This window comes from Actinomadura sp. SCN-SB (assembly GCF_043906805.1).
Taxonomy (GTDB): domain Bacteria; phylum Actinomycetota; class Actinomycetes; order Streptosporangiales; family Streptosporangiaceae; genus Spirillospora.
The window spans coordinates 1-55,605 of the sequence record NZ_JBIMPP010000024.1 but is presented as its reverse complement, the minus strand read 5'-3'; the positions used below and the strand labels follow the sequence as shown (position 1 = coordinate 55,605).

Genomic DNA, 55,605 nt, shown 5'->3' with positions numbered 1-55,605 from the left:
CGGTGGCGAGGGTTTCGGCGCGGACGGCGCGTTCAAGGTGGGCCGCGGCGGATTCGCGGGCGGCGTCGCGTTCGGCGGTGAGCGCGGAGACCTGGGCGGTCAGCGTGGCGGTCTCGGTGAGGTGGGCCTCGCGTGCGGCGTCGCGTTCCCGGCGGATCGCGGCGGCGGCGTCGCGGTCACGCTTGGCTTGTGCTTCGGCCTGCTCGGCACGTTCGGTGGCGGCGCGGGCGGCGTGCTCGGCCTCGGTCAGTGCCGCGCGCAGGGTGGTCACCTCGTCCCGGGCGCCGGTCAGTTGTGCCGCCAGGTCGTCCAGGCGCGCGCGCAGGGCGGCGGCCTCGCCGGTCTGCTGGTCGAGTCGGGAGCGGGTGGCCGCGTGCGCGTCCCGGGCTTGGGCCAGGTCCTGCCGGGTGCGCTGAAGGTCCTGCTCGCAGGCGCGCAGTCGTTGGTCGGTCCGGTCCAGTTGGTCCTGGGTGTGCCGCGCCGCCGCGGTGGCGGTCTGCGCGGCGGACTCGGCGGCCTGGCGGGCCTCGGCCTCGGCGCGGGCGGTCTGGCGTGCGGCGTCGGCGGCGGCCTGGGCGGCGCGGGCGATCTCCTCGGCGGCGAGGGCTCGTTCTTCGGCCTGGGCGCGTGCCCGGTCGGCGGCGTCGGCGGCGGCACGAGCGGCGTCCTCGCCCTGCTCGGCGGTGCGCCGCGCCGCCTCGGCCTCCCGTGCCCGCGCCGTGGCCTCGGCGGCCTGCCGTTCCAGCACGCCGTTGCGCTCGACGACGGTGTCGATGATCTCCTGAAGGCGGTCGGCCGCCTCGCTCTCGCGCGCGGCGCGGTCGCGGGCGGCGGCGGCCATCCCGGTCAGCACCGAGCGCAGCGCCGCCAGCGGCTCGGCCACCGCGGCGGCGGCCGGGCTGCGGTTGGCGGCATGCGCCTCCGCTTGGCAGTCCTTGATCACCTGCTGTTGCTCGTCCAGCTCGGGCGGGCAGTACTCCGGCCGCCGGCCACGCGCCTTGGGCGGCCGTGGCAGCGGTGTGTCGCAGTACTTGCACCGTCCCCATGGGGCCGCCGGATCCGCCCCGGGCGGCACCCGCCGCCCTCCGCTGGACTCCTGTGCGCCCTCCACCGCGTCGATCATGACCTCATCCTCTCATGATTCTTTGTTTCGAGGAATGAAACTCAGTGATCTGATTTCTCGAAGAAGTAATGAGGGCTAGCGCATAATCGTGGTTATACGCTGGGCCGCGGTGGTCGCAGGGGTGCCGTAAGGATCGGCGCACCAGTGAGGAGTCGGGTCTGCTCTTGCCGGTTCCAGGCGGGAGGCAGCCGGAATACGCCAGAAAGGGATCACCCGGTTGGAGCGGGGACGCAAGGACGCCCGAGCGTTCGGCTCGGGCGTCGCAGGTGCGGTGGTGCTGGGGTGGGGTTCAGTTGGCGAGCGGCGGCGAGGGCGAAGCCGCCGTCGGACGTTCGCGAGCAGGCGGTCCTGGTCCGCGGCCTTCGCTGCTCGGGTCGGATGCTCGGCCTGGTGGTCGGGCGTTCACCATCGTTCCCAGTGCAGGACCTGGTCACGTGGGATGCGGGGCGCGGGTTTGAAGTCGGTGCCGATCGTGTAGGCGAGCGGGATGAACGCGGCGAGCATGACCTCGTTGTAGGGGACGCCCAGGGTGGCGGCGAGTTCGTGTTCGAGGGGTCCCTGGGCGGTGGTCCATGTGGTGCCGAGGCCGCGGGCGCGGGCGGCGAGCATGAAGCTCCAGGTCGCGGGCAGGATGGATCCCCATGTGCCGGATTGGACGGCCGCCGAGGCGTGATCGGTGCGTCCTTCGATGGCGGGGATGACGAACACCGGGACGCGGTGGATGTTGTCGGTCAGGTGCCGTAGCCCGTCGAACACGCCCTGGGTGGAGCGCGGCGCGTGGTTCATGCGGCGGATGTCGTGTTCGTTCAGTGGTTGGCCCTCCGCGGCGGCGAGCGCGCGGCGGAAGATGTCGCCCACCTTGCGGCGCAGGCGCGGCTCGGTGACCACGATGAAGTGCCAGCGTTGCCGGTTGCGTCCGGTGGGTGCCTGGGTGGCCAGGTCGATGCATTCCTCGATGAGCTTGCGCGGGACGGGCCGGTCGAAGTCGAGCCGCTTGCGGACGGCCCGGGTGGTGGACAGCAGTTCGTCGGGGGTCAGGTTGAGGGTCATCGTGGTGCTCCTCATGCGCGTGTGGAGGTCGGTGCGGTGGTCGCCGGTTCGTCGGCCGCGGGTTCGACGTCGGCACGCAGGCCGAGGTAGGCGATGAGCGCGCCGAGCAGCGAGAAGGATCCGGCGGTCAGGAACGCCGCGCGGTAACCGTCCAGCGAGGACGCCGGAAGGGTCATCACGGCCGCGAGCACCGCTACGCCGATGCCGGCCCCGATTTGGACGGCGGAGGTGACCAGACCGGAGGCCAGGCCCTGGCGGTCGTCGGGCAGGCCGGCGACCGCGGCGATGTTGAGGCTGGGGAACGACAGGCCGTTACCCACGCCGTGCACGATGAGCGCGGGCAGCAGCACGGTCACGTAGCCGCTGGACGCGCCTGTGCGCAGGAACAGCAGGATCCCGGCGCCCTGGACCAGCAGCCCGAGCGCGGCGGTGCGCCGCAGGCCCCAGCGCCCGATCAGCCGTCCGGCCAGGTTGGCGGTCACGACGATGGCCAATCCCATCGGGACGATCCCCAGTCCGGTGTCCAGCGCCGAGTACCCCAGCACGTCCCGCAGGTACAGGACGGCCGCGAACTGCCAGCCGATCGTCGCGCACGCCCAGGCCAGCGCCGCCAGGTCGGCCGAGGCGAGCCGTCGTGAACGCAACACCTCCAGCGGCACCAGCGGGTGCCGCCGGTGCCGCTCGATCGCCACGAACGCTCCCAGCAGCACCAGCGCCGCCACACCGGCGGGCCAGCTGGTCTCGGTGAGTGCGTAGACCAGCAGCAGGACGCCGCCGGTGACGGTGCCGGCGCCCGCCGTGTCGAATCCCGTGCGCGGGCCGTCGGCGCGTCCGGCCGGGATCACCCTGGGGGCGACGGCGAGGACGAGCAGCGCGACAGGCACCGGCAGGAAGAACACCAGCCGCCAGCTCACCTCGGTGAGCAGCCCGGAGGCGATCAGTCCAGCGCTGTAGCCGGTTGCTCCGGCCAGCGCGTACACGCCGAGCGCCCGGTTGCGGCGCGGCCCCTCGGCGAACGTCGTGGTGATCAGCGACAGTGCCGCCGGGGCGGTCAGCGCGGCCGCGACGCCCTTCACCACGCGGGTGGCGACCAGAGGCCAGCCGTCGGAGAGCAGGCCACCCGCCAGGCTCGCCGCCGCGAACACCGCCAGCGATGCCAGGAACATCCGGCGCCGCCCGAGCAGGTCGGCCAGCCTCCCTCCGAGTAGCAGGAACCCGCCGTAGGCGACCGCGTAGCCGGACATCAGCCATTGCAGTGTGCCCTCGGGCAGCGCGAGGTCGGCGCCGATGGCGGGCAGCGCCACGGCCGTCAGTGACAGGTCCATCGAGTCCAGGAACACCGCCGCGCACAGCAGGACCAGGGCCGCCGTCGCCCGGCGGTCGGAACGCGTCACCAGAGCCCTCCATCTTTGAGCAGACGATCTGCAGCAAGACGAAACCGTATGAACACAAACAATCTGCTGTCAAACAATCGCCTGACAGATGGCCCTGGTAGCCTCGGACGGGTCGACAGTGCAGGAGACCCATGCCTTCCAAGCCCGCCCGGCCGGCGTACTTCCCGACGCTGGTGGCCGAACGCCCGGACATCGCGATGTGCCGCGCCTCGGCGTACCTGGCCCGCGCCGCCGACGCCCATGCCACCCGGCACGGCCTCGGCGTCGGCCAGCACCTGGTACTGAAGATGCTCGACACCGTCGGCCCCTGCTCCCAGCAGGTGCTCAGCGAGGAACTGCGGATCGACCGCAGCGTCATGGTGAACGTGTGCGACGACCTGGAGCAGTCCGGATTCGTCCGCCGCGAACGCAACCCCGACGATCGCCGCTCTTACGCCGTCACCATCACCGACGAGGGGCGCGAACGCCTCGCCGAGGCCGAGAGCACCGTCTCCTCCTACCTGGAAGAAACATTCGCCCCTCTCACCACCAGCGAACGCGCCCAGCTCACTGCCCTGGTCTGCAAGCTCATGCAGCTCTGATCTCGGCCGACGCCGGTCGGCGAGGTCTCGGCCATGTTGCGGGGCGAACCTAGCCGTCGGCGGTGCCGAACGTCGCCAGAAAGGTGCGGACGGCGCCGCGGGCGATCTCGCGCAACTCGGCGTCGTCGATCTGGCGGGTGCCCATCCGGGAGCGTGCCTCCAGGGGCCCGGTGAGCAGGGCGATGAACTGTTCGGCCGCCCGGTCGGGGTCGTTGGCGCTCAGGCGGCCGGCAAGGGTGAGGCGCGCCAGCCGGTCGGCGAGAGCCTGGGTGAGACGGTGCGGGCCGTACTCAAGGACGATGTCGATGAGGTCGGGGAACTGGGTGATCTCCGCGTAGAGCAGCCGCCGCAGCGCGCATGAGCGGTCGTCGGCGTGCAGTTCCAGCAGTCGGTGGCCGACGTCGTCCAGGGTGGCGTGCAGGTCGCCGGGTTCTTTGAGCGGTTCGAGCGCGGCGAGCCGCTCGTCCAGCACGGTTTGGGCCGCGGCCTGCACGGCCTGCCGGAACAGCGTCGCCTTGTCGTTGAGGTGGTTGTAGACGGTGGGCTTGGCCACCCCGGCCTCGGCGGCGACCTCCTTGACACACGCCTGGGCGTAGCCGCGGCGAGCGAACACGGTGAACGCGCCCTCCAGGATCGCCCTCCGCCGATCGGCCTGCCCGCGCGTGATGGTCACGGACTCGATTGTACTGGCGGGTCCAGTTCGGTGAACCGGCGTCTTGCGGACGGTCTTAGAAGGCCAATAATTTGAACCCATGGGTTCAACTCCAGATGACCGCCTTGACCCCCGGCTGCCGGCGACGATCGGCGTGGTGCTGCTCGGCGGGTTGCTGGGCATCCTCAACAGCTCGATGGCCGCGGTCGCCACCGACACGCTGGCCGCCGCCTTCCACACTTCCCTGAGCACCGTCGGGTGGGCCTCCACCGGGTTCCTCCTCGCCGTCACCACCACCATCCCGTTCACCACCTGGGCCGTTGACCGGTACGGCGGCAAACGGCTGTGGCTGATCGGCCTGACGGTGTTCACAGGGGGCGCGCTCGCCGCAGGGTTGGCCTGGAACGTCGGAAGCCTCATCGCCTTCCGCAGCCTCCAGGGCGTCGGCGCCGGGATCCTCGACCCGCTCGTGCTGATCCTGCTGGCCCGCGCGGCCGGTCCCCGACGCGCCGGACGCGTCATGGGCCTGATGGGTGTCGTACTGTCCCTTGGCCCCGTCCTCGGCCCGATGGCCGGCGGCGCCGTCTTGAACGCCATGTCATGGCGCTGGATGTTCCTGCTCAGCGTGCCCCTGGGTGCCCTCGCGTATGTGCTCGCGCTGCGCATGATCCCGGGCGATCCCCCGGCCGACCCGCGAACGCACCGGCAGCGCCTCGACGTCCTCGGCCTGGCCCTGCTCGGCCCCGGTTCCGCCGCGCTGGTCCTGGCCCTGTCGCAGGCGGCCGAGCACGCCGCGTTCACCGCCTGGCAGGCGTTGTCCCCGCTGGCCGCGGGCGTCGTGCTGCTGATCGCCTATTGCGTCCATGCCCGCCGCCCCCGGCGCGTCCCGCCCCTGATCGATCTGCGGCTGTTCGCCAGCCGCGGCTTCACCGCCAGCGTCACCATCATGGGCCTGGGCGGTCTGGCCAACTTCGCCACCCTGTTCGTGCTCCCGCTGTACTACCAGCAAGCCCACGGACACGGCGTGCTCGCCGCCGGGCTCCTGATGGCCCCCGCCGGCCTCGGCGGCGCCATCGCCATGCCGCTGGCCGGACGGCTGTCGGACCGAGTCGGCACACGCGGCCTGGCCTGCGGCGGCGCGATGTCGGCCTTGCTGAGCGCGTTGGCCTTCACCTTCGTCGGAGCCGACACCCCCGAGGCGGTGCCGGTCCTTGCGGCCCTGACCATCGGTCTGGGAATGGGCTGCTTCAGCGCGCCCACCATGGGCTCGCTGTACCGCACACTGCCCGCCCCCATGGTGGCGCAGGGCAGCTCGGTGCTCTACGTCCTCAACCAGCTCGGCGCGGCCCTCGGCATCGCCCTGGTCACCCTCATCCTGCAGACCTCCGGCGACCCGACCTCCGGCTTCCACGGCGTGTTCTGGCTTGTCGTCGCGATGCTGACCATCGTGCTGGCCGCCATCCCGCTGCTGCCCGGCCGCCCCGTAGCCCCGGCCGCCCGCGAAGAACCCGCCCTGTCCGGAAAGGCATCGTCATGACCACGATCGTGATCACCGGAGGCACCGACGGGATGGGCCGCGCCCTGGCCCGCGGCTACCTCGACCGCGGCGCCACCGTCGTCATCGTCGGCCGTGACCCCGCCAAGGCCGCCACCCTTCCCGAAGCCCACTTCATCCGGGCCGACCTGAGCCTGGTCGCCGAGAACCGGCGCGTCATCGAGGAGATCAACGACCGCTACCCCGCCGTGCACGCGCTGGTGCTGTGCGCCCGGTATTTCCGCTCCACCCGGTTCGTCACAGCCGAAGGCTTGGAAGGCACCTTCGCGCTGGAATACCTCAGCCGGTTCCTGCTCAGCCACGGCCTGGATCGCCCGCGGGTCATCGTCAACGTGTCCGGGCCCGTGCCCGGCGCCCCCGTCGGCCGCATCCACTGGAACGACCTCATGCTCGAACGCGGCTACGACGGCGTCGCCGCCCAGATGCAGGCAGGCCGTGCCAACAACCTGCTGGGCGTCGCCTTCGCCGCCCAGCACGCCGCCGGCCCCACCCGCTACGTACTGATCAACCCCGGTCCCGTCTCGACCAGCTTCGCCGGCGAGTACGACGCGGCCACCGCGGCCCACGTCGCGGCGCTCAAGAGGCACGGCACCCCCGTCGAGGACGGCATCAAACCGATCACCGCCCGCATCGACGCCCCACCCGCCGAACCGCTCAGCGCCTTCCTCCTGACCGACCGGATAAGCCTGGACAACCCGTCGTTCGCCCCCGGCGACGCCGCCCGCCTTGACGACCTCACCCGCCGCCTGCTGCGCGCCCAGGAGCAATGAACCCATGACCGGCACATGGACCGCCGCCTTCCGACCCGACGACCAGATCGTGCACGTCCGTGGTCGCGGCGACCGCACTGGCGCGCGGACGTAAGGTTGGGCGGCGTGGGACTGCGACTCGTTCAGGTGAACTTCAAGGCGCGCGATGACGCAGCGCTCGGCCGGTTCTGGGCGGAGGCGCTCGGCTGGGGCGTCTCCAGTGAGGGACCCGGTGTGACCAACATCGAGCCCGTGGGTTTCACCTGGCCGGACCCCACCGCCGTCTGTGTCGACGTCGTCACCGTCCCGGATCCGGAGACGGTGAGGTACCGCGTGCACCTCGATCTCGCCACCACCTCCACGGCCCATCAGGCGGAGCTGGTCGCGCGCCTGAAGGAACTCGGTGCGACGCCCGCCGATGTGGGCCAGGGCGACGTCCCATGGACGGTCCTGGCCGACCCCGAGGGCAACGTGTTCTGCGTGTTGGAGCCCCGGGAGATCTACCGGGACACCGGACCGATCGCCAGGGTCGTGGTCGGCTGCGCGGATCCGCGGGCCATGGCGCGGTTCTGGGGCGAGGCGATCGGCTGGAAGCCGTACGAGGCGACCGACGATCACGCGGTGCTGCGCTCGTCCCAGGGGGTCGGGCCGTACCTGGAGTTCTTCCGTACGGCGCCGACCGTGTGGACGCGTGGCCATCTCGACGTGCTGCCGTACCCCGGCGACGATCACCAGGCGGAGGTGGCCCGGCTGCGGGATCTCGGTGCCACCGACGCCGACATCGGCCAGGGCGACGTGCCCTGGACGGTCCTCGCGGACCCGGAGGGCAACGAGTTCTGCGTCCTCGGACGGGGCTGACGCGGAAAGACCGCTCCGCCACGCGCAATCGGCCTCGTGTCAGGTCTTGAGAGCCCATGTCCTCACAACCTCATATGGTGCTGCCCTGGATCCTCCGCCGGACCAGGCCGCCTCTGCTGTCGTTGCGGTGCGTGGACTGCCCGTCCAGGTCGGCCACCGTCGGTGAGGCGCGGCTTGGTGTGATGGGGGTCGCGTTCGCCGCAATGTCGAGGAGGTCGCGTGAGCGTCGTCGGGCTACGTCCCGCCACACCCGCTGACAGCGAGTTCTGCTTCCAGTTGCACAAGGCGGCCATGGGCGACTACGTCGCCGCGGTCTGGGGGTGGAACGAGCAGGACCAGCGCGGCTACCACTCGCGCGCCTTCGAGCCCGGCAACTGGCAGATCATCACCGTCGACGGGGCCGACGCCGGGATGCTCAGCGTCGAGCACCGCCCGGCCGAGATCTACCTCGGGCGGATCGAGATCCACCCCGACCACCAGGGGCGCGGCATCGGCACCCGCCTCATCACCGAGCTGCTGCGTCAGGCGGGCCGGCAAGGCCAGGACCTGGTCCTGGACGTGCTGGCGGTCAACCACCGCGCGTACGCCCTCTACCGGCGGCTCGGCCTGCGGGAGGTCGCGCGCCACGGCGAGGGCCAAATCAAGATCAGGATGCGCGGTTCGGCGTCCACCGGGTGACCGGCCTTCAGGACGGGACGCCGGTCGCGGGTGCTTCATGACATCGGCGGGCGGTGGGTCTTGTCACACGGCCGTCCCGTCACACGGCCCGGAACGGCCGCGTCTTGTGTGTGTCAGGACGCCGCGCGCTCGATCCGCGCGGCGTGCCACACCACGAGCGAGGACGAAGCCATGGCAACCACCAAGGCGCGGGCTCCGGAGACCTCTTCGCGCCGCTGGGCCGCGCTGTTCTTCATCGGGCTGGCGCAGCTCATGATCATCCTGGACGCCACCGTCGTGAACATCGCGCTGCCGTCCCTCCAGCGGGACCTGGGGATCTCCGACGGCGACCGGCAGTGGATCATCACCGCGTACACGCTGGCCTTCGGCGGCCTGCTGCTGCTCGGCGGCCGGATCGCCGACCACACCGGCCGCAAGCGGACCTTCCTGATCGCGCTGGTGGGCTTCGCCGCGGCGTCGGCGCTCGGCGGCGCGGCGTCCGGCCCCGGGATGCTGCTGGCCGCCCGTGCCCTCCAGGGTGCGTTCGGCGCGCTGCTGGGGCCGTCCGCGCTGTCGCTGCTGACCGTGACGTTCACCCAGCCCGGGGAGCGCGCCAAGGCGTTCGGGATCTGGGGCGGCATCGCCGCCGCGGGCGGCGCGATCGGCCTGCTGGTCAGCGGGGCGCTGACCGACTACCTGGACTGGCGCTGGTGCCTGTACATCAACATCCCGATCGCCTTGGTCGCGGCGTTCGGCGGGTACGCGCTGCTGGACGAGTCGCGGCGTCCGGGCAAGGCGCGGTTCGACGTCCCCGGGGTGGTGCTGGTGACCGGCGGGCTGGTCGCGATCGTGTACGCCACCAGCAGGGCCGAGTCCGACGGCTGGGGCTCGGCGACGGTCATCGGGCTGCTGGCCGCCGGCGGCGTGCTGCTCGCCGCGTTCGCCCTGGTCGAAAGCCGGACGCGGCAGCCGCTGCTGCCGCTGCGCGTGGTCGCCGACCGCACCCGCGGCGGTGCCTACCTGTCCGTGGGCGTGGCCGTCGTCGGGATGTTCGGGGCGTTCCTGTTCATGACGTACTACATGCAGGTCGTCAAGGGATACTCGCCGGTCAAGGCGGGTGTGGCCTTCCTCCCGATGGCCGCGGCGGTCCTGGTCTCGGCCGGCGGGCTCAGCGCCCGGCTGCTGCCCAGGGTGCCGCCGCGGGCCCTGATCGTGCCCGGCCTGCTCATCGGCTCCTGCGGCATGCTGTGGATGGCCACGCTGGAGGCGGACACCTCGTACGCCGGGGGCGTGCTGGTCACGCAGCTCATGATCGGCTTCGGCGCGGGCCTGATCATGCCGGTGAGCCTCAACTACGCCACCCACGGCGTCGACCAGGGCGACGCGGGCGTGGCCTCGGCCGGCGTCAACACCGCGCAGCAGATCGGCGGCTCGATCGGCACCGCGCTGCTCAACACCATCGCCACCAGCGCGACCGTGGACTACCTGGCCTCGCACGCCTCCTCCGGCCAGGACCCGGCCGTCGCCAGGCAGGCGGTGGTGGAGGGGTTCGCGACGGCCGGCGCCTGGGCCGCGGGGATCATTTTGGCCGGCGCGCTGATCATCGCCGTCCTGATGAACACGCCGAGCCCCGGGCACCGGCCCGTCGAGGAGGACGGCACCGCCGGGGACTCCGAGCCCCTGCTCGCATCCCCCTGACCGCCGGACGCACCGATGACGTCGCTGCGTGAGGCGTCGCCGCAGGGAGGTCATCGTGTCGCCGACGAGGCACCGGCCGGCGGTGGTGAAGGCCGGGAAGGCGCGCCGCCCGCCTCCCAGAAGGCGGCGTAGCGGCCGCCGCGGCGCAGCAGCTCATCGTGGGTGCCCTCCTCCAGGATCCGGCCGGCGTCCAGGAAGGCGACGCGGTCGGCGCGCTGGACGGTGCGCATCCGGTGCGCGACCATCACCACCGTCCGGCCCGCCATCAGCCGGTCGATGCCCTCGTGGACGGCGGCCTCGTTCACCGGGTCCAGGGCGGAGGTCACCTCGTCGAGCAGCACGATGGGCGCGTCCTTCAGCAGCGCCCGCGCGATGGAGACGCGCTGGCGCTCACCGCCCGACAGCAGCGCGCCGCCCTCCCCGACGTGGGCCGCCCATCCGCCGGGCAGCCGTTCGATCACCTCGTCCAGCCGCGCCGCGGTCGCCGCCGCCCGCACCTCGGCGTCGGTCGCGTCGGGACGGCCGAGCCGCACGTTCTCCTCAAGGGTCCCGTCGAAGAGGAAGACGTCCTGGAAGACGATGGCGATCTGGTCCATCAGCACCTCGGTGCTGATGTCGCGCACGTCCACGCCGCCCACGCGCACCGCCCCCGCGTCCACGTCGTAGAACCGGGCGAGGAGTTGCAGCAAGGTGGTCTTGCCCGCGCCCGACGGCCCGACCACGGCGAGCCGCTGGCCCTGCGGCACCGAGATCGACAGGTCACCGACGACGGTACGGTCGCCGTGCCGGAAGGTGACCGCGTCGAACTCCAGGTCATGCCCGGCCGGCCGGACCGGAGCGGCGGGCTCCGGCAACGGCTCGGTGCGCAGCACCGTCTCCAGCCTGGTCAGCTCGTTGCGCGCGGCACGGAGCCTGCCGCCCAGCTCGGCCAGCGACAGCAGCGGATCGGCGCAGCGGGCGGCCAGCACCAGGATCGACAGGACCTCCGCCGCGCCGATGCCCCCGCCGAGCGCGAGGTACGCGCCCAGGACCAGCAGCACGGTGAACATCGCCTGCACGGTCAGCGTCAGGCCCAGCACGCCGGGAAGGGCCGACAGCGTGGTACGGCGGGACGCGCGCCGCAGTTCGCTCAGCGCGTCGTCGAGCAGCCGGAAGCGTTCGCCGGTCCGGCCACCGGCGCGCAGCACGGGCTGGGCTTGCAGGTACTCGATGACCCGCCCGGTGGCCTCGTGGGCGCGTGCCGCCCGGTCGGTGTCGGCGGCGGCCATCGCCCGTCCCGTCCAGATCTGGATCGCCGCCACGGCGGGGACGGCGGCCAGCGCGGCCAGGCCCATCTGCCAGTTGAACGCGAGCATCACGGCGACGATCGTCAGCGGTGTCACGGACGCGGAGATGAGCGGGCCCAGCAGGTGCGCGATCACGCTCATCGCCTCCAGCACGCCCCTGCCGGCCAGGACGGACACCTCTCCCACGCGGCCCGCGCCGTACCAGCCGACGGGCAGCCGGGCCAGGTGGTCGCCCAGCCGGTGGTACATGCCGTCCAGCAGCGTGGTCCCGGCGCGGAAACCGGACAGGTCGGCGACATAGCGCAGCGTCCCGTAGACCGCGACGGCGGCGCCGAACGCGATCAGCCACGGCCGGGCGTCCTCCGGCGTGCCGCCGAACAACGCCCGCAGCACGGGGACCAGCAGCGCGTACGACAGGCCCTCGGCCACCGCGGTTACCGTCATCAGGGCCACGGTGCGGCGCACGGGCGGTGCGTACCGGTGGCCCAGTACGCGCAGCAGCATGGGGATCATCGGGACGGGTCTCCTCCCAAGACGCCACCGTGGGTCTCGGCCTCGGCGCCGATCGCCGTCCGGTGGGTTCGCCAGAACTCGGCGAACTTGCCGTTGCGTGCCAGCAGTTCGGCGGGCGTGCCGCGCTCGGCGATCGCCCCGTCCTCCAAGACCACGACGGTGTCGGCGTCGGCGATGGTCTCCAGGCGGTGGGCGATGACCAGGACCGTCCGGTCGCCGCCCAGCGAGGTGAGGGCGCGGCGCACCGCCTGCTCGGTGAGCGGGTCGGCGAACGCGGTCGCCTCGTCCAGGACGAGGACGGGCGTGCCGGCGAGCAGCGCGCGGGCGATCGCGATCCGCTGGGCCTCGCCGCCCGACAGCCCGGCCTCGTCGCCGATCATCGTGTCGTAGCCGCGCGGCAGTTCCAGGATCCGCTCGTGGACGTTGGCCAGCTCGGCGGCGCGTACCACCTCGTCGAGGCCGGCCCTCGGTACCGCCAGGGCGATGTTGTCCGCGACCGACGCGCGCAGCAGGCGGACGTCCTGGAAGACGAAGGAGACCGTGCGGTAGAGCGCGGCGCCGTCGAGGTCGCGCAGGTCGACGCCGCCGAGGGTGACCGAGCCGTGGGTCGGGTCGAAGAAGCGGGGCAGCAGCTTGACCAGCGTGGACTTCCCGCTTCCCGACGGGCCGACGACCGCGGTGACCGTCCCCGGTTCGAGCACCAGGTCGATGCCGCGCAGCACCTCCTGGCCGGCCTGGTAGCCGAATCGGACGCCGCGCAGCTCCACCCGGTGGCCCCGCGGGGTGAGCGGGCGCGCGGGCTCGGGCAGCGGGCGCACGTCGAGCACGTCCCGGATCCGGCCGACCGCGCGCCGTGCCGCCTGCATGTTGTCGAACCCGTGGCCGAGGGCCTCCACCGGCGCGGTCAGACCCAGCCCCAGCAGCAGGAACGGCAGCAGGTCGGCCGCGGGCAGGCCGCCGTTGGTGATCAGGACGGCGCCGCCGATCAGGACGACCAGCAGCACGAACGGCGGTGACAGCACCACCTGCATCCCGGCGGCGATCCCGGCGAGGCCGCGCACCATCCGGTAGAAGCTCGTGACGAAGGAGTCCACGGCCTGGCGGAACCGGCGGTGCGCGCGCTCGCCGCCGCCGAACGCCTTGACCACCGCGATGCCCTGGACGAACTCCACGGCCGCGTTGGCGATCCGTTCCATGCCCGCGTCGAACTCCTTCTGCTCGCGCAGCCGGGCCGGGGTCATCATCAGGGGGACCAGCGCGATCGCCAGCGCCACCGGGATGAGCGTGATCAGCGTGAGCCGCCAGTCGACGGTGAACAGGTAGATCAGCGACACCAGCGGCACCACGAAGGCGGAGATGAGCTCGGAGGGGGTGTGGGCGATGAAGGGGTGCACGGCGCTCACGTCCTCCCCGACGACCTTGGCCAGCTCACCGGTGCGGCGCCGGGAGAGCCAGCCGAGCGGGACGCGTCCCAGCCGCTCGGCCAGCCGCCGGCGGAACGACAGCTGCACCGTGTCGTCGAGCAGATGCCCGATCCCGGACGACGCGGACGTGAACAGCAGCCGGGCGAACAGCCCGGCCGCTCCGGCGATCACGGTGAGCCAGGCACGGCCCTCGTCGACCGGGCCGGGCGCCAGCAGCGTGCGGCCGAGCTCGACGACGGCCAGCAGCGGCGCCAGGCCCGCGACGGCACCGATGATCTGGAGGACCACCACGGCGGTGAACGTACGGATGTGAGGGCGCAGCAGGCCCGCCATGTCCTGGCCCGACTGAGAACCACTGGCGGCGACGCTCATCGCTCTGCCCTCAGGACGGTGAGGGCGACCAGGACGGCGGCGGCCAGGAGCACGGCGCCCAGGGCCAGGCCGAACGCGTAGCCGTCGTTGAGGCTTTCAAGGGTGACGGTGGGGCCGGTGCGGTGCTGGGCGGCGGTGCCCAGGGCGGCGAGCCCCAGCGAGGCGCCGATCTGCCGCGAGCTGTTGAGCAGACCCGAGGCGGTGCCGCTCTCGTGCGCCGCGACGCCGCTGGTGGCGGTGTTGACCAGCGGGCCCAGGCACAGGCCGAAGCCGACGCCGAGCACGATCGAGGGGATGAGGATGTCGGTGGCATACGCGCCGTCGGTGCTGATCAGCCCGAACCAGGCGAACGCGGCGGCGGTCAGGGACCCGCCCATGGCCAGGAGCGTCCTGGGCGCGAGACGGTAGCCGAGCCGGACGGCGAGCACGGAGCCCACGACCACCGCGAGGGCGAGGGGCAGGAACATCAGCCCGGTCATGGCGGGCCCGGTCCCGAGCACGCGTTGCAGGTAGAGGGACATGAAGTAGAAGGACGACGCCATCGCCGCGCCGAGCAGCAGGTTGTAGACGTTGGCGCCGGTGACCGAGCGGTTGGCGAACAGGCCGAGCCTGACCAGCGGCTCACGAGCGGTGGTCCGCTCGACGTTCACGAACGCGGCCAGCAGCGCGGCGGCGACCGCCAGGGTCACCAGCGTGGTCGGTGAGGACCACCCGTACTGGTCGGTCCGGACGATGCCGAACACCAGCAGGGTCATGCCCGCCGTGGCCAGCACGGCGCCGAGCACGTCCGGACGGCCGCCGCGCGCCGGGGTCGGGGCGGCGGCGACGCCGCGCCAGGCCATGAGCAGCGCCCCGGCGGCCATCGGCACGTTCACGAACATCACCCAGCGCCAGCCCGCGTACTGGGTGAGCACGCCGCCGATCAGGACGCCGAGGGCGCCTCCGGCGGCGTTCATCGCGCTCCACACCCCGAACGCGCGGACCCGGGCCCTGCCTTCGGGGAACGTGGTGGCCAGCAACGCCAGCGCGGCCGGAGCCAGCGCGGCCGCCCCGATGCCCTGCGCGGCGCGGGCGGCGACCAGGTGGCCGGGTTCCTGGGCGAAGCCGCCCGCCAGGGAGGCGAGGCCGAACAGCACGAGCCCGGACAGCAGTACCCGCTTGCGGCCGTACCGGTCGGCGGCCTTGCCGCCCAGCAGGAGCAGCCCGCCGAAGGTGAGGGCGTAGGCGTGGATCACCCAGGTCAGGCCCACGGCGCCGAAGCCGAGGCCGGCGGCGATCCGCGGGAGCCCGACGTTGACCACCGACAGGTCCAGCGACACCATGAACTGCACGACGGCCACCGCGGTGAGGGTCAGCCCCGGCCTGGCACGCGGCTCACGGGCCGCTCCCTCGCGGGCCGAGCCTTCGCCTCTCGACTCCACTCTGATCGCGTTCATGCCGGACATGGTGGTGGCCGGCCAGGTCCGCGGTCGTCATGCCAGGGAAGACTCCTTCGCCTATCAGGCTGGAAGTACGGGGCGGCCCGCGTACTACGCGGGGAGTAGTGGAGAATTACGACCCTGCGTGGAGGTTTGTAGCGCGTTGACCTTCTACCCTGCACAAATGAGCTTCAAGGATCGGTGGCGGCCGCTCGCCAAGGATGGGCTCCTCGCCGTGGCGATGGCCGTCCTGCTGTCGTTCATCGTGTCGATCGGCACCCGGCACGCCGGGGTGCCGGACTACGCGGCGGTCCTCGCCGGCTCGCTCGCGCTCGCGGCCTGGCGGCGCGGCCCCCTGGTGGCGCTGGCCGTCAGCACGGCCTGCATGCTGGTGCTCGCGGTGCGGGTCGAGCCGGGTCCGGCGGCCGCCTATCCCGTGATGGTGTCGGTGTTCGCCGCCGCCAGGGCCGGGCACCGGGTCGCCGCGGCGCTGGCGAGCGCGGTCTATCTGGGTACCGACCTGGCGCTGAACCTGCCCGACATCGACGGGTCCGTGCGGGAACTCCAGGACACCACCCTGCTCATCGGCTGGTTCGTGGCGGCCAAGGTGGCGGGGACGGTGACCCGGCACCGGCAGGCGTACCTGGAGGAGGCCGAGCGGCGGGCGGCCGAGGCCGAACGCACGCGTGAGGAGGCGTCCCGCCGCCGCGCCAGCGAGGAGCGGCTGCGCATCGCCAGGGAACTGCACGACTCGCTCACCCACAGCATCTCGGTCATCAAGGTCCAGGCCGGGGTGGCCGTCCACCTGGCGCGCAAGCGGGGCGAGGAGGTGCCGCCCGCGCTCCTGGCCATCCAGGAGGCCAGCGGCGACGCCACCCGCGAGCTGCGCGCCACCCTGGAGGTGCTGCGCGACGCCGGCCGTCCCGACGCCGAGGCGGCGGCCAGCGGACTGGACCGGCTGGACGACCTGGTGGAGCGGGCCCGCTCGGCCGGGCTGCCGGTCGAGGTGACGATCCGCGGCACGCGGCGGCCGCTGCCCACCGAGGTGGACCGGGCGGCCTACCGGATCGTCCAGGAGTCGCTCACCAACGTCTCCAGGCACGCCGGCGGGGCGGCCGCCGCGGTCCGCGTCGACTACGCGGACCGGGAGCTGATCGTGCAGGTCGACGACGACGGCACGGCCGACCCCGACGCGCCGCCCGTGCCCGGGACCGGCCTGCTCGGCATGCGCGAGCGCGTCGCGGAGCTCGGCGGCCGGCTGCGGGCGGAGCCCCGGCCCGAAGGCGGCTTCACCGTGCGCGCCGAACTGCCCCTTGAGGCGCTCCCGGCCGTCCGCGAGCAGGAGCCGGCGTGATCCGCGTCCTGCTGGCCGACGACCAGGCGCTCATCCGCGGCGGACTACGGGCCCTGCTTGAGATCGAGGACGACATCGAGGTCGTGGCCGAGGCCGTCAACGGGGAGCAGGCCGTCGCGCTGGCCCGCGAGCACCGCCCCGACGTCGCCCTCGTGGACATCCAGATGCCGGTGATGGACGGCATCGAGGCGACCCGGCTGATCGCCGCCGACGAGCGGCTGAGCGGGGTGCACGTCGTCATCCTCACCAACTTCGGCCTCGACGAGTACGTCTTCAACGCGCTGCGCGCCGGCGCCTGCGGCTTCATGGTCAAGGACACCGAGCCCGCCGACCTGCTCCAGGGCGTGCGGGTCGCGGCCCGCGGCGACGCGCTGCTGTCTCCCGCGATCACCCGGCGCCTGATCAGCGAGTACGTGGCCCGCCGTCCCGAGCCCCCGCCCGCGGGGCTGGACGTGCTGACCAACCGGGAGCGCGAGGTCACCGCGCTGGTGGCGCGCGGGCTGTCCAACGACGAGATCGCCGCCCAGATGGTGATCAGTGTGACCACCGCGAAGACGCACGTCAGCAGGGCCATGACCAAGCTGGGCGCCAGGGACCGCGCCCAGCTCGTGGTCCTGGCCTACGAATCGGGCCTGGTCACTCCGCGCCGGTCATAGCCTGGTCCGGTGAGATTCGGCGTACTGGGGCCGCTGGCCGTCTGGACCGACGACGGCCGGGCGGTCACGATACCCGGGCGCAAGGTGCGGGCGCTGCTGGCCGACCTGCTCGTCCACGAAGGGCGTCCGGTGTCCGTCGACCGGCTCGTCGACGACCTGTGGGGCGCGGCGGCCCCTGCCGATCCCACCGCCGCGCTGCACGTGCGGGTGTCGCAGTTACGCCGGGCCCTGGCCGTCGCCGAGGAGGGCGCTAGGGACCTGGTCGCGTCCCAGGCCCCCGGGTACGCGCTGCGGGCCGGGCCGGACGCGGTGGACGCGATACGGTTCGCCGCCCTGGCAGAACGGGCACAGGGCGCGGACGACCCGCGCATCCGGGCAGGGCTTCTGGCCGAGGCGCTGTCTTTGTGGCGGGGCCCCGCCCTGGCCGACTTCGCCGATGAGGAGTTCGCCCGGCCTGCGGTGGCCCGCTGGGAGGAACGGCGGCTCGCCGTGCTGGAGGCGTACGCCGAAGCCCGGCTGGAGCTCGGCGAGCATCGCGAGCTGGCCGGTGAGCTCGGCGAGCATGTGAGCCGCCACCCGTACCGGGAGCGGCTGCGCGCGGCCCACATGCGCGCCCTGCACCGGGCTGGCCGCACCAGCGAGGCGCTGGACGCCTTCCACGAACTGCGCCGCCGGCTCGCCGACGAGCTGGGGCTCGACCCCGGCCCCGAGCTCGTCCGGCTGCACCAGGCCATCCTGTCCGGTGACCCGTCCGAGGACGCGCCCGAGCCCGCCCCGCGACCGGTGAAGCCCTCCACCAACCTGCCCGCCCCGGTGACCGAGCTGATCGGGCGCGACCACGCCATCCGGCAGGTGCGGGAGCTGCTGGCGGCCGGGCGGCTGGTGACGCTCACCGGGCCCGGCGGGGTGGGCAAGACCAGCGTGGCCCTCGCGGTCGCCCGCGCCCTGGCCGGGGAGGCGTACCCGGACGGCGTCTGGCTGGTCGACCTGACCGCCTGGGACGGGAAGGGCGATCCGGCCGAGATCGTGCTGTCGGCGCTGTCCATCCCGGACGCGCCGGGCGGTCCGGAAACGGCGGCCGGGCGCCTGGCCGCGGCCCTCAGGGAGCGGCGGACGCTGCTGGTGCTCGACAACTGCGAGCATGTCGTCGAGCCCGTGGCGGGCCTGGTCGGTGCGCTGCTGGCGGCGGCCCCCGGCGTGCGCGTGCTGGCCACCGGACGGGAGCCGCTGCGGCTGCGCGGCGAGGCCCGCTGGGAGGTCACGCCGCTGGACATTCCCGACACCGACGACGCCGACCGGCTGGCCCGCTCCCCCGCCGTGCGCCTGTTCCTGGAACGGGCGGGACTGGACGCCACGCCGGAGACCGTGCCGGGTGTGGCGGAGGTGTGCCGCAGGCTGGACGGCATCCCGCTGGCCCTGGAGCTGGCCGCCACCCGGGTCCCGGCGCTGGGCGTGCCGGAGCTGGCGGCGCGGCTGAGCGTGGCCCGCGACCGGTTCGGGCTGCTGGGCACCGGGCCGCGGGACGCGCCCGCCCGGCAGCGCACCCTGACCGCGGTGATCGGCTGGAGCTGGCGGCTGCTGACCGGACCGGAACGCGCCGTGCTGCGCCGGCTGGCCGTCCACCAGGGCGGTTGCACGCTCGCCGCGGCCGAGGCGCTGTGCGCGGGGGACGAGGCCGCGCCGGGCGAGGTGCTGGACCTGCTGGCCGGGCTGGTGGACCGGTCCCTGGTGGTCCGCGCCGACGCAGCACGGTTCCGGCTGCTGGAGTCGGTGTCGGCGTACTGCCTCGACCGGCTGCGCGAGGCCGGGGAGGAGGACGCGCTGCGGCTCCGCCACGCCGACCACTACCTGGCCCTCGCCGAACAGGCCGATCCGCTGCTGCGCGGGCCCGAGCAGCGCCAGTGGCTGCGCAGGCTCGACGCCGAGACCGCGAACCTGCGGGCCGCCTTCGACACCTTCCAGCGCGAGGGCGCGGCGGAGCAGGCGCTGCGGCTGGCCGTGTCGCTGGTGTGGTACCGGTTCCTGCGCGGCCGGATCACCGAGGCGCGCCGGGCACTGGACGCGGCGCTGGCCGTCCCGGGCCAGGCACCGGCCGTTCTGCGGGCCAGGGCGGAGGTCTGGCGGGCGGGGTTGTCGATGCGGCAGGGGCAGGCCGTACCGGAGCGGTCCACGCTGTCCTTGCGTGACCACCGTCCGGCGGTGGACCCGGCCGAGCTCGCCCGCGCCGAATGGTTCCTGGCCACGGCGATCATCACCGCCGGGGACGAGAAGGCCACCGCGGAGCTGCTGGAGTCGGCCCTGGACACCGCGCGGGAGGCCGGGGACCGGTGGGGCGAGGCCGCGGCGCTGAGCACCCGGGCCATGCTCGCCCACATCCGGGAGGACATGACCGCGCTGGAGGACGACGCCAGGCGCGGCGCACGGCTGTTCGGCGCACTCGGCGACGACTGGGGCGTCCTCCAGGCCACGGACTGGCTGATCGGCCTGGCCGACCTCGCCGGCGACCACGCGGAGGCCGAGCGGCTCACCCGCGTCGGACTGCGCATCGCCGAGGACCTGGGGCTGTGGCCCGACGTGGCCGGGCGGCTCGGCTGGCTCGCCTGGACCTCGGTCCAGACCGGGGAGTACGCGCGCGCCCGCGAGTACGCCGAGCAGGCCAGGCGCCTGAACGCCGAACACGGCGATCACGCCGGGAAGACGTTCGCCACCATCTCCCTGGCGTTCGCGGACCGCCGGGAAGGCAGGCTCGACCCGGCCGAGGAGGGCCTGCTCTCGCTGCTGGAGTCGGCGCGGTCGCACCGGACCGGCGAGGGCCACCCGCCGTACCTGTCGATGGTCCTGATCGAGCTGGGGTTCCTCGCCGAGCGGCGAGGGGATCCCGCCCGCGCCTTGAAGCTGCTCGGCGAGGGCTACGACATCTGCCACGACCAGCACTCGGACAAGGGCAAGGCGTGGGCGCTGGTGGGCATGGCCGCCGCGCTCGTCCTGGACGGGCGCCCCGGCCTGGCCGCCCGGCTGCTCGGTGCGGCCGACGCCGCGCGACACGCGACCGGCCTGCCCATCTCACCGTCGGAACGCGACGAGCTGGCCCGGATCACCGCCGACGTCCGGGCCGCCGAGCCCGGCTTCGACGCGCTCTTCGCGAGCGGCGCGGAGCTCGCACCCGAGCAGGCCCGGTCCCTGGTGGAGGGGACCGGGCCGTGACCTGCCCTCGGGCGGCATGAACCTGGGCGGTTTTACTTCGGTTTACCTTGGCACGTAGATGTGGACGACGATCCCTGAGCCGAACCGGCTGATGTCCGCCAGCTTCAGGTGCGTGGTGTCGAACCCGGCGCCCTCGAACAGGTGCTTGCCCGCGCCGACGATGACCGGGAAGTACCAGAAGTGGAACTCGTCGACCAGGCCGTGCTCCACCAGCGTGCGGTCGAGCTCACCGGTCCCCCACTTCAGGATGTTCTTGCCCGGCTGCTCCTTGAGCCTGGCGACCTCCTCCGGCACGTCCTTGATGACGGTGGCGTTCCAGGTGGTCTCGGTCAGCGTCCGCGAGGCCACGTACTTCGGCATGGCGTTGACCGCGTCGGCGAACGGGTCCCCGGCTCGCGACATCCACGCCTCCGCCATCCCCTCGTAGGTCGCCCGCCCCAGCAGTAGGGTGTCCGCCGAGTCGACCAGCTTCGCGGCGTAGCCGCCGTGGTCCTCGTCCCAGTACGGCCGGCCCCAGTGCTGCGGCTCTGCCCGGGAGGCGGTGGACGGCCGGGTGTCGTCGACGATGCCGTCCAGGGACACGAAGGTCGACTCGATGAGCTTGCGCATTGTTCCGTTCTCCCGTGGTCACCGCCGTGGCCTTGTGCCCCGGCTTGATGATCTGAGCTTGCCGGTCGCCCCTTACGGTTTCCTTTAGATCTCCTTCAGGCCGTGCCGTGCGCCCGGACCCGGCGCCCGGAGAACGGGTCGCGAGGGGCGTGAGATGCTGCAGCGGTGACGACGAGTGGGGCCGCCGGGCCGGCGCCGCGGCGGCGGGGCCGGCCCGGCTACGATCAGGCGGCGATTCTGCGGGCGGCGGTGGAGCTGTTCAACCGCAAGGGCTATGACGCCACCAGCATGGGCGACCTGGCCAAGGAGCTGGGGCTGACCAAGCCGGCGATCTACCACCATGTCACCGGCAAGGAGCAACTGCTCAGCCAGGCCCTGGACGACGCGCTCGACGAGCTGACGGCCGTCGTGAACGAGGCGGTGAACGAGGGTGCCGGGACGTCGGCGTACGGGCGGCTGCGCGAGGTGGTCAGGCGCAGCGTCGAGGTGCTCGTGGCGCACCAGCCGTCGGTGACGCTGCTCCTGCGGGTGCGGGGCAACAGCGATGTCGAGCTGGCCGCTCTGCGGCGGCGGCGCTGGCTGGACGACCGGCTGGCCTCGCTGGTCGCGGACGCGGTCGCGGAGGGACGCCTGCGTGACGACGTGCCGCCGCCGCTGGTGAGCCGACTGCTGTTCGGCATGGTGAACTCGCTGGTCGAGTGGTACCGCGCGGACGGCGCCTACGATCCGTCCACGGTGGCCGACGCGATCACCACGATCGCCTTCGACGGCCTGACCCGGCGCGACGCCCCCGATCAGGCGTCGTAGTCGATGGTCACGCGCTCCCCGGCGGGGAAGGTCTGGCAGGTGAGGACGAACCCGGCGGCGACCTCGGCGGGTTCGAGGGCGTAGTTGCGGCGCATGTCGGTCTGGCCCTCGCGGACGACGGCGCGGCAGGTGCCGCAGACGCCGCCCTTGCACGCGAACGGCAGGTCGGAGCGGGTCGCCTGGGCGCCGTCCAGAAGGGTCGTCTCCCGGGAGACGGTCGAGGTCGTGCGCAGGCCGTCCAGGACGGTGGTCAGCTCGGTCGTGGCTCCGCGCAGGGGCGCGGAGACCCGCCGTGGCTGTGGCGGCGGCGCGTCCACGTAGAACAGCTCGACGTGGACGCGGGCGGGGGCGCCGAGTTCGGCCAGGACGGCCCGCGCGTCCTCGACCATCCGCAGCGGCCCGCAGAGCCAGACGTGGTCGAACACCTCGACGGGGACGAGGTCGGTGAGCAGGCGGCGGAGCCGGTCGCGGTCGAGGCGTCCGGAGAACAGCTCGACGTCGCGCGGCTCGCGGGACAGCACGTGGACCACCTGGAGGCGGGGGCCGTGGCGGTTCTTCAGGTCGCCGAGCTCCTCGGCGAACATCACGGTGCGGCTGGTGCGGTTGCCGTACAGCAGCGACACCTGCGCCCGCGGATGGGTCAGGACGGTGGACGCGACCGACAGCAGAGGGGTGATCCCCGATCCGGCGGCGACGCACAGGTGCCGTTCGCCGGTCGCCGGGTCGGCCTGCCAGGAGCCGGTCGGCGTCTGGACCTCGATGCGCGTCCCCGGCACCACCTCGCGGACCAGCCAGGGCGAGACGAGCCCGCCGGGGATCTCGCGGACGCCGATGCGGGGCGGGGCACCGGCGGGCGCGCAGATCGAGTAGGTGCGGCGGTGTTCCCGCCCGTCCAGGACGCGGCGCAGGGTGAGGGACTGCCCGGCCCGGAACGCGTACGCCTCGCGCAGCTCGTCCGGCACGTCGAAGGTGATCGCCGTGGCGTCGTCGCACAGGCGGTCCACCGCCGCCACGGTCAGCGTGTGAAAGGCGGCGGCCCGCCGGGCCGGGGCGGCTCCGGGCGCGAGCGCGGACATCTCAGATCTCCTTGATGTGCTCGAACGGTTCGAGGCAGGCGGTGCAGCGGTAGAGGGCCTTGCAGGCGGTGGACCCGAACTCGGAGGTGGCCCGGGTGGCGGCCGAGCCGCAGCGCGGGCAGGACGGCGCGGGCCGGGGCGGTCCGAGCGTGAGCGGCACCGGCCCGGTCCGGCGGGGCGCCGGACCGGGCGGCGACAGGCCGGCCTCGCGCAGCGCCCGGCGGCCGCGTTCGGAGATCCAGTCGCTGGACCAGGGCGGGTCGAGCGCGACACGGACCTGCACGCGCGGGAACCCGGCGTCGTTCAGCCGGCGGACGAGGTCGTCGCGCATGGTGGCCATGGCCGGGCAGCCGGTGTAGGTCGGCGTGATGGACACGATCACCGCGTCCCCGTCCTCGTCTTTCCGGACGTCGACGCCGCGCAGCACGCCGAGGTCGGCGAGGGTGAGCATCGGCAGCTCGGGGTCGCGCACCTCCGCGGCCACGCCGGCGGCGCGCTCGCGGGCGCTCACCAGCGCCCGCTCGGGTGGGCGCGGGCGACCACCTGCATCTCGGCGAGCAGCGGGCCCATGGCCTCGGTGTGCATGCCGTCGCGTCCGGTCCGCCCGCCGACGCCGACCGGCGGCGGCCGGTCCGGGCGGTCGACGCCGCTCACGGCCAGCACCTGGTCCAGGACGGCGTCCACTTCCTCTCGGGTGGACGCGGGATCGACGCCGACACCGGCCTGTGCCAGCGACACCTCCAGGGGGTGCGCCGAGACGAGTTCGGGCTGAAACGGCCACAGGGCGTCCAGGGCGGCGAGGAGCCTGCGGCGGGACTCCTCCGTGCCGCGTGCCAGGGTGAGGAACCAGCGGCCGGACCAGTCGCGGTGGTAGGTGATCTCCTTGACGCCCTTGGCGGCCACCGCCGCCAGGACGTTGTCGGCGCTGGCGCGGAGCCGTTCCAGCAGCGCGAGCCGTGCCACCGAGAACAGCAGCAGGCGCACCACCACATGCGCGAAGTCGCCGTTCGGCACCTCGGCGAGACGCACGTTGCGGAACCGGCCGGCGTCGCGGAAGAAGGCGAGCGCGTCCTCCGCGGGCACCGGCGAGCCCTCGGGCAGGGCGGGGACGACGCCGGGGTCGGCCGCCGCGGCGCGGGCCAGCAGCAGGCGCGCCTGCCCGAGGAGGTCGAGCGCCATGTTCGCCAGCGCGATGTCCTCTTCGAGGTCGGGCGCGCGGGCGCACCACTCCGACAGGCGCTGCGACATGATCAGCGCGTCGTCGCCCAGCATGAGGCAGTACGTGGCGAGGGCGGCGTGATCGACGCCGCCGGGGACGGTGGTGTCGACCCCGGCCAGCGGGTCCTCGAAGTCGGTGCCGAACGCCCACTGGGAGGAGTCGCCGCCGATCAGCCCGTCGAAGACGCTGCCCTGGTCGTCGCTCAAGGTGGTCTCTCCGCTGGTCAGATGTGGGGGACGTCGCCGGGGATGTCGTAGAACGTGGGGTGCCGGTAGACCTTGTCGCCGCTGGGGGCGAACAGCGGGTCCTTCTCGTCCGGGCTGGACGCCGTGATCGCGTCCGCGCGCACGACCCAGATGCTCACGCCCTCGTTGCGCCGCGTGTACACGTCCCGCGCGTGCCGCAGGGCCATCGCGTCGTCGGGCGCGTGCAGCGACCCGACATGCACGTGGTTGAGCCCGCGCTTGCCGCGGACGAACACCTCGTACAGGGGCCATTCGCGCCGTCCGGCGCTCATCGGGACGCCTCCCGGTTCCGTTCCGCGAACGCCGACGCCGCCTCGCGTACCCAGGCGCCGTCCTCGTGGGCGGCGCGGCGGTGGGCGAGCCGCTGCGCGTTGCACGGGCCGTTCCCGCGGATGACGGCGGCGAACTCGTCCCAGTCCGGCTCGCCGAAGTCGTAGTGCCCGCGCTCCTCGTTCCAGCGGAGGTCGGGGTCGGGCAGCGTCACGCCGAGCGCCTCGGCCTGCGGGACGGTCATGTCGACGAACCGCTGCCGCAGCTCGTCGTTGGAGTTGCGCTTGATGCCCCACGCCATCGACCGCTCGCTGTTGGGCGACCTGTCGTCGGGTGGCCCGAACATCATCAGCACCGGCCACCAGAACCGGTCGACCGACTCCTGCACCATGGCGCGCTGGGCGTCGGTGCCGCGCATCATCGTCATCAGCAGCTCGTAGCCCTGCCGCTGGTGGAAGGACTCCTCCTTGCAGATGCGGATCATCGCGCGCCCGTACGGCCCGTAGGAGGTGCGGCACAGCGGCACCTGGTTGCAGATGGCGGCGCCGTCGACCAGCCAGCCGATCGTGCCGACGTCGGCGTACGACAGCGCCGGGTAGTTGAAGATCGAGGAGTACTTCTGCTTCCCGGCCAGGAGCAGGTCGGTCAGCTCGGCGCGGGAGACCCCCAGGGTCTCGCACGCCGAGTACAGGTACAGGCCGTGCCCCGCCTCGTCCTGCACCTTGGCCAGCAGGATCGCCTTGCGCCGCAGGGACGGGGCGCGGCCGATCCAGCCGCCCTCGGGCTGCATGCCGATGATCTCGGAGTGCGCGTGCTGCGCGATCTGGCGCACGAGCGTCCTGCGGTAGGCGTCCGGCATCCAGTCGCGTGGCTCGATGCGGTCATTGCGCGCGAGCGTCGCGTCGAACGCGGCCCGCAGCCGTTCCTCCTGGTCCGGTTCCGCGGGAGTGGTGGTCATCGTCTCTCCGGGCGTCGGCGGCCTTATTTACTTATCGTTCGGTCAGTAATAAGGTCGCACGGCCGGCCCGCGATGTCCACCCCGCTCCGGCGGGGCGTTCAGCTGGGGAGGCGTTCGTTCAGGATCCCCGCCATCTGGGGTGCGACGCGGTCCGCCCACTCGGCGAGGAGGGTTACCGCGTCCGGGAGTTGCGATTCGATCAGGGCGATGCCGGGGGTGGGGACGTGCGCGCCCAGTTCCACGAGGAGCGGACGCAGGTGCACCTCCACGGCCAGGGCGTGCCGGGCGTCCCCCATCACCAGCAAGGGCAGCGCGACCGTGGAGGCCAGGGCCCCGGTGGGCACGCGGTCGAGGAAGGATTTGAGCAGTCCCGTGTAGGTCCCCTTGTACGTCGGGCTGGCCACCACCAGGACGTCCGCGCCGCGCACCAGGTCGAGCGACAGTTCGACCGAGGCGGACGGGGTGGCGGCAAGGAGGTGGGGCGCCAGGGCGGACAGGTCGACGATCTCGACGGGCGCGGCGTCCCCGACGCGGTCGGCGACGGCCTGGGCGGCCTGGAGCGCCACCGTGTGCGTACGTGACTGCGCGCGGGGGTTCCCTACCAGCGCGACGATGCTCTTGGCCACCGAACCGCCTCCCTTAACCTCAATCCAAATTTATCCTACCTATTTACTAGACATCACGCTCACGCTCAACGTCGCCAGGAAGGCGGCCCCGACCAGCGCGAGCATCGTCCAGGCCAGCCCGCGCAGGCGGCGCTGGTATCCGGGCAGTTCCCCGGGCAGCGCGAACACCCGTGCGGGCCAGTGCCGCCAGGTCACATGCGCGAACACCGCCGCGGCGAGGCCGTACGGCAACAGCGCGAGGCCGTAACCGAGCCGCAGGTCCGGCCGGAGGACCAGCACGGCGAGATCGGTGAGCAGCAGCGCGCCGACCAGCGCCATCACCGGCCGGCGATTCCCGTCGGCCAGCGCCAGCAGGAACTCCTCGCGGCGCTCGGGATCGGGGAAGAAGCGCTCCACCCTGGGCTGGACGACCACCAGGCTGTAGATCATGGAGCCCAGCCAGACGGCCGAGATCGCCAGGTGGATGAGGACGACGACCATGCAACGCCTATACCGGCGGATCGCCCGCCACCACAAGGCGGCCCGAGAAGGCGACCCTCCCCTTCAGCGCCGGAGGAACGACCTTCAAGTACGCTTGAAGTCTATGCCGGAACGAATGCTGACCATCGGGGAACTCGCGCACCGGGCGGGCGTCGCCACATCGGCCCTGCGCTACTGGGAGGAACTCGGCCTGCTGCCCGCGCCCTCCAGGGTCTCGGGCCAGCGCCGCTACCCCGAGTCGGCGACCACGCTGGTCGGCATCATCCTGCTGCTGCGGGACGTGGGCTTCTCGCTCGCCGAACAGAAGAAGCTCATGGCCTCGAACGGCGCCGCGCCGGAGGAACGGCGGGAGCTGTCCCTCCGGAAGCTGGACGAGCTGGACGAGCGGATCGCCAAGGCGCGCGCCGCCCGCGAGGCCGTCGAGCACTCCCTGCGCTGCCCTCACGAGAACTTCTTCGACTGCCCCAACTTCGCCGGTCTGGTCGCCGCCCGGCTGGCCGGGCGCCCGCTGTCCGAAGCCCACGCGCACCGAGCGTCATGACGGCATCGGATCAGCAGACTCCGTTGCAAGGCGTGGTGCTGCCCGGCGATCCGGACGCGGCGCCGCCCGCCGTCCCCCGGCCGGCGGCGTCGCTGGCGTCGGACGCGCTGGCCAAACTGGACGCCGACCTGGGACAGGTGCAGGTCGCCCGGTTCGGGTCCCGCAGGATCTACCGGCGCAGGATCGAGCTGCTCGCCGAGGCGTGCACGCCCGAGACCTTCGCGCTGGTGCTCGACTGGCTCAGCAGCACCCGGCGCGGCTCGGTCGCCACCAAGCGCAACTACGTCGACGACCTGCGCCGCGTCTGGGCGCCCCTGGCCCGCGAACTCGGCCACGACGCCTTCAGCGTCGGCTGCCTGACGCCCGAACACGTGCGGATGTGGCGCCTCCGCCAGGAACACGCCGGGGTCGCCAAACGCAGCATCGCCCGGTACGTGGCCGCGCTGTCGTCCCTGCACGCCTACGCGGCCGGACGGCTGGACCCGCCGCCGCGCAACCCCGTCACCGAGGACGACCGTCCACGCATCCCGTCAGGGAACAACCCCACCTCCACCCCGGTGCTGGAGCCCGAACAGGTCCAGGCGGTCGCGGCATGCGCCCGCAGCGACCTGGACCTGCTGATCGTGATGCTGCTGTACACGCTGGCCGGCCGCGTCACCGAGATCTGCGCCGCCGACGTCACCGATCTGGAGCGCCAAGGCGACCGGACCGTCCTGCGCCTCACCCGCAAGGGCGGCAAGCAGCGCGCGCTGCCCCTGCCCGACCGCTGCGCGCGGCTGCTGCGCCGCGTCATCGGCGACCGCACCAGCGGCCCGCTCCTGCTGGACGCCGCGGGGCGCCGGCTCGACCGGCACGACGTGGACCGGATCAGCACCCGGCTCGGCCGCGCGGCGGGCGTGCCGCCCGGCCGGGACCTGACGCCGCATGTATGGCGGGCGTCCCGCATCACGCACATGCTGGACGCGCAGATCCCCCTGGCCGAGGTCCAGGCGTTCGCCGACCACGCCAACCCCGCCACCACCATCGGCTACTGGGAGCGCCGGGACCAGGCGCGGCGCTCGGCCGCCCACGTCGACCAGGCGATCTCTCTGTTCGACCACGTGGCCACGCCGTAACCGATTCTGTCGGACCCCGGTGGGAGGCTGGTTCGCCCACCGGAGTCGCCTACGGGAGAGGAGAGGAATGGCCGCCTGGCAGGAGGTCGTCGGCACCGAGCCGGAGTTCGCCCGCCGCGTACGCGAGATCCTGGACGCGCACAAGCACAAGACCATCGCCACCCTCCGCAAGGACGGATCGCCGCGCATCAGCGGCATCGAGATCGAGTTCCATGACGGCGAGCTGTGGTTCGGATCGATGCCGGAGGCGCTCAAGGCCCGCGACCTGCGGCGCGACCCGAGGTTCGCCCTGCACAGCGCCTCGGTCATGGCCAAGGAGGACGATCCGTCAAGCTGGCCGGGCGACGCCAAGGTCGCGGGCCTGGCGGTGGAGCCGGCCGACCGCGACGAGGCGGACGAGGTCCTGCGGGCGCGCGGGCTCGACCCCGCGGACTTCGCCGGCTCGCACATGTTCAGGGCCGACCTCCGCGAGGTGGTGCTCACCCGCGTGGTCGGCGACCACCTGGAGATCGACCTGTGGCGCCCCGGCCAGAAGCTGCGCCGCTTCGAGAGGACCTGATCCCGCGGCGGCGCCGTGCACGACCGCGCCCGGCAGGCGCGCACCGATCGCGGCGATCATGGCGTCGCGGCGGTGCCGGTGCCTGCGGCGCAGGAGGCGCGGCAGCCGTTCCAGCTCGCCCGACTCCACCATCCGGGCTATTGGTCGCGCTTGATGAACGACAGCGTTCCCAGAAGGAGAGCCCCGGCCGTGTACAGGGCCAGCACTCCGAGTCCCGTCCACGGCCCGATAGGCAGCCGTTCGAGATGCCTGGTGGCCTGTATCGCCAGCCCGGCGTTCATCGGGGTGAACCGCTCGACGCGTTCCTTCCACTCCGGGTCGGTCATGACCAGGGTGAGGATCGGCGCGGTGAACAGCAGGCCCAGCACGGTCGTGATCGACCCGGCGGTGTCGCGCAGGGCCGTGGCCACGCCCAGCGACAGCAGGGCGACCAGCACCAGGTACAGGACGGTCCCGAGCGCGGCGCGCAGCATGGTCGTGTCGGTGAGGGCGAAGGCCGGGTAGCCGTGGGCGGGGGTGAATCCGTTGGCCGGAAGGATCAGGTGCCCCGCCGCCAGGGACCCGGCCACGCCCACCGTTCCGGCGACCGCGACGGCCGCAGCGAGGACCCCGGCCTTGGCCAGCAGCACGAGCAGGCGGCGGGGCTGGGCGGCCAGGGTGGTCCTGAGGGTGCCGCCGTACTCGCCGCAGATCACCAGGGCGGCCAGGACGACGGCGACGGTCTGCCCGACCCGCACCCCCGAGAGGCTGACCTTGACGGTGTCCTCGAAGCATTCGGCGGGCGAGGGGCAGTTCCCGGTATCGACGGGCGCCGCCGCCGCGGCGCTCACCGCGATGGTGAGCGCCGCGATGCCCAGCAGCAGCCACGCGGTGGAGGGCAGGGTGCGCAGCTTCGTCCACTCCGCGCGCAGGGACCGGCCCAGCCCGGCGCCCATCAGGCGTCCCGCCTGCGGACCAGCCACATCGCGCACGCCATCGCGGCGGCGGTGTAGGCGCACAGGACGCCGAGCCCCGCCCACGGCCCGATGGCGGTGTCGTACTGCCGGACGGTCTGCTGGATGGCGAAGCCCGCGGCGGGGGTCACCCGGTCGAGCCAGACCGCGGCGGACACCGGAAGGCCGGACGCGACGATCTGCGGGAGGAGCAGCGCGACCAGCAGCACCACGATCGCGGCGGCGGCGCGGCGCAGGATGGTGGCGGTGGCCAGGGCGAGCACCGCGACCACGGCCAGCAGCAGGCCGGTGCCGAGCACGGCGCGCAGCACCGGTCCCTCGGTCAGGGCCGGTGTGATGATGTCCCTGCCGCGCATGATCGTCCGCGCGGCCAGCACCGCGACGACGGCGGCGGCCACCCCGGCGGCGAACCCGGCGGCGCCGATGACGACGGCCTTGGCCGCCAGCACCCGGCCCCGGCGCGGCCCGGCGGCGAAGGTGAGGTGGATCAGCCCGCGCCGGTATTCGGAGGTCATGAACAGCACGGCCAGCGCCACGATCGCCATCGCCCCGACCAGGGAGCCGCCCAGCGCGTCGCGGGTGGGGTCGGGGGCGAACAGTTCGGGGCCGATGTCGCCCGGGCCCGCGAGCGTGAACGGGGCCGCGCCGGGCGCGGGGTGCACGGTGCCGCCGTCGCGGTCTCGCCACCTCCCGGGCGCCTGGGGCCGGGCGGGTTCGACGCGCACGTTGTCGAAGGTGGCCCTGCCGAGGGTCGTCCCCCCCATGACGCTCTCACCGCCGAAGCGCCGTTCGACCTTCACCGACTCCGGTGAGGCGACCACGACCCCGGCGGCGGCGTCCGCGGGCAGATCGTCGACGGTCACGCTGCCGACCTTCGTCCAGCGCGTCCCGTCGGCGGACTGGTAGCCGGTGAAAATCCGTCCCGCGCGGGTCAGCTTCAGCCAGCGCGGCGCGGCCGGACCGGCGGGGTCGCCGTCGATCTCTTCGGTGAACCCGGTCAGCATCCGCACCCCGTACCCGGGCGTGACCACCACCGCGGCGTAGGGGGCGCCGCGCCGCGCGCTCGCCTTGATCATGAGCCCCGCCTTGGCGGCGGGTCGGGTGGCGTCCTGGGCGGTCACCCGCGCGACGAGGGTGCCGTCGCCGGTCATGGGACGGTGCACGAACCCGCCCCCGTCCTGGTAAGGGTCGAGGGTGTGGCGGACCGGGCCCGCTCCACCGGCGCGCTCCATCGACGAGCCGGACGCCGTCAGCACCGCCACCAGCGCCGTGAGCGCCACCACGAGCAGCGGGGTGAGGACCCACCGGGGCACCGTCCACAGCTTGGTCCACTCGGCCCGCAGGATGCGGCCGAAGCCGTCACGGCCCCGGACGGTCGTGCCGCGATAGGGGGTCTGGACGCTCATGGCCGTTCCCCTTCACCGGCCGTGGCGGCGCGGAACTCGGCGGCGTCGCGGGTCAGCTCCATGTACGCCTCCTCCAGCGAGGCGCGGTGCTCGGCGATCCCGCTGAACGGCACGCCCTCCGCGGTGAGCAGCTCGACGATCCGCTCGGCGGGCAGCCCGGTGACGGTGAGGGCCCGGCCGTCGGTGGCGGCGACGGTCGCGCCCGCGCGGGACAGCACGGTCATGGCCTCGCCGCGCCGGTCGGTGCGCAGCTCGACCCGTCCGCCGGACGCGGCGTCCAGCAGCTCGGGCACGCCGATGTCGGCCAGCAGCCGGCCGCGCCCGATCACCACCAGCCGGTCGGCGGTGTCCTCCAGCTCGCTCATCAGGTGGCTGGACACCAGCACCGCGCGTCCCTCGCCGGCCAGGGAGCGCAGGAAGCCGCGGATCCAGCGGATGCCCTCGGGGTCCAGCCCGTTCACCGGCTCGTCGAACATCAGCGTCGGCGGGTCGCCCAGTAACGCGCCCGCGATGCCCAGCCGCTGCCGCATCCCCAGGGAGAAACCGCCGGCCCGTTTGCGCGCCGCCCCCGACAGCCCGACCATCTCCAGCACCTCGTCCACGCGACGCGCGGGCAGGCCGCTGTAATGCGCCATCCACAGCAGGTGGTGGCGTGCGCGGCGGGCGGGGTGGAGGGCGGCGGCGTCCAGCATCGCCCCCACCTGGCACAGCGGGGCGCGCAGGTCCCGGTACGGGCGGCCGCCGACCAGCGCGGTGCCCTCGTCGGGGTGGTCCAGGCCCAGGATGATCCGCATCGTGGTGGACTTGCCCGCGCCGTTGGGGCCGACGAACCCGGTGACCTGGCCGGGTTCGACCGTGAACGTCAGCCCGTCCACGGCGACGGACGGGCCGTAGCGCTTGCTCAGCCCGCGTACTTCGATAGCCGGTGTCATGGCAGCAGACGCTACGGACCGGCCGCCCCCGGGGTCGTCACCTGGCGGCGTCATCTTTCCCGGCCGTTCCCGGGGGATCGGGCGCGGCGGCATCCCCCGCACGGGGGACGCCGGGACCGTTGATCGGGGGGACGCCGCGGTGGCCGCGTCCGGCGAGAATGACGGCGTGAGGTACTGGGTGGCCGGGGTCTCGCTGGGGCTGCTGGCGGTGCTGGAGACCGTGCTGCGCACGGGTGGCGCGGTGTCGTCCGTGGCGGTGCTGGTGGGCTTGCAAGGGACGGCGCCGCTGGCGTTCGCCCGCGGCCACGGCGCGGTGGCGGGAACGGCGATCGCCACGGCGGTGCCGGTCACCATGCTGCTGTACCACGGCGTGCCTGCCGTGACGGGGCTGGTGGCGCTGGCGGCGGTGGCCGTGCCGGCGGCGCGGCGGCGGCTGCGCCGGGCCCGTGCGCACGCCGCGGAGCGGGACGAGCTGCGCCGCGCCGCGCGGGACACCATGCTGGAGCTGACCGCCCGGGGCGAGCGCGCCAGGATCGCCCGTGAGCTGCACGACGTGGTGGCGCACCACATCTCGATGATCTCGGTGCGGGCGGAGACGGCGCGGGTGGCCGTCCCGGGCATGCCCGAGCAGGGCGCCGAGCACCTGCGGGCCATCGGGGACACCGCCCGCACCGCGCTCACCGAGATGCGCCGCCTGCTGGGGGTGCTGCGCGAGGACGCCGGGGACGCTCCTCCCGAACGCCGCCCGCAGCCGGGCCTGCAGCAACTGCTGGAACTGGTCGACCAGTCACGCGACGGTGGCGGCGCCAGGACCCGGCTGATCGTGCGGGGCCCCGTGACCGCGCTGGACGCCGGGGTCGAGCTGACCGCGTACCGGATCGTGCAGGAGGCGCTGACCAACGCCCGCAGGCACGCGCCGGGCGCCGCCGTGGACGTCGAGATCGGCTACGACGATGACGCGCTGCGGCTGCGCGTCCGCGACAACGGCCCGGGTCCGCCGCCGTCCGGCGCCCGGGTGCCGGGGCACGGGCTGGCGGGCATGCGGGAACGCGCGGCGGCGGTCGGCGGCCGGCTCGGCACGGGCGCCGCGCCGGGCGGCGGTTTCCTGGTCGAGGCGACGCTTCCCACCGGTCCGGAGGAGGGGCGATGAGCGGGCCGCCGTTCCGTGTGCTGGTGGTGGACGACCTGGAGGTCGTGCGGGCGGGGTTCGCGGCGCTGCTGGAGACCCAGCCGGACCTGTCGGTGGTCGGGACGGCCGCCGACGGCGCCGAGGCGGTGCGGCTGTGCGGCGACGCGCGTCCCGACGTGGTGCTGATGGACGTCCGGATGCCGGTCATGGACGGTATCGAGGCCACCCGCCGCGTCGCCGCGCTGGACGACCCGCCCCGGATCCTGATGCTCACCACGTTCGACCTCGACGAGCACGTGTACGACGCGCTGGCGGCGGGCGCCAGCGGGTTCCTGCTCAAGGACGTGACGGCCGAGCGGCTCTTCGACGCGGTGCGGGTCGTGGCGGCCGGGGAGGCGCTGCTGGCGCCGAGCGTCACCCGCCGTCTGATCGGCGAGTTCGCCCGGCTGCGGCCCCGGCCGCCCGCTCCCCTGCTGGACGCGCTGACCCCGCGCGAGACCGACGTGCTGCGGCTGATCGCCGAGGGCCTGTCCAACGCCGAGATCGCCGAGCGCCTGGTGGTCGGGGACGAGACGGTCAAGACGCATGTGAGCCGGGTCCTGCGGAAGCTGGGGCTGCGCGACCGCGCCCAGGCCGTGGTCGCCGCCTACGAGTCGGGCCTGCTCGTTCCCCGCACCGATCCGGACCGGCCGTGGCGCCCTGCGTAGGGGTTTCCCGGGATCGGCCATCCCCGAACGGCGCTATCTCGCGGGGAAGGCCGAGTCGGTGAAGGCGTCCCCCTAGGCGAACGCCGCGCCTAGCCGACCGTCCCAGGCGCTCGGTTGGGCCGGCTCGGTGATATCGAGTTGTCCCTGCCGCGGGCCGCCCCGTAGAACGGTTCGCATGTTGCGCAAGTACCCCCGGACCCGGCATGTCGAGGGCTCCCGGCTGCAGGCCGGGGACCACGACCTGGCCGCGGTGCCCTTCCGGGAGATCGCCGGGCGGTACCTGGTGGTGGAGGAGAAGCTGGACGGCGCCAACAGCGGCATCAGCTTCACCTCCGGCGGCGAGCTGCGGCTGCAGAGCCGCGGCCACTACCTGACCGGCGGCCCCCGCGAACGGCACTTCGCCCCGCTCAAGGCGTGGGCGTCGACCGTCCAGCACGTCCTGTGGCCACGGCTGCGCGACCGGTACGTGATGTACGGGGAGTGGCTGTACGCCAAGCACACGATGTTCTACGACGCGCTCCCCCACTACTTCTGCGAGTTCGACGTGCTGGACCTGGAGGACGGCACGTTCCTGTCCACCGAGCGGCGCCGGGAGCTGCTGGAGGGGACGCCGGTGGTGCACGTCCCCGTCCTGTACGAGGGGGCGCTGGACAGCCTGGAGTCGCTCACCGCGTTCGTGGGGCCCTCCACGTGCCGTACCGGGCGGTGGCGGGACGCGCTGCGCGAGGCGGCCGTCCGCGGCGGCGCCGACCCCGCCCAGGTCGCCGCCGAGACCGACGCCGACGACGCCATGGAGGGCCTCTACATCAAGGTCGAGGAGGGCGGGAGGACGGTCGGCCGTCTCAAGTGGGTGCGGTCGAGCTTCCTCAACGCGATCCTCGACTCGGGCTCGCACTGGCTGGACCGGCCCGTGATCGCCAACGGCCTGGCCGATCCGGAGGTGCTGTATGCGGGTGTTTGAGGAGTTGTGCCCGGCGCCGCCGCACTGGCGGGTGCCGTGGCCGGAGATCCGCGAGACGTTCGCGTGGGTGCGGTCGCTGGCCGGTGTCCCGCAGGACGCCCTGCACCACGGGGAGGGCGACGTCGAGGTGCACACCCGGATGGCGTGCGAGGCCCTGGCCGAGCTGCCGGAGTGGCGGGCGCGCCCGGCCGATGAACGGGTGCGGTTGTTCACCACCGTGCTGATGCACGACGTCGCCAAGCCGTACAGCACGCAGATCGAGGAGGGCGGCCGCATCACCGCGAAGGGGCATTCGCGGCGCGGTGACCTGATGGTGCGCCGCATCCTGTGGGAACTGGGCGCGCCCATCGGCTGGCGCGAGCACGTGGCCGCGCTGGTGCGGCACCACCAGGTGCCGTTCTGGGCGCTGGAACGCGACGACCTCCAGCGGATCGCGTTCCGGGTGAGCCTGCTGGCGCGCAACGACGACCTGGTACTGCTGGCCACCGCCGACATCCTGGGCCGGATCGCCGCCGACACCGCCGAGGTGCTGGAGAACGTGGGGCTGTACGGGGAGTACTGCGCCGAGCAGCGGTGCCTGGACGCGCCGCGCCGCTTCCCCTCCGACCACGCGCGGTTCTGGTATTTCCGCAAGCCGGGCCGCGACCCCGACTACGCGGCCTACGACGACACGCGCTGCACCGTCACGGTGCTGTCGGGGCTGCCCGGCGTGGGCAAGGACCACTGGATCGCCGAGAACCGTCCCGGCCTTCCGGTGGTGAGCCTGGACGCGATCCGCAGGGACATGGGCGTCTCCCCCGCCGGGGACCAGAGCGCGGTGGTGTCGGCCGCCTATGAGCGGGCCCGTGAGCACCTGCGTGCCGGACGGCCGTTCGTGTGGAACGCCACCAACGTCTCGCGGACGCTGCGTGAGCAGTGCACCGGCCTGATCGCCGACTATCGGGGCCGTGTCGACCTGGTGTCCCTGGAGGCCCCCAGGGACGTCCTGCTGCGCCGCAACCGGGAGCGTCCGCATCCCGTCCCGGACGCCGTCATCGACCGGCTGGTCCGCCGCTGGGAGGCTCCCGACCCGACCGAGGCGCACACCCTCCGCTGGCTCGCCACGGCCTGACCCTTCCCCTTCAGCGGGCGAAGAACTCCGCCAGTGCCGGCACGATCGCCTCGGCGGCGACGTTGTGCTCCTGGCCCTCCAGGGTGCGGTGCAGCGCGTCGGGGATGGTGCCGGCCACGGCGCGGGCGGCGGAGCGCAGGACGTCCATGCTGGCGCCGCCGTCCAGGACCAGGACGGGGATCGTGATGGCGGCGAGCCGGCCGGCGGGCAGCAGCCCGTCGCCGAGGGCGGCGGCGTCGTAGCGGAGGGTGGGGGCGATCTTCTCCAGGGCGGGCCAGGCCGGGGACCGGCGCATGCCCGCGATGAACTCCTCGGGGACGCCGATGTGGCCGAGGAACAGCGCGGCGGCGTCGCCGTGGCGGCCCTCGGCGACGGTCTCCTCCAGGCGCCGGGCGTAGTCGAGGTGGCCGCGGGAGTCCTCCTCGGTCAGGCCATAAGGCGGTTCCCACATGGCCAGCCGGGTGATGGGCAGCCCGGCGGCGACGGCCTCGGCCGCCAGGGCGGCGCCCGAGGACGACCCCCACACGCCCGCCGATCCGCCGGCGGCCCCGAGCATCGCCTCCAGATCCTCGATCTCCCGGCGCAGCGCGTCGGCGGGCGTGCCGAACACGGTGCGGGCGTCGGTGCTGTCGCCGCGTCCCCTGCGGTCGTAGTTGTAGACGGTGCAGTGCGCCGACAGCAGCTCGGCGATCGGCGCCGCGGCCCGCCGGTCGCACAGGGCGCCCGCCACCAGCACGACCGGCGGTCCCTCTCCCGAACGCTCGTAGGCGATGGAGGTGCCGTCTCCCGACCGTACCGACTGCATGGGATCTCCTTTCGCGGGCGGGCTCGGTTCCGGGAGCGTTCAGCCGCTTTCCCGCCCTGGACCGGTGGACCGGCCGGCGCCGCGAAACTCATCGGCGGACGCGCGGGCGGCGGGTCAGGGCTTGGCCACGGCGTCGGCGATGAAGCCGGCCTGGGCGGCCATCTCGCGTTCGGCGACGGTGATGGGGAAGGAGACGAACCCGTGCACGGCCTCGGCCACGACCTCCAGCTCGGCCTCGTTGCCCGCGGCGCGCCAGCGGGCGGCCATGAACAGCGAGTCGTCCAGGAGCGGGTCCTGGGTGCCGACCGAGAACCGGGCGGGCGGCAGGGCCGGCAGGTCGGCGTACAGCGGGGAGATGTCCGGGGCGCGGCGCTCCTGGGGGCCGAGGCCGGGCAGGAACTGCCGGTAGAACCATTCGAGGGTGGCCAGCGGGAGCACCGGCTTGTCGGCTCCGTGCCGCTGGCTGGGGGTCAGGCCCAGGTCGAACGCGCCGAAGGTGAACTGGGCGGCGGCGAAGGAGCGGGCCAGCCCGCCCAGGCGCAGCAGCGTGACGGCGGCGAGGTGGGCCCCGGCGGACTCGCCGCCGATGACCAGCCGGCCGGTTCCGAACTCGGCGGCGGCGTTGTCGATCAGCCAGCGGGCCGCGTCCTCGCAGTCGTCGGGTCCGGCCGGGTAGGGGTGTTCGGGTCCCAGCCGGTAGCCGACGCTGACGACGGCGACCCGCGCGGCCGTGGCGAGCCCCCACAGCTGCGGGTCCTGGGCGTCGGCGGCGCCCAGCGTCCAGCCGCCGCCGTGCAGGTGCAGGAACACCCCGCGCGGGTCCTCGGGGCGGAACACCCGTACGGGGATGTCGCCGTCCCGGCCGGGTACGGTGCGGTCGGTGCCCTCGGGCAGCCGGACGGGCGCGGGGAAGGGCCCGCCGCCCTTCTCGCGGGCGGCGCGGATCGCGGGCGCGTCATCGACCTCGTGGGCCATGGGGACGGTGGCGAGCCTGGCCGCCAGGTCGGCGTTGAACGCGCGGGTCTCGTCCGCCACGTCGGCGCCGGACAGGGTGTGCTCGATGATCGTCGTCATACGCGCAGTGTCCCCCGAGGCGGTCCCGCCCACCAGGGGGACGCCGATCGGCAGGGGCGCTAGGGTCGGGGCGTGACCGCATCGGATGAGGTGAGCGTTCCGGGACGGGTGGCCGTGGTGACCGGTGCCGGGTCGGGGATCGGCGCCGCGGTGGCGACGGGACTGCTGGAGCACGGCTGGCTCGTCGCGCTGGCCGGGCGCCGCGCCGCCGCGCTGCGCGAGACCGCCGAGGCGGCGGGCCGTTCGGGGGTGCCCGAGGGGCGGGCGCTGGTGGTGCCCGCGGACGTGACCTCGCCGGAGTCGGTCGCCGCCCTGTTCGGCGCGGTGCGCGACACCTGGGGACGGCTGGACCTGCTGGTCAACAACGCCGGGGTGTTCGGTACGGCCGCGCCGGTGGACGAGCTGTCGCCCGAGCAGTGGCGCACGGTGATCGACACCAATCTGACCGGGTCGTTCCTGTGCGCGCGGGAGGCGTTCGCGATGATGCGGGCGCAGGACCCGCGGGGCGGCCGGATCATCAACAACGGCTCGCTGGCCGCGCACACGCCGCGTCCCCTGTCGGCGGCCTACACCGCGAGCAAGCACGCCGTCACGGGGCTGACCAAGTCGCTGTCGCTGGACGGACGCCCGTACCGGATCGCGTGCGGGCAGATCGACATCGGCAACGCCGCCACCGACATGACCAGCGGGTTCGGGCGGGGTGCCCTGCAGGCGGACGGTTCGGTCAGGCCGGAGCCGACCATGGACGTCAGCGCCGTCGTGGACGCCGTCCTCTACATGGCGGGCCTGCCGCTGGAGGCCAACGTGCAGTCGCTGACGGTGCTGGCCACGACGATGCCCTCGCACGTTGGGCGCGGCTGAGCGGCGGTCAGGCCGCCCGGCGGGTGACCAGGTCCCGGACGAGGTCGCGGTACCGGTCCTTCATCGGCAGGTCGCGTTCGATGTGGACGCGGCGGCGCGTGGCCTGGACGTCGACGCCGCGGACCGGGTCGTGCCCGGTCTTCTCGTAGGTCCGCCACCACAGGCCGATGCCGCGGCGCTGCCAGGCCGGAAGGTCGTTGAAGTTGATGCCGCGCGCGTACAGCAGCTCGTTCTTGTCCGGGACGCTCGCGCGTTCCAGCTCGCGGGTGGCCTGGCGGGCGGTGCGGCCTTCGCCGCGCAGGGTCCAGTAGCACCATCCGTTGAGGGAGCAGCGGGCGGCGTCGGCCTGCCGCCAGGACATGTAGTCGACGACGTCGTCGGCGTGGGTGCCCAGCCAGATGCGGCTGTCGAAGGCGGCCGGCTCACCGGCGGCGTGGGTGAAGGCGGCGGAGGCGATCGCGGCCGACAGCGACACCAGCTTCTCCACCTCGCGGCCGAACAGGTCGTGGTCGGGGTCGAGCACGACGGAGATCTCGTCGCTCTCGGTGTAGGCGTACCGGCCCGCCAGCTCGGTGAGCAGGGTCCGCGCCGCCGTGGTCATGAGCTCCGAGAAGCGGGCGTCGAAGGGCTTGTCGAAGCGTTCCGCGGTGAGGCGGGAGAAGCCGCGCCCGTCCACGCGGATGACCGTCCACGCGCCGGGCGGGACGGTCAGGGAGTGGAACCACTCCCGCTCGCGCATCCGGGCCTCAAGGTCGCGCGGGCGCATCTCCGGCGTCCTCCTCCTTTTCCTTGTCGACGACGGTGAAGCCGCCGGCCCCGTCGGCGCGGACGACGCGCAGCTCGTCGAACCCGTCGGAGTACCGTGGCTCGCGCAGCCGTTTGAGGGTGGCCAGGACACCGACGTCGGGCACCCGGTCCCGGCCGGGGCGCGCGGCGTTGCGCCGCATCGACGCCTGGAGGTCGGGCGGGAACCAGTACCCGGTGATGCGCGCGCCGTGCTCGCGGCCGAGCACGATCAGCGGGGTCCATTCCACGGGCGAGGGGTTGGTGTTGTCGACGGCCACGCTGCGGCCCGCCCGCAGGTGCTCGGCGATCTGCCGGAGCTGGCGTTGCTGCTTGCGCCGCGCGGACCGTCCGAACAGGTCCTTGGACACGTGCGCGTGGGTGCCGGCCAGGTGGCGGCGGTAGAAGGTGGTCTTCCCCGAGCCCTGCAACCCGATCAGGATGGCCAGTTCCACGGGGGCACCGTCCCCGCTCACCGCTCGGCGCCGCCCGTCCGGGTGCGGTTCGCTGGGTGGGTCACGGAACGCGGCGTCCAATCCGGGCGGGGCCTGTGCGGCATTGAGCCTACGGTGTTCCCGCGAGGGCTGTACAGGTCGTCGGCGGAGCCGTGATGGCGGCGTTCGCGCTGGTCCCGGGCCTGCAACGGCTTTGGGACGGGGTGTCGGGGGACGGCGTGCTAGGGGACGGTGAAGGTGCAGGGCAGCCGCTTGTAGCCGTTGATGAAGCTGGACACCAGCCGGTCGGGCTCGCCGGCGGCGCGGATGTCGGGCAGCCGTGTGAACAGTTCCTTGAACATCACGGTGATCTCGCGGCGGGCCAGGTTGGCGCCCAGGCAGAAGTGCGGTCCCGGGCCGCCGAACCCGACGTGCGGGTTGGGCGAGCGGGTGATGTCGAAGGTGTCGGGGTCGGTGAAGACGCTCTCGTCGCGGTTGGCCGAGTTGTAGAACAGCAGCACCTTGTCGCCCTTGCGGTAGGTGTGGCCGTTCATCTCGTAGTCCTGGGTGAGGTTGCGGCGGAAGGTGATGACGGGGGTGGAGATCCGGATGATCTCCTCCACGGCTCCGGCGATGCGGCCGTCGAAGTCCTCCAGCAGCAGTTCGCGCTGTTCGGGGTTGTCGGTGAACAGTTTCAGGCCGTGCGCGATGGCGGTGCGGGTGGTCTCGTTGCCGGCCACGACCAGCAGCAGGAAGAACGTTCCGAACTCGCGGGCGGTCAGCTTCTCCCCGTCGACGTTGGCGTTCACCAGCGCGGAGGTGAGGTCGCCGGTGTCGCGGCCCATGCGCTCGCGGCCGAGCTTGGCGGCCAGGCGGTGCAGCTCGCGGCTGGCCAGGGCGACCTTGGCCATGCCAAGGCCGGTGCGGATGCGTCCCATCTCGGGGGTGACGCCGGTGTATTCGGGGTCGGCGTTGCCCAGCACGATGTTGGTGAGCCGCAGCACTCTCGGGTAGAGCGTGTCGGGGATGCCGAGCATGTCGCAGATGATCTCGACGGGCAGCCGCGCGGCGACCTTCTCGACGAAGTCGCCGGGGCCGGTGGCGATCAGCTCGTCCACGATCCGCGTGGCGCGGGCCTGCACGTCGTCCTCGGCCTTGGCGAGCATCCGGGGGCTGAACGCGCGGGACACGATCCGGCGGATCTTGGCGTGCCGCGGATCGTCCATGTTGATCATCGAGTTGACGTAGCGCTGCACGAAGGCAGGGGGGTCGATGACCGTGGTGGCGTTGGGCTCGCTGCTGAAGATCTGCGGTTTGCGGCTGGCCTCCAGGACGTCGGCGTGCCGCACCAGCGCCCAGTAGCCGTCGCCGGGTTTGGCGAAGGGGACCTGGGGGTCGGGATACAGGCGCGGTGTGCCCTCGGCGCGCAGCCGGGCGAACGCCTCGGCGCGCTCGTCCAGGGGCCGCATCCAGAAGGTGAGCTCGCTGAGCTTGATGTCGTCGTCTGGCGCGTATTTCGGCATCGCGCCCGTTCGCTGGATCGTCACCGCCGTGTCGCCTTCCGTCGCATTCAGCCCAAGCTTGGATAAGTGTGCGATTACGGTCAATGCTCTGTGACCCACTGCACAGCGAGACGGGGCCGAGGGACGTGTGGCAGGGGCGTGGCCGCGAGGGCCGGCGGTGCCGGTGCGGGGAGGGAGCGGGACAGGCGGCCGGCGCGGGGTCAGGCGTGGAATGGTGTTCCGGTGAGAAACACTGAACTCCTGATGTGGAATCAGACACCACCTGACGGCCCGGCACAGTTCCCGGTAGGTCTCCGATTGAAGTGGTCCGGCACCCCCTATGGCAACCCTTTTTCCGAGCCCGGAAGCCCTACCGGCCTGAGCTCCCGCGGCCTCAGCGGGGCGTGGTGCCGGGGGCGCTGCTGAACAGGCTCGCGTACACGGGACGGTCGCCGTCGGTGACGATCTGCCCGGCCAGGTGCGGCCCGGTGAGGGTGGACAGGCTCAGGCCGAGGTAGCGGTCCTCTTCGACGGCCGTGACGGGCCCGGTGGGGGCGGCGGCGAGCCAGTCGGCGACCTCGGCGATCCGCTCGGCGCGGTCGCGGGCGAGCGCGGCCCGCAGCTCGCCCAGGTCCCCGGCGTCGTAGGGCTCGGCGTCCCGTTCGGGCGCGGGCGGTTCGGCGTGCCAGGCGGCCACGCCGTAGGCGAAGGCGACCAGCGGCGTCCAGACCTCGGCGAAGTACAGCGGGTCGGGTGCCAGTTCCAGGCCGGCGAAGCGCCCGTGGAGGAAGAACAGCGCGCCGAGCTGTCCGGGCTGCAGTTCCAGGCGGCTCTGGAACTGGGTGAGGACGGCGCGGTGCCGCGACAGGATCTGTTCCAGGTGGCCGCGCCGCGGCAGGCCGTAGCGGTGGTTGAGGGCGGCGATGTCGTCCCACAGCTTGGAGTAGGCGTTCAGGCCGCGCAGCTCCAAGGCGCGGGCGCGCAGTTCCAGGGGCAGGATGAAGAACCACTGGTCGCGTTCGCTGAGGTAGCCGCCCTGGCTCTGCTGGACGCAGCAGGCGTCCTCGAACAGGAGTTTCTGCCCGGCGGCCAGGAACGCCGAGCGGCACAGCGCGTGGTTCTGCGCCTGGTCCTGGACGTAGCCGATGTGCAGGGGGATGATCGCCACGCCGCGGTCGGCGCCGTTGCGCAGTTCGACGCGGCCGTAGCCGGGGACGCGGGTGAGCTTGACGCCGGTGCGGGGCGGGACGATGCCGGGGTAGGCGGGTCCGGAGATCGGCACCATGGTCAGGGCGCCGGCGCGCTGCGGGGTGCCCAGGCGGTGCCCGGCGAGGCTGAGCGGGCCGGGCACCAGCGTGTCGAGCGTGGTGAGGTCGCTCATGGGGTGTGTCTCCTCCCCTTCGTGCCCTTCGTGCGGCCGTGTAGTGGGTGCCCCGGGGCCGGCGGCGGCCCCAGGGGTCATGCGTAGGTCGTGCAGGGGTCGTGCAGGGGTCGTGCAGGGGGTCATGCGGCGGCGGCGAGCTGCGCGGCCTCCTGGTCCAGCAGTTCCAGGCGGGTGCGCATGGCGTCGCGCAGCCAGGGTCCGCCCGCGGCGCAGTGCCCGAACATCCAGGGGAGCAGTTCGGCGAAGTCGTCCTGGTGCCAGAAGCCGCGCTGGGGCAGCGCGGGTGCGGGGCGGCGCAGGGACAGGTCGTCGCCGCCGGTGAACATGGCGTGGCAGAACACCACGGGCGTGGTGATCCCGGCGCGCGGCAGGGTGGCCACGACGCGGGCCAGGTCGCCCGGGTAGAGGTTCTCGTACCCGTCGGAGACCACGGCGACCAGGTCGGGTTCGGTGGCCAGGGCGTCCAGGACGCCGGTGGCCAGGTCGGTGGCGCCGCGCGGGGTGCGCTCGTCGCCGCCGACCTCGATGACCTCCAGCCGGTCGCACACCTGCGACAGCACCATGCGCAGCGCCGCGGCCTGCGACAGGACGGCCCATTCGCGGTCGCCGTAGCCGCGCATGGACGCCGAGGCGTCCAGGACCATGGCCACGGTGCCCTCGAAGCGGGGGAAGGCCGCGGCGGCCTCGCCGACGTAGCCGCCCAGCGCGACGTACAGGTCCTCGGCGGGCCCGCCCCGGTACAGGTGGACGAGGGTGGCGGCGATGTCGCCGCGGTTGGTCGGCGTGACCGTCTGCGGGCGTTCCCGCGCGGCGTCCAGGCGCAGCGCCGGCCCCGCGTGGGACTCGAAGTGCGGTCCGGTGGCGCCGGTCCGGGCGGGCGGCGCGGCCCCGTACAGGGCGGCGACGCGGGGCAGGGCGAGGGCGGGCGCGGTGAGGAAGCGCAGCAGGCGGCGCTGCAGGTAGTCCGAGCCGGTGTCGCCGTCGGCGATGCGGCGGGCGCAGCCGCGGGCGGTGGCCTTGCCGAGCGCGTGCTCGAAGCAGTCCAGCAGCGCGGGGCGGCGCGCCGCGATGAGCGCGTCGGCGCGGGGGTGCTCCAGGACGAACCGCAGCGCGGTGCGGGTGGTGTGCTTGTGGTTGGCGCGCAGCCGCCGCAGGGCCAGCAGGACGGTGATGACGTGCGCGGGCGGCAGCGCGAGGGTGAGCACACGGGCGACCTTGGCCAGGGTGGCGCGGGTGTGGTCGCCGAGCCCGGCCTGGGAGGCGGCCAGCACCTGCAGCAGCACCCGGGCACGCTGCCAGGGCGTCACGCCGGGGGCCAGTCCGAGCAGCGCGTACCCCTCGGGGTCGTCGGCGTGGGCGGCGCCGTGGAAGTCGGCGTCGTCCCAGCACAGGGCGCCGCCGCGCGGCAGGGTCAGGGGCCGGGCGTGCGTCTCGAGGTGGGTGAGGAGCGTGGGGGTGTCCATGATTGTCTCGCCTCCGCAATCATGGAGTGTAGGAATCCGCGCGAGCGTCCCGACACTCATTTTCCGCTCGGCGCGCCCGTGTCACCCCGATCGCCCGGCGCGTCCCCTTCTGGCCCCGCCGTCTTCGGCCGCGTAGCCGCCGGGCCCGCGTTCCAGCAGGTCGTGGACGCGTCCGGCGGCGGAGCGAGGACGCCGGGGTGCGGTCAGCGGGCCAGGGCGGTGGCGGGGATCTCCTGGGGCGCGGGGGCGGGGCGTTCGATGACGGCGCGCTGGGCGATGTAGGCGCCGGCCAGCACGACGGCGCCGCCGATGGTCTGGACGAGGGTGAGGCGTTCGCCGAGCGCGGCCCAGGCGATGAGGGTGGCGGCGACCGCCTCGGTGTAGCAGATGGCCCCGGCGACCTGGGCCGACAGGCGCTGCACCCCGGCCACGCCGGTGAGGTAGGCCAGCACGGTGCTGACCAGGATGATCCAGGCGGCCAGCGCCCAGCCGGGCGCGGTGTGCGAGCCGACCTCCACCATGCGGGGCAGCACGTCCCAGGGCAGCGCCCAGGGCGCGGCGACGAGGCTGAGGGCCAGGGCGCCGACGACCAGGCCCACGGCGGTCAGGGCGAGCGGCTCGACCGTCCCCGACAGCCGGTCGACGATGAGGAAGTAGCCGGCCTGGCAGGCGGCGGCGCCCAGCCCCGCGGCCAGGCCCAGCGCGTCCAGCCGCAGCCCGGACCACACCTGCACGACCATCGCCAGGCCCGCCACGGCGACGCCGACGCCGACCGCGGCGGTGCGGTGCACCGGGGCGCGGCGCACCAGCCCGATCCAGGCCAGCACCAGGACGGGCCCGGTGAACTCCAGCAGGATCGCGATGCCCACCGGCAGCCGTGAGGCGGCGATGAAGTAGAACGCCTGGCAGCCGGCCACGCCGGTGAGCCCGAGCAGGGCCAGGCGCGGCAGGTGCGGGCGCGCGGCGCGGAACCGGGCGGCGCCCGCGGCGGGCCCGCGCAGCAGCAGCACCAGCGGCACCAGCACCAGGGCGGCGCCGGTCACCCGCAGCCAGGACGCCTGCAGGGGGCTCATGCCCGCGGTGATGAGGGCCTTGCCGAACGGCCCGGAGGCGCCGAAGGCGATCGAGGAGACGACCGCGAAGGTCAGCCCGGCCGCCCTCACGCGTGCCGCGTCGTTCATGCCGCCCCCTTGCCCGCACGGACCGAGATAAGGAGCATCATGCCATAACGCTCATTACCGATCGAAGGGATATCGGCCGTTCCGCGGGCTTGCGAGGCGTTGCGCCATCGATGCCTGGCCAAACGCCGCGAAGGACTACCATTCGCCTAGTGAACTGGCAGGCGGCCGGGGCGGGACTCGGCGGAACCGGAAGCGGGGCCGGCGGTGACCTCTTCACCGCCGTGGAGGGCAACGTCCGCGAGCTGGTGTCCTCCGCCTGGTGGCGGACCGCGGCGCCGCAGCAGCGCGCCGAGCAGGTCGCGGCGCGGATGCTGTGGGGCTCCAGCGAGTGGTGGCTGTACGGGGCGTGGGGCCGCTGGTACCGGTGCGGCCTGGACGGCAACTGGCACCCCTGTCCCCCGCCGACCACACCCGCCGACCGCGCCGCGGTCGTCCCGGCGCCGCGCGGCGCGGGCACGCCGCCGATACCTCCGCAGCTGTTCCCGACCGGGCCGGACCTGGCGGCGGGACGGGTCGCCTCGCTGGGGTTCCTCGGCCCGGCGCCCGAGACCTCCGTGGTGGCGCGCATCCAGCAGGCCCTGACGACCGCGTGGGCGGTGAACCCGGCGCAGTTCGCCCAGCAGGACCCGATGTTCCAGCCGGGCACGCCCAGCACGGTCGCCGCGGCGTGGGGCGCGCTGCTGTGGTGCGCGGGCTCCCCCGTGGTCCTGATCGAGCATCCGCTGATCGAGTCGTTCATCCCGTTCCTGACCACCCCGGCCGAGCGGCTGCACTGGATGATGCCGCCCGACTTCGGCACGCTGGCCGGGTACTACATCAACCGGCTGCTGGCCGGCGACGGCGGCGGCGCGGCCCACATCGCCCGGGTGATGTACGAGGTCGCGGCGGGGTTGCAGGCCGACGCGCGGTTCCGTCCCGGCGCCGACGCGCTGGCCGCGGTGACGGCGGCCTCGCTGCGGCTGATCCAGCAGGACATCGCCACGGCGCGCTACGGCCCGGCCGCGGTGCTCCAGGAATGGCGGCGCCGGTGCCCCGCCGAGTACGCCACCCCGATGGTGCGCGACGCCGCGCCCGGCGAGTACCTGCGCCTGGCCCTGTACGACCTTCAGCAGCAGGTGGCGGCGCTGACGGGGGTGCGCACGGTCACCGGCGGCCGCCCGCACGACGAGGTGCGCCGCGCCGGGGTGGCGGTGCTGGCCGCCGACCTGCAGGCCGCGCCGGGCGCGCTGCCGGCGCTGCAGCGCTGGCTGGACCCCGACAGCGCCCGCACCCTGCACACCGTGCTGACCGACGCGGCGCATCCGCTGCGGGACCTGTGGCCGCGGGACGGCCGGCTGCCCGACCCGCTGCGCACCGACGACGCCGACGCCCTGGCGGCGCTGCTGGCCACCACCTACACCGTCGGCCTGACCTGGTGCCGGCTGGCGCAGGTCCCGCCGCCCGCGACGGGGTTCGCGCTGCCGCAGGCGATCGCCGCGGAGCTGACCGGGCCGGCGATGCACACCCCGCCGTCCACCGACGAGCTGAGCGCCTGGGACATCATCAAGGCGGCCCGCGAGCACCTGGCCTCCGAACGGGACTCCTCCGGACGCGACGCGGCCCCGTCGCCCGGCGCGGCGCCGGACCAGCCGGTGGCTCCGGTCCCGCCCCCGTCCCCGCCCGGCGACGCCCCGGGAAGCCCCGGCGATCCGGGGGGCGCCGCCGCGCAGCCGTGGGCGCAGTCACCGCCGCAGTCGCCGCCGCCGTCCCCGTCCGGTCCCCCTCCGGGGGCGCCGCAGGGCGCGCCCGCTCCGCCGCCGCAGGGCATCCCCGGCGCCGTTCCCGAGGGCGTGCCGGGCGCGGTGCCCGAGGGCCTGCCCGGGGCGCCGGAAGGCGCGCCGGCAGGTGCGGCGGCCGCGTCCCCGGACGCGTTCGCGCAGCCGCCACGGCAGTCCGCGCCCGGCGCGGCGATCCCGCCGCCTCCCCCGCCGCCGGCCCCGGCGTGGTCGGCGGACGCGCCCGAGGGGCCGCAGGCCGAGGCGCGGCCGGACCCGCAGGCGGGCAGGGGCGTGGGCTCGGGCACGGCACCGCCGTGGCCCGCCGACCCCTCGGTCACCCACATGGACCCCGACCCGATGGACGACATCGACCCGTTCGGCGACGACGCGCCCGCCACGAGGGTCGAGCGCGGGGGAAGGCACGGCCGCGCCCAGCCCGGCCCGCCCGTGCCGCCCGCTCCCGGCGCGGTGGACGGGCCGTCGCTGCCGCCGCCGCCCGCGCCGGTGCCCGAGCCCCCGCCGCCGATGCCGCCCGCGCCCGACCCCGGTCCCAGCCCGCAGATCGTCGAGTCGTACGGGATCCGCTTCCTGTGCGGCGCCGACGACATCGAGCGGGTGGTCACCGAGGTGCGGCGCCGCGGCAAGTGGGCCAAGCGGCTGCGCGGCAACGAGGTGTCCAGCGCGTCGGTCCCGGCGCTGCTGCTGATCGGCGCGCCCTCCAGCGGGCAGCGCAGGGTGGCGCGGATGGTGGCGCGCGCCCTGGCCGAGGTGGAGGTCTCCAGCGGCGAGGTGCACGGCATGCACGCCGACGACCTGCGCGACTCGGGCCCCGACGGGCTGCGCGCGGCGCTGGACGAGCACGCGGGCCACGTGCTGCTGCTGCAAGGGCTGGACACGCTCATCCTCGACCACCCGCAGGGCGCGGCGTTCGCCTCCGCGCTGTACCGGGCGCGGCTGGAGGGCGTCAGCGACACCGCGCTGCTGGGCACCTGCGAGCCCGAGCGGGTGGGCGAGCTGTCGGCGGCCTCACCGGAGCTGGTGACCGACCTGCGCGCCGTCCGGCTGCCCGACCTGGGCGATCCGCGGCTGCGGCACGCGCTGCTGGCGCTGCTGGCCGAGGAGCGGCGGCTGACGCTGGACGCCGGCGCGTGGAGGGTCGCCGACCGCGACCTGGCGATGCTGCACCCGATCGGCCGCCTGACCGGCGCGCGGCTGGTGGAGGCGTACCTCGACCGCGCCGCCACCCGCCGGCTGGGACGCGCGGAGGCCACCCAGGCGATCGGCGCGGCCGAGACGCTGGCGCTGACCGCCGGCGACTTCGAGGGCGTCGCCGCCGAACTGACCTGACCCGCACCCGGGCGATGCGGTGGTGACGCCGTGTTCTCCCGCGGCGCATCGGTTGTCACGGTGAGTGAGGAGTTGTGTCGTTGCCCGCATAATGTCGGTGGGCCGCGCGACCATGGGAGCGTGAATCGCGTGGACCGGTTGCTGGCGCTGGTCGCCGAGCTGCGCTCGTCCTCCCCCGAGCCGCTCACCGCCGAGGAACTGGCCGAGCGGCTGCGGGTGAGCGCCCGCACGGTGCGCCGCGACCTGGAGCTGCTGACCCATGGCGGGCTGCCGGTGTCGGCGGAGCGGGGCCGCGGGTACGTCCTGCCGCCGGACGCGCCGCCCGCCCCGCTGTCGGAGGCGGCGTCACTGGTCGGCCCGGTGCGCGACACCCTGGCCGAGGCGGTGCGCACGCGGCGGGTCGTCCGCCTGGCCTACACCGACCAGTCCGGCAGCCGCAGCCTCCGCGACGTGGAGGCGCACGGCCTGGTCATCGCGCCCTACGCCGAATACCTGGTGGGGTGGTGCCGGATGCGCGACGGGCCGCGCATGTTCCGCCTGGACCGGGTCGGCGCGGCCTACCTGTCGGGGCGGGCCACGGGCATGCGCGATCTGGACGACCTGCTGGCGGCGCTGCGGGTGCCGGTGCCCAAGCCCCCGGCCGAGCCGGGCCCGCGCGGCCCGGCGGGCGCGGCCCGCGCGCGGGCGTGGACGCTGGACCGGCTGGAGTACGTCCGCACGCGGCTGCGGGACGCGGCCGCGGAGGTGCGGGCCGGGCGCGGGGGCGCGGCGGCGCTGCGCGGCGTGCTGGGGCATCTGGCGGAGTGGACGCGCTGGCAGATCGCGGCGGTGCGGGCGGAGGCGACCGGTGACCCGCCGGTGTACGACGGGCGCCGCCCCGAGCTGCCGGCGGGGTTCGAGGGCGAGACGTCCTACGACACCAGGGAACGGATGATCCAGGACGCGATGGCGCTGCGCTCCCTGGGCGAGCTGGCCCGCGACCTGCGGGAGGTGCTGGAGGCCGCCGGGCACTGGTGCGCCGAGTCCGACGACGCGCTGTGGGAGGGCGCCTATCCCGAGCCGTCCCCGTCGGGGCCGCCCGGCCCGCCGCGCCCGCTGGCCGACCTGCTGGCGGGCTGGCGCAGCCCGCTGGCGCACATCGAATGGCATCTGGACCGGCTGACCGACGAGCCACCGGTGACCGCCGTCCTGGACGGTGACGACGAGGAGATCTGGCTGACGGACCGCTGCCCCCTCCAGGTGTAGACGGGGGCGCGCGGGTCCGCCGGGGTCATCTCGCGGGTGCGTGCCGTGGGCGGGTGTCCGTGCGGGACGGGCTCAGGGTGGTGTGCGTGCGCGTGCTCGGGGGGCTGGCTCGGGGGCTGTTCGGGGCTGGGAGGGGCGGTTTCGAGGGGGCGTTCCTTGGTGGCTCGCCGGGTGGCTCGGGTGGTGCGGTTCAGGGGGTGAGGGGCTGGGGGCCTGTGGTCGATGCCGATGTGGATCCGGCCGCGGTGGCGGTCGTGGGTGCGGGTGTGGCGGGGTCGTGGCCGTTCACCGAGCGGAGGGTCCGGGAGAACCACACGGTCTTGCCGTGGCCTTCGGGGCGGCTGCCGAAGGCGGAGGCGAGGGCGCCGACGAGGAGGAGGCCGCGGCCGTCCTCGGCCCAGTCCAGGACGCCGGGGCCGCGGCCGGGGGGCGCGGGCGTGACCGGGTTGTCGTCGCCGACCTCGGCGGTGAGCCTGGCCTCGTCCGGCAGCAGCCGCAGGCGCAGCCGCACCCGGCCGCTGCCGTGCAGGATCGCGTTGGTGACCAGTTCGTCGACCATCAGCACGATGTCGTCCACGTCCCCCTGGTCGGGCACGCGCCATTCGCGCAGCGCGGCGCCGGTCAGGGCGCGCGCGGTGGCGGCGCTTGCGGTCTCGGCGGGCAGGTCCCAGAGGGCGACGCGTTCCTCCCGCGGCCCCCGTCCCTCGGCTCCAAGCCCATTCGCACTCAATGCCCCGTCTCCTCATCTCTACTGTTCCCGCAGGTCAGCGCTCTACAGCCATGTTTCCCGGCCTGCGTCGCGCGATAGGGCCCCATCCGCAGATCTGGCCGGACCGAAAGTTCCCCGTGCCGGTGGTGGTGAGGGTGATCAGACCCCGCCGTTCCGGCCTTCCCCGCGGCCCGGGACGGCGCCTTGCGGGCGCCGTCCGCGCAGATCCGGGACGGGGTCGTGGCATTTCCCCGCGTCCTTGTACCAATGTGGACGCATCCGTGTGGAAGGGGGAGCACCGGCTCAGGTCGCCGTCACCCCGGGGCTAGGTGATCGGTGACACATGGTCAGATCGGGAATGAGCAGGGGGTGGTTGCCGTTAAGGTGGACGGTGTCGGTGTGGCATGTGTCCCCCGGGCTCTACCCTTTGCCTTCGAGGAATACCGCCGGGCCTCGCGGTCCGTGGCTGGAACCTCGTTGTGCCTTTCGCCGTGAGGCGACCACCACACCGGCCTGAACGCCGATGCCCCGGCCCGATCAGTGATCGGGCCGGGGCATCGGCGTTCTTTCGCTGTGCCGTGCCGGCGCGGCGAGGCACGTTCAGAACCCGGGGGCACGTGCGGCGCGCACACGCCCCCGGGTCGCGGTCAGGGTTGTCGCTGGTGGCGCTAGGAGAAGGCGCTCAGGACGGCGGTGGCGACGCCCACCGCCAAGGCGGTCACCACGACGGCCGCCGCGATGATCTTCACGCGGCGGCGGGGCCTCGCGTCCCGCGCGCGGGACGCGGGACGGCCGAACTTCTCCAGACGATGGGCCAGCCGCGGGTCGTCCTCGCTCAGGTGGATCTCGATCTGTGCGAGGATCCGCCGCTCCTCCATCGACAGCGCCATGCTCGTACCTCCGGGGGGGTCACCTGCCTGGTTCCTCCCCCCGGACCAAGATCATTATCCCCCGGTGACGGTCGCGCCGCGCGCGGGCGCGCTCTCGCGGTGGGTGCGGTCGAGCGCGGTGACGTAATAGGTGTAGGTCTTCCCGCTCCTGGCGCCCGGGTCGATGATGCCGCCGCCGCGCACGGTGGCGATGAGCGCGCCGGGGTCGACCGGGGCGCAGGCGGGCTTGCGCCCGGCGACCCGGTACACGGCGTAGGCGGTGCTGCCCCGGGACGGGCGCCACTGCACCTCCACGCCCTTGCCGCCGCCCTCGGCGGTGGCGCTCACATCCCCCGCGGGCATGGGCGCGCGGCCGCCCTTGGCGACGGGCGGGATCGCGGGGCGCTGGTAGTGGTCGTCGCGCAGCTTCTGGGCGAAGCCGCGGGTGTTGGCGGCCAGGCTGGAGGCGCTGAAGTAGACGTCGCCGCGCACCTGCGGGTACCGCTTGTTGAAGGCCAGGTGCCGCGACAGCTCGGCGGGGTCGCGCCAGGTGGCGTCGCTGCCCACGCGGTAGGCGGCCTGCCCGATGGTCAGCTGCACGCCGGTGCCCTTGACCTGGTCGGACCACCACCTGACCAGGGTGGTGTAGGAGGCGCGGGGGTCGTTCATCGACCAGTACAGCTGCGGGGTGATGTAGTCGACCCAGCCCTCCTTGACCCATTTGCGGGTGTCGGCGTACTGGTCGTCGTAGCTTTGCAGCGCCCTGGTGTCGGACCCGGCGGGGTCGGAGGTCTTGTTGCGCCACACCCCGAACGGGCTGATGCCGAACCGCACCCACGGCTTGGCCTGGTGGATCTTCTGCGACAGGCTCCGCACGAGGGTGTCGACGTTGCCGCGGCGCCACTCGGCCAGGCTCTTGCCTTTGCCGTACGCCTTGTAGGTGGCCTGGTCGGGGTACCTGCCGCCCTCGGGGTAGGGGTAGAAGTAGTCGTCGAAGTGCACCGCGTCGATGTCGTACTTGCGCACCACGTCCATGACCGCGTTGGTGGCCAGTTCGCGCACCTGCGGCACCCCCGGGTCGTACCACAGTCCACTGCCGTACTTGCGGACCCATTCGGGGTGCCGGCGGGCGGGGCTGTCGGCGGGGAGCTTGCTCAGGTCGGCCTGGCGGCTGATGCGGTACGGGTTGAACCAGGCGTGGAACTCCAGGTTGCGCTTGTGCGCTTCGGCGAGCATGAACTCCAGCACGTCGTAGCCGGGGTCCTTGCCGGCCTTGCCGGTGATCCACTGTGACCACGGCTCGTAGGGGGAGTCGTAGAAGGCGTCGGAGTTGGGGCGGATCTGCACGACGACGGCGTTGAGGTTCATCGCCTTGGCGGTGTCCATCAGCTTGCGGAAGGACGCCTGCTGGCGCTCCTTGCCGCCGCGGTCACCGGGCTTGGGCCAGTCGGCGCCCCCGACGGTGGCGATCCACATGGCGCGCAGCTGGCGATGCGCGGAGTCGCCGGGCGCCTTCACCGCGGGGCATTCGCCCTTGGCGCCGGGCGGCATCGCCTCCTGGGCGCCGTTCTCCCCGGTGGCGGGGAGGCACGCCGTCAGCGTCGTCGCGGCGAGAGCCGCCGCCCCCACCCTGGTGATGATCTTCGTTGGCGAAGTCATGATGCGCCATTGTTACGCACGGGCCGGCATGGTTCGCGCGTAACGGTGGCCGTCCCTCCGGTCGCTTGTGGTAAAGGATTCGCCGCCCGAGGCGGTTCCTGCCTCCAACGCCTCCGCCTGCGACATCCTTCCCGCCATTTGCGATCATCGAACACGCGTTCTATCGTTTCGGTGTTCGAAAAGGGGGATCGGGGTGCGCTGGGACCATCTGCGGCTGGCCGAGGGGGACGGCGACGGGGCCGCGGGTCCCGCCCTCCCGCTGATCGAGCGGGGCGCGGTGGCGCGGACGTTCGACACCCCCGAGTTCCGCGGGATGACCTTCTACGAGATCCACGCCAGGACGATCATCAACAAGGTGCCCGCGTCCTCCCGGGTGCCGTTCCGGTGGACGATCAACCCCTACCGGGGGTGCTCGCACGCCTGCTCGTACTGCCTGGACGGCGACACGCCGGTCCTGGCCGCCGACGGCCGCACCGTACCGCTGCGCGACCTGCGTCCCGGCGACGCGATCTACGGCACCGGCCCGGGACGCCGCCGCCTCGTGGCGACCCGCGTGCTGGACCACTGGCGCACCCGCAAGCCCGCCTACCGGGTCCGGCTCGCTGACGGCACCGCCCTGACCGCCAGCGCCGACCACCGGTTCCTGACCGGGCGCGGCTGGTGCCACGTCGCCGCCCACACCGGCGAACCCGCCCCCTCCCCCGCCGCCGGTGACCGGTCCGTGCTGCGCCCCGGCGACGTGCTGATCGGGATGGGCGGCGGCTTCGCCGAGCCACCCAAGCACGACGACGACTACCGCCGCGGCTACCTGCACGCCCTCGCGCAGGCCGCACCCCCGGAAACCCGCGGGCTGGAGAGCGCGGCGCGCCGCCGCGCACGCCGCTTCCTCGACTTCCTCGACGAGCCGCCCGCCCAGGATGCGGGCCCGCCCGGCGACACCTGGCCCGCCCCGGCACCGGAGGGGTGGCTGAAGGGCTTCCTGGCGGGCTGCTGGGACGCGGGCCTGGAGCTGGAGGGCGGCCCCCGTCCCGGCTCGCCGCCGGCCGCGCGCGCCGGTGAGGCCCTGCGCCGGCTGGGCCTGACCGGCGCGGCACGGCTGCGGCTCCTGCACGCCCTGGACCCCGCGTCCACGCGCGGGGCCGCCGATGCCCTGGAGGGAACGCGGGTACGGCCCGCGGAGGGGACGCGGGTGGTGTCGGTCCAGGCTTTGGGCGTGGAGGTGGACCTGTACGACATCACCACCGGGACCGGGGACTTCATCGCCGGCGGCGTGGTGTCGCACAACTGTTTCGCCCGCAAGACGCACGAATACCTGGATCTGGACTCGGGCGCCGACTTCGACTCCAAGATCGTGGTGAAGGTGAACGCGGCCGAGCGGGTCCGGCGGGAGCTGGCGGCGCCGCGGTGGCGGGGCGAGCACATCGCGATGGGCACCAACGTGGACTGCTACCAGCGCGCCGAGGGCCGCTACCGGCTGATGCCGGGGATCTTGGAGGCGCTGCGGGACGCGGCCAACCCGTTCTCGATCCTGACCAAGGGCGCGCTGATCCTGCGGGATCTGCCGCTGCTGCTCGAGGCGGCCGAGCGCACCGAGGTGAGCACGGCGGTGTCGGCGGCGTTCGTGGACCGTGACCTGTGGCGGCTGGTGGAGCCGGGCACACCGGCGCCGGGCAGGCGGCTGGAGGTGTGCGCCGCGCTGAACGAGGCGGGGATCGGGTGCGCGGTGCTGATGGGCCCGGTGCTGCCGTATCTGACCGACACGCCCGCGCAGCTGGAGGCGGCGGTGAAGCAGATCGCCGAGGCGGGCGCCACATCGGTCACCCCGATCACGCTGCACCTGCGTCCCGGGGCGCGCGAGTGGTACCTGTCGTGGCTGCGCGAGCACTACCCGGAACTGATCGTCCCGTACGCGCGCCTGTACGCCCGTGGCGCATACGCGCCGCGGGCCTACCAGGACCGCATCGCCGCGCAGGTACGCGAACTGGCCGCCAAGTACGGCGTGGGCCGCTCCTCCCACCACCGCGGCACCCGAAGGCGCACCGGCCCGCGAGCTCCCGCCACCGCGCGAACCCCGCCCCGCCCCGTCCCCGAGCAACTCACCCTGCCCACCTGACCCCTCACGTGAGGCGCCCCGCACGCTGCTCACGCTGCCTGCCCGCTACAGGCCCCTGCCCGCCTCGTCTCCATGCGTACGCCCTCACCTCGCAGCGCCTACCTGCGCGCCGCCAGCCAGATGACGCGGCCACCCTCGTGCGGCTTTTGCCTTCGTGAGTTCCGGCCCACA

At 73.7% G+C, this 55,605-nt stretch carries 50 protein-coding genes (1 of these 50 only partly in view); 21 read left to right on the top strand and 29 right to left on the bottom strand.

Annotation, left to right across the window (positions count from 1 at the left end):
- The 3 genes from ACGWYJ_RS17675 to ACGWYJ_RS17665 all read right to left on the bottom strand — a co-directional run.
- Window positions 1–1,123, bottom strand: partial view of a hypothetical protein gene (locus ACGWYJ_RS17675; RefSeq protein WP_395107103.1) — the 5' portion only. Its footprint begins 20 nt before the window's first position; only the first 1,123 of its 1,143 coding nucleotides appear in the window; its start codon is at window positions 1,121–1,123; its stop codon lies off the left edge, out of view.
- Window positions 1,124–1,525: 402 nt separating this feature from the next.
- A complete protein-coding gene (locus ACGWYJ_RS17670) occupies window positions 1,526–2,173 on the bottom strand; it encodes a nitroreductase family protein (protein WP_395107102.1) in 648 nt (215 codons plus the stop codon).
- 11 nt (window positions 2,174–2,184) lie between these two features.
- Window positions 2,185–3,567 (bottom strand): MFS transporter, encoded by a 1,383-nt coding sequence (locus ACGWYJ_RS17665; protein ID WP_395107101.1) that lies wholly within the window; start codon window positions 3,565–3,567, stop codon window positions 2,185–2,187.
- 131 nt (window positions 3,568–3,698) lie between these two features.
- On the opposite strand from ACGWYJ_RS17665, the gene ACGWYJ_RS17660 reads away from it, so the two are divergent.
- Window positions 3,699–4,148 (top strand): MarR family winged helix-turn-helix transcriptional regulator, encoded by a 450-nt coding sequence (locus tag ACGWYJ_RS17660; RefSeq protein WP_395107100.1) that lies wholly within the window; start codon window positions 3,699–3,701, stop codon window positions 4,146–4,148.
- Window positions 4,149–4,197: 49 nt separating this feature from the next.
- Here the strand turns inward: ACGWYJ_RS17660 and ACGWYJ_RS17655 are convergent, their stop codons facing one another.
- Window positions 4,198–4,821, bottom strand: a complete 624-nt coding sequence (locus tag ACGWYJ_RS17655) for a TetR/AcrR family transcriptional regulator C-terminal domain-containing protein (protein WP_395107099.1) — start codon at window positions 4,819–4,821, stop codon at window positions 4,198–4,200.
- Window positions 4,822–4,900: 79 nt separating this feature from the next.
- Here ACGWYJ_RS17655 and ACGWYJ_RS17650 point away from each other — a divergent pair, with 79 nt between their 5' ends.
- From ACGWYJ_RS17650 to ACGWYJ_RS17630, 5 genes are all read left to right on the top strand, one after another.
- Window positions 4,901–6,337: a DHA2 family efflux MFS transporter permease subunit gene (locus ACGWYJ_RS17650; protein WP_395107098.1), complete on the top strand. Its 1,437-nt coding sequence runs from the start codon at window positions 4,901–4,903 to the stop codon at window positions 6,335–6,337.
- Window positions 6,334–7,125, top strand: a complete 792-nt coding sequence (locus ACGWYJ_RS17645; protein ID WP_285693780.1) for an SDR family NAD(P)-dependent oxidoreductase — start codon at window positions 6,334–6,336, stop codon at window positions 7,123–7,125. Before ACGWYJ_RS17650 ends, ACGWYJ_RS17645 begins: the two co-directional genes overlap by 4 nt.
- A 105-nt stretch (window positions 7,126–7,230) precedes the next feature.
- The gene (locus tag ACGWYJ_RS17640) at window positions 7,231–7,962 is read left to right on the top strand and encodes a VOC family protein (protein WP_285693779.1); all 732 of its coding nucleotides are present in this window, start codon (window positions 7,231–7,233) and stop codon (window positions 7,960–7,962) included.
- 219 nt (window positions 7,963–8,181) lie between these two features.
- Window positions 8,182–8,640, top strand: a complete 459-nt coding sequence (locus ACGWYJ_RS17635) for an N-acetyltransferase (protein WP_285693778.1) — start codon at window positions 8,182–8,184, stop codon at window positions 8,638–8,640.
- Window positions 8,641–8,811: 171 nt separating this feature from the next.
- A complete protein-coding gene (locus tag ACGWYJ_RS17630) occupies window positions 8,812–10,317 on the top strand; it encodes an MFS transporter (protein ID WP_285693777.1) in 1,506 nt (501 codons plus the stop codon).
- 50 nt (window positions 10,318–10,367) lie between these two features.
- Here the strand turns inward: ACGWYJ_RS17630 and ACGWYJ_RS17625 are convergent, their stop codons facing one another.
- Genes ACGWYJ_RS17625 through ACGWYJ_RS17615 form a run of 3 tightly spaced genes read right to left on the bottom strand, consistent with a single transcriptional unit; the run spans window position 10,368 to window position 15,348 of the window.
- The gene (locus tag ACGWYJ_RS17625; protein WP_395107097.1) at window positions 10,368–12,116 is read right to left on the bottom strand and encodes an ABC transporter ATP-binding protein; all 1,749 of its coding nucleotides are present in this window, start codon (window positions 12,114–12,116) and stop codon (window positions 10,368–10,370) included.
- Window positions 12,113–13,912 carry an ABC transporter ATP-binding protein gene (locus ACGWYJ_RS17620; protein ID WP_395107096.1) on the bottom strand — a complete coding sequence of 600 codons (1,800 nt, stop codon included), beginning with the start codon at window positions 13,910–13,912 and terminating at the stop codon, window positions 12,113–12,115. Before ACGWYJ_RS17620 ends, ACGWYJ_RS17625 begins: the two co-directional genes overlap by 4 nt.
- Window positions 13,909–15,348 (bottom strand): MFS transporter, encoded by a 1,440-nt coding sequence (locus ACGWYJ_RS17615; RefSeq protein ID WP_395107095.1) that lies wholly within the window; start codon window positions 15,346–15,348, stop codon window positions 13,909–13,911. Before ACGWYJ_RS17615 ends, ACGWYJ_RS17620 begins: the two co-directional genes overlap by 4 nt.
- 166 nt (window positions 15,349–15,514) lie before the next feature.
- Between ACGWYJ_RS17615 and ACGWYJ_RS17610 the strand changes: the two genes are divergently transcribed.
- Genes ACGWYJ_RS17610 through ACGWYJ_RS17600 form a run of 3 tightly spaced genes read left to right on the top strand, consistent with a single transcriptional unit; the run spans window position 15,515 to window position 20,544 of the window.
- Entirely contained in the window at window positions 15,515–16,684 is a 1,170-nt protein-coding gene (locus ACGWYJ_RS17610; RefSeq protein ID WP_395107094.1) for a sensor histidine kinase, read from the top strand.
- Entirely contained in the window at window positions 16,681–17,340 is a 660-nt protein-coding gene (locus ACGWYJ_RS17605; RefSeq protein WP_395107093.1) for a response regulator, read from the top strand. Before ACGWYJ_RS17610 ends, ACGWYJ_RS17605 begins: the two co-directional genes overlap by 4 nt.
- Before the next feature lie 9 nt (window positions 17,341–17,349).
- Window positions 17,350–20,544, top strand: a complete 3,195-nt coding sequence (locus ACGWYJ_RS17600) for a BTAD domain-containing putative transcriptional regulator (RefSeq protein WP_395107092.1) — start codon at window positions 17,350–17,352, stop codon at window positions 20,542–20,544.
- A gap of 42 nt (window positions 20,545–20,586) precedes the next feature.
- Here the strand turns inward: ACGWYJ_RS17600 and ACGWYJ_RS17595 are convergent, their stop codons facing one another.
- A complete protein-coding gene (locus ACGWYJ_RS17595; RefSeq protein WP_395107091.1) occupies window positions 20,587–21,153 on the bottom strand; it encodes a dihydrofolate reductase family protein in 567 nt (188 codons plus the stop codon).
- Between the two features lie 165 nt (window positions 21,154–21,318).
- Here ACGWYJ_RS17595 and ACGWYJ_RS17590 point away from each other — a divergent pair, with 165 nt between their 5' ends.
- Window positions 21,319–21,960, top strand: a complete 642-nt coding sequence (locus ACGWYJ_RS17590; RefSeq protein WP_395107090.1) for a TetR/AcrR family transcriptional regulator — start codon at window positions 21,319–21,321, stop codon at window positions 21,958–21,960.
- Here ACGWYJ_RS17590 and paaE read toward each other — a convergent pair.
- The 7 genes from paaE to ACGWYJ_RS17555 form a co-directional block, all read right to left on the bottom strand.
- The gene (gene paaE, locus ACGWYJ_RS17585) at window positions 21,948–23,036 is read right to left on the bottom strand and encodes a 1,2-phenylacetyl-CoA epoxidase subunit PaaE (RefSeq protein WP_395107089.1); all 1,089 of its coding nucleotides are present in this window, start codon (window positions 23,034–23,036) and stop codon (window positions 21,948–21,950) included. The genes ACGWYJ_RS17590 and paaE overlap by 13 nt on opposite strands.
- Before the next feature lies 1 nt (window position 23,037).
- Complete coding sequence (paaD, locus tag ACGWYJ_RS17580) at window positions 23,038–23,547, bottom strand: 1,2-phenylacetyl-CoA epoxidase subunit PaaD (RefSeq protein ID WP_395107088.1); 510 nt, start codon at window positions 23,545–23,547, stop codon at window positions 23,038–23,040.
- Complete coding sequence (gene paaC, locus ACGWYJ_RS17575; RefSeq protein ID WP_395107087.1) at window positions 23,544–24,461, bottom strand: 1,2-phenylacetyl-CoA epoxidase subunit PaaC; 918 nt, start codon at window positions 24,459–24,461, stop codon at window positions 23,544–23,546. The genes paaD and paaC overlap by 4 nt, the downstream gene beginning before the upstream one ends.
- 17 nt (window positions 24,462–24,478) lie before the next feature.
- Window positions 24,479–24,772 (bottom strand): 1,2-phenylacetyl-CoA epoxidase subunit PaaB, encoded by a 294-nt coding sequence (gene paaB / locus ACGWYJ_RS17570; RefSeq protein ID WP_395107086.1) that lies wholly within the window; start codon window positions 24,770–24,772, stop codon window positions 24,479–24,481.
- The gene (gene paaA / locus ACGWYJ_RS17565) at window positions 24,769–25,728 is read right to left on the bottom strand and encodes a 1,2-phenylacetyl-CoA epoxidase subunit PaaA (protein ID WP_395107085.1); all 960 of its coding nucleotides are present in this window, start codon (window positions 25,726–25,728) and stop codon (window positions 24,769–24,771) included. The genes paaB and paaA overlap by 4 nt, the downstream gene beginning before the upstream one ends.
- A gap of 98 nt (window positions 25,729–25,826) precedes the next feature.
- Complete coding sequence (locus ACGWYJ_RS17560) at window positions 25,827–26,354, bottom strand: NADPH-dependent FMN reductase (RefSeq protein WP_395107084.1); 528 nt, start codon at window positions 26,352–26,354, stop codon at window positions 25,827–25,829.
- A gap of 39 nt (window positions 26,355–26,393) precedes the next feature.
- Window positions 26,394–26,834 (bottom strand): hypothetical protein, encoded by a 441-nt coding sequence (locus tag ACGWYJ_RS17555; RefSeq protein WP_395107083.1) that lies wholly within the window; start codon window positions 26,832–26,834, stop codon window positions 26,394–26,396.
- A 103-nt stretch (window positions 26,835–26,937) separates the two neighbouring features.
- Here ACGWYJ_RS17555 and ACGWYJ_RS17550 point away from each other — a divergent pair, with 103 nt between their 5' ends.
- From ACGWYJ_RS17550 to ACGWYJ_RS17540, 3 genes are all read left to right on the top strand, one after another.
- Window positions 26,938–27,375 (top strand): MerR family transcriptional regulator, encoded by a 438-nt coding sequence (locus ACGWYJ_RS17550; RefSeq protein ID WP_395107082.1) that lies wholly within the window; start codon window positions 26,938–26,940, stop codon window positions 27,373–27,375.
- Window positions 27,372–28,490: a tyrosine-type recombinase/integrase gene (locus ACGWYJ_RS17545; protein WP_395107081.1), complete on the top strand. Its 1,119-nt coding sequence runs from the start codon at window positions 27,372–27,374 to the stop codon at window positions 28,488–28,490. The genes ACGWYJ_RS17550 and ACGWYJ_RS17545 overlap by 4 nt, the downstream gene beginning before the upstream one ends.
- 67 nt (window positions 28,491–28,557) lie before the next feature.
- Window positions 28,558–29,049, top strand: coding sequence for a pyridoxamine 5'-phosphate oxidase family protein (locus tag ACGWYJ_RS17540; protein WP_395107080.1), 492 nt, complete (start codon window positions 28,558–28,560; stop codon window positions 29,047–29,049).
- A gap of 137 nt (window positions 29,050–29,186) precedes the next feature.
- Here the strand turns inward: ACGWYJ_RS17540 and ACGWYJ_RS17535 are convergent, their stop codons facing one another.
- The 3 genes from ACGWYJ_RS17535 to ACGWYJ_RS17525 are packed head-to-tail and all read right to left on the bottom strand — an operon-like array spanning window position 29,187 to window position 32,340.
- The gene (locus ACGWYJ_RS17535) at window positions 29,187–30,011 is read right to left on the bottom strand and encodes an ABC transporter permease (RefSeq protein ID WP_395107078.1); all 825 of its coding nucleotides are present in this window, start codon (window positions 30,009–30,011) and stop codon (window positions 29,187–29,189) included.
- Complete coding sequence (locus ACGWYJ_RS17530; protein ID WP_395107077.1) at window positions 29,984–31,408, bottom strand: ABC transporter permease subunit; 1,425 nt, start codon at window positions 31,406–31,408, stop codon at window positions 29,984–29,986. The genes ACGWYJ_RS17535 and ACGWYJ_RS17530 overlap by 28 nt, the downstream gene beginning before the upstream one ends.
- Window positions 31,405–32,340 (bottom strand): ABC transporter ATP-binding protein, encoded by a 936-nt coding sequence (locus ACGWYJ_RS17525; protein ID WP_395107075.1) that lies wholly within the window; start codon window positions 32,338–32,340, stop codon window positions 31,405–31,407. Before ACGWYJ_RS17525 ends, ACGWYJ_RS17530 begins: the two co-directional genes overlap by 4 nt.
- 166 nt (window positions 32,341–32,506) lie before the next feature.
- Here ACGWYJ_RS17525 and ACGWYJ_RS17520 point away from each other — a divergent pair, with 166 nt between their 5' ends.
- From ACGWYJ_RS17520 to ACGWYJ_RS17505, 4 genes are all read left to right on the top strand, one after another.
- The gene (locus tag ACGWYJ_RS17520; protein ID WP_395107073.1) at window positions 32,507–33,490 is read left to right on the top strand and encodes a sensor histidine kinase; all 984 of its coding nucleotides are present in this window, start codon (window positions 32,507–32,509) and stop codon (window positions 33,488–33,490) included.
- Entirely contained in the window at window positions 33,487–34,176 is a 690-nt protein-coding gene (locus ACGWYJ_RS17515; protein WP_395107071.1) for a response regulator, read from the top strand. The genes ACGWYJ_RS17520 and ACGWYJ_RS17515 overlap by 4 nt, the downstream gene beginning before the upstream one ends.
- A gap of 175 nt (window positions 34,177–34,351) precedes the next feature.
- A complete protein-coding gene (locus tag ACGWYJ_RS17510; RefSeq protein ID WP_395107069.1) occupies window positions 34,352–35,137 on the top strand; it encodes an RNA ligase family protein in 786 nt (261 codons plus the stop codon).
- Window positions 35,124–36,248, top strand: a complete 1,125-nt coding sequence (locus tag ACGWYJ_RS17505) for an AAA family ATPase (RefSeq protein WP_395107068.1) — start codon at window positions 35,124–35,126, stop codon at window positions 36,246–36,248. Before ACGWYJ_RS17510 ends, ACGWYJ_RS17505 begins: the two co-directional genes overlap by 14 nt.
- Before the next feature lie 10 nt (window positions 36,249–36,258).
- On the opposite strand, the gene ACGWYJ_RS17500 is transcribed toward ACGWYJ_RS17505, so the two are convergent.
- Together ACGWYJ_RS17500 and ACGWYJ_RS17495 are read right to left on the bottom strand one after the other, a co-directional pair.
- Window positions 36,259–37,053, bottom strand: a complete 795-nt coding sequence (locus tag ACGWYJ_RS17500) for an alpha/beta fold hydrolase (RefSeq protein WP_395107066.1) — start codon at window positions 37,051–37,053, stop codon at window positions 36,259–36,261.
- 114 nt (window positions 37,054–37,167) lie between these two features.
- Complete coding sequence (locus ACGWYJ_RS17495) at window positions 37,168–38,127, bottom strand: alpha/beta hydrolase (protein ID WP_395107064.1); 960 nt, start codon at window positions 38,125–38,127, stop codon at window positions 37,168–37,170.
- Window positions 38,128–38,199: 72 nt separating this feature from the next.
- Between ACGWYJ_RS17495 and ACGWYJ_RS17490 the strand changes: the two genes are divergently transcribed.
- Window positions 38,200–38,988 carry an SDR family oxidoreductase gene (locus ACGWYJ_RS17490; protein ID WP_395107062.1) on the top strand — a complete coding sequence of 263 codons (789 nt, stop codon included), beginning with the start codon at window positions 38,200–38,202 and terminating at the stop codon, window positions 38,986–38,988.
- Between the two features lie 7 nt (window positions 38,989–38,995).
- Here ACGWYJ_RS17490 and ACGWYJ_RS17485 read toward each other — a convergent pair whose 3' ends face one another.
- The 6 genes from ACGWYJ_RS17485 to ACGWYJ_RS17460 form a co-directional block, all read right to left on the bottom strand.
- Entirely contained in the window at window positions 38,996–39,754 is a 759-nt protein-coding gene (locus ACGWYJ_RS17485) for a tRNA(His) guanylyltransferase Thg1 family protein (protein WP_395107060.1), read from the bottom strand.
- Window positions 39,735–40,226 carry an AAA family ATPase gene (locus tag ACGWYJ_RS17480; RefSeq protein WP_395107058.1) on the bottom strand — a complete coding sequence of 164 codons (492 nt, stop codon included), beginning with the start codon at window positions 40,224–40,226 and terminating at the stop codon, window positions 39,735–39,737. The genes ACGWYJ_RS17485 and ACGWYJ_RS17480 overlap by 20 nt, the downstream gene beginning before the upstream one ends.
- A gap of 221 nt (window positions 40,227–40,447) precedes the next feature.
- On the bottom strand, window positions 40,448–41,728 hold the full coding sequence (locus ACGWYJ_RS17475) for a cytochrome P450 (RefSeq protein WP_395107170.1): 1,281 nt from the start codon (window positions 41,726–41,728) through the stop codon (window positions 40,448–40,450).
- Between the two features lie 373 nt (window positions 41,729–42,101).
- A complete protein-coding gene (locus ACGWYJ_RS17470) occupies window positions 42,102–43,088 on the bottom strand; it encodes an ARPP-1 family domain-containing protein (RefSeq protein WP_395107057.1) in 987 nt (328 codons plus the stop codon).
- 122 nt (window positions 43,089–43,210) lie between these two features.
- Window positions 43,211–44,554: a hypothetical protein gene (locus ACGWYJ_RS17465; protein WP_395107055.1), complete on the bottom strand. Its 1,344-nt coding sequence runs from the start codon at window positions 44,552–44,554 to the stop codon at window positions 43,211–43,213.
- 203 nt (window positions 44,555–44,757) lie between these two features.
- Entirely contained in the window at window positions 44,758–45,735 is a 978-nt protein-coding gene (locus ACGWYJ_RS17460) for an EamA family transporter (RefSeq protein WP_395107054.1), read from the bottom strand.
- Window positions 45,736–45,884: 149 nt separating this feature from the next.
- On the opposite strand from ACGWYJ_RS17460, the gene ACGWYJ_RS17455 reads away from it, so the two are divergent.
- Both ACGWYJ_RS17455 and ACGWYJ_RS17450 read left to right on the top strand, forming a co-directional pair.
- Window positions 45,885–48,839: a hypothetical protein gene (locus tag ACGWYJ_RS17455; RefSeq protein WP_395107052.1), complete on the top strand. Its 2,955-nt coding sequence runs from the start codon at window positions 45,885–45,887 to the stop codon at window positions 48,837–48,839.
- A 120-nt stretch (window positions 48,840–48,959) separates the two neighbouring features.
- Window positions 48,960–50,084 carry a helix-turn-helix transcriptional regulator gene (locus tag ACGWYJ_RS17450; RefSeq protein ID WP_395107050.1) on the top strand — a complete coding sequence of 375 codons (1,125 nt, stop codon included), beginning with the start codon at window positions 48,960–48,962 and terminating at the stop codon, window positions 50,082–50,084.
- A 190-nt stretch (window positions 50,085–50,274) separates the two neighbouring features.
- On the opposite strand, the gene ACGWYJ_RS17445 is transcribed toward ACGWYJ_RS17450, so the two are convergent.
- The 3 genes from ACGWYJ_RS17445 to ACGWYJ_RS17435 form a co-directional block, all read right to left on the bottom strand.
- Window positions 50,275–50,814 (bottom strand): ATP-binding protein, encoded by a 540-nt coding sequence (locus ACGWYJ_RS17445; RefSeq protein WP_395107049.1) that lies wholly within the window; start codon window positions 50,812–50,814, stop codon window positions 50,275–50,277.
- Between the two features lie 647 nt (window positions 50,815–51,461).
- Complete coding sequence (locus ACGWYJ_RS17440) at window positions 51,462–51,683, bottom strand: DUF3040 domain-containing protein (RefSeq protein ID WP_395107046.1); 222 nt, start codon at window positions 51,681–51,683, stop codon at window positions 51,462–51,464.
- Window positions 51,684–51,737: 54 nt separating this feature from the next.
- A complete protein-coding gene (locus ACGWYJ_RS17435; protein WP_395107045.1) occupies window positions 51,738–53,321 on the bottom strand; it encodes a glycoside hydrolase family 10 protein in 1,584 nt (527 codons plus the stop codon).
- Window positions 53,322–53,514: 193 nt separating this feature from the next.
- Between ACGWYJ_RS17435 and ACGWYJ_RS17430 the strand changes: the two genes are divergently transcribed.
- Window positions 53,515–55,434, top strand: coding sequence for an intein-containing Rv2578c family radical SAM protein (locus ACGWYJ_RS17430; RefSeq protein ID WP_395107042.1), 1,920 nt, complete (start codon window positions 53,515–53,517; stop codon window positions 55,432–55,434).
- Window positions 55,435–55,605: the final 171 nt, after the last annotated feature.

Bases quoted from the DNA above. Each gene is read 5' to 3' on its own strand.
- ACGWYJ_RS17525 (WP_395107075.1), bottom strand. From the start codon at position 32,340: ATGACACCGGCTATCGAAGTACGCGGGCTGAGCAAGCGCTACGGCCCG.
- ACGWYJ_RS17595 (WP_395107091.1), bottom strand. From the start codon at position 21,153: ATGCGCAAGCTCATCGAGTCGACCTTCGTGTCCCTGGACGGCATCGTC.
- ACGWYJ_RS17515 (WP_395107071.1), top strand. From the start codon at position 33,487: ATGAGCGGGCCGCCGTTCCGTGTGCTGGTGGTGGACGACCTGGAGGTC.
- ACGWYJ_RS17530 (WP_395107077.1), bottom strand. From the start codon at position 31,408: ATGAGCGTCCAGACCCCCTATCGCGGCACGACCGTCCGGGGCCGTGAC.
- ACGWYJ_RS17475 (WP_395107170.1), bottom strand. From the start codon at position 41,728: ATGCCGAAATACGCGCCAGACGACGACATCAAGCTCAGCGAGCTCACC.
- ACGWYJ_RS17610 (WP_395107094.1), top strand. From the start codon at position 15,515: ATGAGCTTCAAGGATCGGTGGCGGCCGCTCGCCAAGGATGGGCTCCTC.
- ACGWYJ_RS17505 (WP_395107068.1), top strand. From the start codon at position 35,124: ATGCGGGTGTTTGAGGAGTTGTGCCCGGCGCCGCCGCACTGGCGGGTG.
- ACGWYJ_RS17435 (WP_395107045.1), bottom strand. From the start codon at position 53,321: ATGACTTCGCCAACGAAGATCATCACCAGGGTGGGGGCGGCGGCTCTC.
- ACGWYJ_RS17625 (WP_395107097.1), bottom strand. From the start codon at position 12,116: ATGATCCCCATGCTGCTGCGCGTACTGGGCCACCGGTACGCACCGCCC.
- ACGWYJ_RS17465 (WP_395107055.1), bottom strand. From the start codon at position 44,554: ATGGACACCCCCACGCTCCTCACCCACCTCGAGACGCACGCCCGGCCC.
- ACGWYJ_RS17650 (WP_395107098.1), top strand. From the start codon at position 4,901: ATGGGTTCAACTCCAGATGACCGCCTTGACCCCCGGCTGCCGGCGACG.
- ACGWYJ_RS17540 (WP_395107080.1), top strand. From the start codon at position 28,558: ATGGCCGCCTGGCAGGAGGTCGTCGGCACCGAGCCGGAGTTCGCCCGC.
- ACGWYJ_RS17550 (WP_395107082.1), top strand. From the start codon at position 26,938: ATGCCGGAACGAATGCTGACCATCGGGGAACTCGCGCACCGGGCGGGC.
- paaE (WP_395107089.1), bottom strand. From the start codon at position 23,036: ATGTCCGCGCTCGCGCCCGGAGCCGCCCCGGCCCGGCGGGCCGCCGCC.
- ACGWYJ_RS17495 (WP_395107064.1), bottom strand. From the start codon at position 38,127: ATGACGACGATCATCGAGCACACCCTGTCCGGCGCCGACGTGGCGGAC.
- ACGWYJ_RS17510 (WP_395107069.1), top strand. From the start codon at position 34,352: ATGTTGCGCAAGTACCCCCGGACCCGGCATGTCGAGGGCTCCCGGCTG.
- ACGWYJ_RS17460 (WP_395107054.1), bottom strand. From the start codon at position 45,735: ATGAACGACGCGGCACGCGTGAGGGCGGCCGGGCTGACCTTCGCGGTC.
- ACGWYJ_RS17620 (WP_395107096.1), bottom strand. From the start codon at position 13,912: ATGAGCGTCGCCGCCAGTGGTTCTCAGTCGGGCCAGGACATGGCGGGC.
- ACGWYJ_RS17500 (WP_395107066.1), bottom strand. From the start codon at position 37,053: ATGCAGTCGGTACGGTCGGGAGACGGCACCTCCATCGCCTACGAGCGT.
- ACGWYJ_RS17485 (WP_395107060.1), bottom strand. From the start codon at position 39,754: ATGCGCCCGCGCGACCTTGAGGCCCGGATGCGCGAGCGGGAGTGGTTC.
- paaA (WP_395107085.1), bottom strand. From the start codon at position 25,728: ATGACCACCACTCCCGCGGAACCGGACCAGGAGGAACGGCTGCGGGCC.
- ACGWYJ_RS17670 (WP_395107102.1), bottom strand. From the start codon at position 2,173: ATGACCCTCAACCTGACCCCCGACGAACTGCTGTCCACCACCCGGGCC.
- ACGWYJ_RS17645 (WP_285693780.1), top strand. From the start codon at position 6,334: ATGACCACGATCGTGATCACCGGAGGCACCGACGGGATGGGCCGCGCC.
- ACGWYJ_RS17470 (WP_395107057.1), bottom strand. From the start codon at position 43,088: ATGAGCGACCTCACCACGCTCGACACGCTGGTGCCCGGCCCGCTCAGC.
- ACGWYJ_RS17615 (WP_395107095.1), bottom strand. From the start codon at position 15,348: ATGAACGCGATCAGAGTGGAGTCGAGAGGCGAAGGCTCGGCCCGCGAG.
- paaB (WP_395107086.1), bottom strand. From the start codon at position 24,772: ATGAGCGCCGGACGGCGCGAATGGCCCCTGTACGAGGTGTTCGTCCGC.
- ACGWYJ_RS17630 (WP_285693777.1), top strand. From the start codon at position 8,812: ATGGCAACCACCAAGGCGCGGGCTCCGGAGACCTCTTCGCGCCGCTGG.
- ACGWYJ_RS17555 (WP_395107083.1), bottom strand. From the start codon at position 26,834: ATGGTCGTCGTCCTCATCCACCTGGCGATCTCGGCCGTCTGGCTGGGC.
- ACGWYJ_RS17660 (WP_395107100.1), top strand. From the start codon at position 3,699: ATGCCTTCCAAGCCCGCCCGGCCGGCGTACTTCCCGACGCTGGTGGCC.
- ACGWYJ_RS17440 (WP_395107046.1), bottom strand. From the start codon at position 51,683: ATGGCGCTGTCGATGGAGGAGCGGCGGATCCTCGCACAGATCGAGATC.
- ACGWYJ_RS17545 (WP_395107081.1), top strand. From the start codon at position 27,372: ATGACGGCATCGGATCAGCAGACTCCGTTGCAAGGCGTGGTGCTGCCC.